This window comes from Ventrimonas faecis (assembly GCF_040096075.1).
Lineage (GTDB): Bacteria > Bacillota > Clostridia > Lachnospirales > Lachnospiraceae > Brotaphodocola > Brotaphodocola faecis.
The window spans coordinates 1-57,671 of the sequence record NZ_JBBMFJ010000005.1 but is presented as its reverse complement, the minus strand read 5'-3'; the positions used below and the strand labels follow the sequence as shown (position 1 = coordinate 57,671).

Genomic DNA, 57,671 nt, shown 5'->3' with positions numbered 1-57,671 from the left:
ATCGACCCGAAGGATCCGTACGCCTACACCCCGATTGAGGCAGATATCATGGACCGCTTGAGCAAGGCCTTCTTAAACTGTGAAAAGCTCCAGCAGCATGTAAAATTCCTGCTGGCCAAGGGAAACCTTTACAAGATTTACAACGGAAACCTGCTCTACCACGGCTGCATCCCGTTAAATGAGGACGGAAGCTTCAAGGAAATCGAGATCAATGGTTCTTACTTCCACGGCCGTGCCCTCTATGATATTCTGGAGAGCTACATCCGCAAAGCTTTCATGGGCGTATCGGAGCGCGAGAAGACGCTGGGCCGCGATATCATGTGGTACATCTGGCTGAATCCGGATTCTCCGCTCTTTGGCAAGGACAAGATGGCAACCTTTGAGCGCTATTTCCTGGCAGAGAAGGAAACCCACACCGAAAAGAAGAACCCATATTACCGCTATCTGGAGAACGAGACCGTGGTCAACCACATTCTGGCCGAATTCGGACTGCCGGAGAAGGGCAGCCATATCATCAACGGCCACGTTCCGGTCCGCTCTAAGAACGGCGAGAGCCCGGTCAAATGCGGCGGCAAGATCCTGGTCATTGACGGCGGCTTCTCCAAGGCATACCAGAAAGAGACCGGCATTGCAGGCTACACCTTAACCTACAACTCCTACGGCCTGATCCTGTCTGCCTTAGAGCCCTTTGAATCCACCGAGGCTGCCATTGAGCGCGAGATCGACATCCACTCCGACAGCGTCATCGTCCGGCACGCGGACCGCAGAAAGCTGGTGGGCGACACCGATACCGGTGCTGTGCTCCGGGAGAAGATTGCAGATCTGGAGCAGCTTCTTATGGCTTATCACAGTGGACTTCTGGTAGAACGCTATATCAAAAACTAAATCGCCCGGGAATGCGCCAACAGCGCCTTTCCCGTTTGAACATGCAAAAGCAGCCCCACGGTCGGTTCTGATCTTTACAGGAATTTCATATCCTGTAATAAGATTTCCGGCCGGGGGCTGCTTTATGTCTTTTTATTCCGGTCTTTCCGAGAAAAAGCGTGCCTTTCTCACCGGCACGCTGCTGCTCACGGCCGCAGGCTTTCTCTGCCGCCTCCTGGGCTTTTTCTACCGTATATTTCTTTCCCGCACCATCGGTGCCGAGGGACTTGGCATCTACAATATGGTGCATCCGGTCTATGGCATCTGCTTTGCCCTCTGTGGCGGTGCCATCCAGACTGCCCTCTCCCAGTACATAGCCGCCCATGAAAGCCAGGGACGCCGGGTCTTTCGCACCGGCCTCTGTATCTCCATGGCGCTCTCCGGCTTTCTCGCCTTTCTGATCTGCCGTTACCCGGACTGGATCGCGGCGCGCATCCTCATGGAACCACGCTGCGCTTTGTATCTTCCGGTCATGGGCCTTTCCCTGCCCTTTGCCTCCTTCCACGCCTGCGCCAACGGCTACTGCTATGGTGCCCAGAAATCCCGCGTTCCTGCCTTCTCCCAGGTGGCAGAGCAGGTCGTCCGCATGGCCCTGGTATTCCTGATTGCTGGAAAATGGGCGGCAGAGGGTACGGAGATCACCGTGCGGCTGGCTGTGTACGGGCATCTGATCGGAGAGATCGGGGCGGCATCCTTTAATCTGCTGTGCCTGGTGCTGTTTCCGCCCCAGGGGCGAAATGCCGGTCCGGAGAATTCCCACAGTGGCGCGGATTCCGTGATTTCCGCATCCACTCCGCAATTTTCAGGCAGTGCCACAGGCTCCAGGACTGTTGCTTCCACTCCGCAGGTTCCAGGCAGCACTGCCCGAACCACGCGCATGCAGGTTCCGGCTGATGTCTCCACCTGTTTCCTTTCGCTCATGTCCCTGGCGCTCCCCCTCATGGGAAACCGCCTGATTTTAAATCTCCTCGCAGGTGCCGAGGCCGTCTGGATTCCCAACCGCCTGCAGATGTCGGGCCTAAGTGACGCGGAGGCCTTTTCCGTCTACGGCATCCTCACCGGCATGGCCCTGCCCTTCATCCTGTTTCCCTCCGCCATCACCAATTCCATTGCCGTTCTGCTGCTTCCCAGCGTGGCAAAGGACCAGGCGGAAGGACACACAGAAAGCATTTCAGGAAGCGTTGCCATGGCGCTGCGCTACAGCCTTTATATGGGTATTCTCTGCATCGGGATTTTCGTCCTGTTCGGACTGCCCCTGGGCATCAGCGTTTTCAAAGAAGAAGAGGCCGGACGCTGCATGCAGATCCTGGCCTGGCTCTGTCCGTTCCTCTACCTGGCTGCCACCATGGGCAGCATCTTAAACGGCCTTGGCTGTACCCGCACCACTTTCCTGCAAAGCGTCGCCGCAATGCTGCTGCGGCTCTGCTTCGTGGTGGCTGCCATTCCCGTTTTCGGGATCTACGGCTACCTCTGTGGGATGCTGGTCAGCGAAATGTTCCTGGCCATGGCGCACCTGTGGTCCTTAAAACGGCGGATTGCCTTCATCTGGAATGCCTGGGACATGATCGCCAAACCGGCCATCCTGCTGTTCCTTGCCATCGGCATTCACTATTTTATCGGCGGATTCCTTCCCGATCCCACCAGCGCTGCGCCGCTTTTTCTCAAGACCTCTGTACAGATTCTGCTGCTGTCCTTCTGCTATGGGGTGCTGCTGTTGTACGCGCATATTCTAAAAAAATGAAAAAAGGGACTGTCGCAAAATTGTCCCAGAGCATTCCGTATATCGGGGACAATTTTGTAACAGACCCTACTGGTTTGTTCTATATTCACTCAAACTTATCTTCACCTGAAGCTCAACTGGTAAATTTAATTGATCAAATGGCACTTGCTATCTTGAGATAAGGTCAAATAGCAAACACAGCAGGTGTACGTACACTCTGCGATTTTTTCAAAATCCATTTTGCTTGCTAAGATGAAATCATCTTTAGCAAGCAGGGCACGGCGGTACCCACTTTGCATACTTGCCATTATGTTGAAACATACTTGGCAAGATCTATTAAAATATCAGAACAACCTTAACCGGATCCCCCGGCTTCAAAGCGCCGCTTCCTGCTGGAATATCCACGATACAGTTACAGCCCTGCAAGGAGCTCAGGACTCCTGAAGAATGAAGACCAGATGGCATATATACCTGTCCATCCTTCAGAATTCCTCTTATAAATCTCCGTCTCTTACTTTCTTTGAAAAATGGATCTGCCATCACAGCCTGACTTACGACCGGATTCAGACTTTCATCCCTGGTCATTTTCGCAAGTGCCGGACGAATCAGCATTTCAAAATTAGCTGCAGCACCAAATGGATTGCCGGACAAACTGATCACCGGTACCCCTTCACATACCGAGAACAGCACCGGAGTACCTGGTTTTGCAATCACTCTCCAAAAAACTCGTTCTGAACCACTGACCTGTACCGCCTTGTGCAGAATATCCTTTTTCCCAACAGATACGCCACCTGTGGTAATTATCAAATCCGACTGGGCCGCCGCATCCTTAAGGGCTTTTCCCATCAGTTCCGGATCATCCGAAATCGTTTTTGCAAGTACCGGGCGAATTCCCAGTTCCCGCAGACGTACTACCAGCATCGTAAGGTTGCTGTTGTAGATCTTCCCCGGCTGCAGCGGCTGGCCCGGTGATGTCACCTCATCCCCGGTGGTCAACACCGACACTTTTGGATGACGGTAAACAACTGCTTCCGCACATCCCATAGAAGCTAAAATTCCGGTTTCCACATAGCCCAGCTTTGTATCCTTCTTAATCATCAAAGTGCCTTTTTTGAAATCTTCTCCACGATAGCAGAAATTGGTCCAGGCAGAAACTCCTTCGTAAACAGCTGCTTTCTCATCACCGTAATCTGTGTGCTCCTGCATTATGCAGCAGTCGCAGCCTTCCGGAATTGCGGCACCAGTCATAATCCGCACTGCCTGTCCTTTTCCAACCTTCACCTCAGAATAGTGCCCGGCATCGATCTCTTCCAACACCTGCAGGTACACCGGATGTTCCCGGGATGCCTGTTTCACATCCTCTGATTTGCAGGCATATCCATCGATGGGGGAACGATTAAATGGGGGATTATCAATCTCTGCTGTCATATCCTGTGCAAGGATCCGTCCGCCTGCGTCCAGAATTCCCACAAGCTCTGTCTCCTGCAGGATCTTTGTTCTTTCCAGAATCAGTTTCTGTGCCTGCTCAATTTCCACATTTTCCATAATCTGTTTTTCTCCTTGTAATTGCTGATATCGTGCTTTATCATTGATATTGGAAAAACACGCATCTGCCCTATGGCTCTTATATACACCATAGCCCACCGTCCTCAGAAACGCAAACACAGATCCTTTTCCCTGCAAAATCTCCCGTTCCATTTCATCTGCCATATTGGTATCATATACCCCGATCAATGGTTCTTGTCTTTCTCCATGCTGCAAAATCAAAGCTCTGCTTTGCTGTTTCTCCTGATGCAGTACAACGTTTCTGTCATAGGTCATGGTTTCAAGCACCAGTCCCACAAGCTCCTTCACTGGAATCAGCGGTACATCCACGCTAAGTACCAGACAACGCCGGTTTTTAACCTGTCGCATACAGGATTCCATTCCTCCCAACGGCCCCTTTTGTTCATATCGATCTGGAGCCACCGGAAGATCACACCGTATTCCCCGGCTTCCTGTTTCACTACCATAAACTTCGTATCTGAAAAAATCGCTGTTCCCAGAGCCCCGGCCTGAAGATGGGCCCAGGTATCTGTTCCCGACACATCCGGTGCAAACTCATGGCCATCATGCTTGATCGTAGCTACCTTTAACCCCTTTTCTGTCAAAATCGGGATCAATTTTGTAATCAATGTGGTTTTTCCCGAATTTTTCACACCACTGATTGCAAATAACATTGGTTTTTGTTCCATATTCCACTCTTTTATATTCTTCATGCAACTTACGGCATGTCCTCCGGCAAGATCGAGGGCATCAACAATAAGATCAAGACGCTCAGGCGTCAGGGATACGGATATCCGGATGACGATTACTTCTTCCTCAAACTATTCGACCTAAGCCGGGCTGAGGTGGTTCGGAATCCCAAATCCCATAGAAAAAGTGATTGAGGCATTTATAAATAAGGACTGTCACATTCGCAAATATTTCTGCAGACTGACAGTCCTGTTTTACATTTATATTCTATTATTCTTACTTCTATGCTTCTTTCTCCAGTACCTTTTCCTGTTTCTTCTGTTCCTGTTTTTCCAGTTTCTACTGTTCTTTTTCTAACTTCTTCTGTTCCTCTTTCTCCAGCTTCTTCTGCGCTTCCTTCTCCGCATGCTCCTTCTCCAGCTGCTCCTGCCTCTGCTGCTTGATGCGGCGGAAATAGGAGCTCATCTCGTCGGCCATACCCGCCAGACGGTTTAAGAGCGTGGAAAAGTCGGAAAGCATCTCATCATCCTGATAATACGGATACACGATATCGTGGTCAATCTCGCTCCAGCCCTCCTCAAACAGGGTTCTTCCCTGGATCTCCACGTAATAGCCCTTGTACTTGATGATATAGTGCAGGGAACGGTAAATGCCATCGGACTTGATGTCGATCAGCTTCTTATCGTAAATGCGGGTGTCGCCGGTCCGGCGGTATACCTTTGGGCGCTCCGCGATGTAGTAGTGATCCGGGTCATCGTCGAAATCCAGAAGACGGTCCTCAATATAGTTTTCCGGGTCATTCTCAAACACGGAAGTAATGTAATTGTGGAAGTGGATCCAGTCCTCCCGGTACAGGAAAAATACCCGGATTCCAATCAGGTCCGTCATATACTTATAATAGTTCTTCCGGTTAATGTACTTGTACTGGTCCGGCTGCTCACTCTTTTTGCGAATGATCTTCTCCAGCAGATGCCCTGCTTTTTTGGTACGATAACGATAAGAATGGATGCCCGCCTTTTCAATATCGTACAGATAATCGTTCACAAAATCCTTGCCAATCTTTTTTAACTGCGGTTCTATCCGACAGTAGCTGTCATAAATGGAATTCAGTTCTTCCCATTTCATCCCTGTCTTTTTCAGGGTTTCTTTTTCGATGTTATATTCTTTCAGAAAGTCTTTTTTCTTAATCATAAATTCTCCTGATATTGCTTTCTGTTTTCTGTTTCAATTTCTGCGGCACAAAACTGTCATCAGCACTGTGAATCCACATTTCCCTCCAGAGCACTCACAATGGTCCGGTACACCCGGCCCACCGGGAGACCGACTACATTGTTGTAGTCTCCGGAGATTCCGCTGACCCATGCTGCAAAATATCCCTGGATTCCATAGGCTCCGGCTTTGTCCATCGGTTCCCCAGTCTTTACATAAGCCTGAATCTGTTCCTCTGTCATCAGGCAGACATGCACATCGGTTTCTTCGGCAAACGTGATGGTTTTCCACCGCTCTCCCGTTTTTTCTCCTGCTTTTCCACAAAATACCAGTGTCACGCCTGTGTATACCTGATGTGTTTTCCCCTGAAACGAAGAGATCATGCGGATTGCGTCTGCTTCATCTTTCGGCTTTCCCAGAATCTTTCCGTCAAACGCCACCACGGTGTCCGCACCGATTACCACCACATCTTCTCCGGCGTGCCGGACGGCAACGTCTTCGGCTTTCTGTCTGGAAAGTTCCATCACAACCTGATCCGGCACAGTGCTGGTAATGACTTCCTCCACATGGCTCGGTTCCACCTCCGGCTCAATGCCCACCTGGCGCAGAAGATCCAGGCGGCGCGGCGAGCCCGATGCCAGAATGACATGCGGAAAATTGTTTTCTATCATTTGATTCATGTCGTTTCTCCCTACTCCTCATCCACAGTCAGAATGTAATCCGTGGTCTGGTATACATAGAAATTCAGCCAGTTGGCGTACAGGGTATTGGAGGTATTTCTCCAGGACAGGACCGGAATATTGAACGGGTCATTGTCCTCATAGTAGTTGCACGGAAGCTCCGGATGCAGCCCTTTCTTTAAATCGCGGTGATACTCGTTATTTAATGTCATGCGGTCGTATTCCGGATGTCCCTGCACAAAAATCTGGCTTCCGGTATCGTTGAGCACCAGGAAAATACCTGCCTCCGGTGACTCTGCCACAATCGTCAGCTCCGGATGCTTCTCAATATCCTCTCTGCGAACTTCCGTGTAACGGGAATGCGGTGCCATGACATAGTCATCCATGCTGCGGACCAGCGGGATCTTGCGGTTTAAGATCTTGTGGCGGTAGATTCCTGCCAGTTTCTTCTCCCTTTTATATTTCGGAATACCGTAGTGGTAGTACAGACCCGCCTGCGCCCCCCAGCAGATATGAAGAGTGGAATGCACATGGGTCTTGCTCCACTCCATGATCTTTGTCAACTCATCCCAGTAGTTGACCTCCTCAAATTCCATGTTTTCCACCGGCGCGCCGGTGATGATCATGCCATCAAATTTCTGGCGGCGGATCTCATCGAAGGTCACATAAAATTTGTTTAAGTGGCTGGCCGATGTGTTCTTGGATACGTGCGTAGACAGCATCAGGAAGGTGCAGTCTACCTGCAGCGGCGTGTTGGAAAGTGCCCGCAGAAGCTGGGTTTCCGTATCTTCCTTGATCGGCATCAGGTTTAAGATCAGAATCTGCAGCGGACGGATATCCTGGCTCATCGCACGGTTCTCGTCCATCACAAAGATATTCTCTGACTCCAGAATGGCTCTGGCCGGCAGATCGTTTTGTACTTTAATCGGCATTGTTTTCTTCCCCCATCATACTCAGGAAATCCTGCTCGGAAATGATCGGAATTCCCAGTTCTTTTGCTTTTTTATTTTTTGACGAATTGGATGTCACGTCATTGTTAATCAGATATGTGGTCTTTGCGGTAACCGAACCGGTGGCCTTACCGCCCCGGGCCTCAATGGCCGCCTGTAATTCCTTGCGGTTGGCAAAATGCTCCACCGAACCGGTGATGACAAAGGTCATTCCGGCAAAGATGGCTGCTTCGGTGTTCTCTGCCTCGTTCTCAATGGTAAGCTCTGCCAGAAGCCCATCCACCGCCTCGCGGTTCTTCTCTGAAGCAAAGTAATCAATCCAGGCATCGGCCAGCACGGCACCGATGCCATCCACTGCCGTCAGTTCTTCCGCTGTGGCATGGCGCATCCTTTCAAAATCATAGCCGAAAGCACGGCACAGCATTTTGGCGTTTGCCAGGCCGATACCTGCCACGCCGATGCCGTATACCACACGCACCAGATTGGTGTTGGAGGCCTTCTTCACCGCCGCCATCAGATTCTCATACGACTTCTCTCCAAAGCCTTCCATGGAAACGATGGCTTCTTTGTGACGGTCCAGATGGAACATATCCGCGTAGCTGTGAATAAAGCCCGCCGCAATGAATTTCTCCAGAGTCGCTTCCGAAAGCCCGTCGATATTTAACGCATCCCGGCTGACCAGCAGGGAGAAACTTTTGATCTTCTTCGCCTGGCAGTCCGGGTTGGTGCAGTATAAGGATTTTACATCGTTCATCTGGCGGATCTGGGTCTCGCCGCCGCAGACCGGACAGATCTTCGGGATTACGATGTTTCCGCTGCGTGTTAAGTTCTCCGCAATCTGCGGGATGATCATGTTGGCCTTATAGACTGTGATGGTATCCCCCACGCCCAGCTCCAGGGCTTCCATGATGCTGATGTTGTGGACACTGGCACGGCTCACCGTGGTGCCCTCCAGCTCCACCGGATCAAAGATCGCCACCGGATTGATGAGACCGGTTCTGGATGCGCTCCACTCAATCTCCCGGAGTGTCGTCTCCCGGATCTCATCGGCCCATTTGAAAGCGATGGAATTTCGCGGGAACTTGGCGGTGCGTCCCAGGGCATCGCCGTAGGCAATATCATCCATCAGAAGTACCAGGCCGTCCGATGGGATATCATAGCTCTGAATGGCTTCCGCAAATTCCGCCACAGCGTCCGGCAGAGTCGCTGCGGTAACTTCTTTGTACTCCACCACATCAAAGCCCTGAGTCTTTAACCATTCAAACTGCTCTTTTCTGGAATTGTGGAAACGGCCATGGTCGGTTCCGTCATCCGGCAATCCAGCCTCTGCCACTGCGTCTCCTGCTGCAGCCGCAGCTTCCGGTCCCACAGCCCGCACCAGCATGAATGCCTCAAAATTCACACTGCGCTTTGCTGTAATCTCGTTATTTAACTGGCGCACCGATCCGCTGCATAAGTTTCTCGGGTTTTTATATTTCGCATCCACATCCTCGATTTCCTCGTTGATGCGGGCAAAATCGGAATATTTGATGATGGCCTCGCCCCGCAGGATCAGCTGACCCTGGTACGGGATGCGAAGCGGCACATTGGAAAACACCTTCGCGTTGTTGGTGATGACCTCACCAATCTCACCGTTGCCGCGGGTGACTGCCTTCACCAGTTCCCCGCCCTCGTAAGTCAGGACAATGGTCAGGCCGTCTAACTTCCAGGACAGAAGGCCCTTCTGGCTTCCCAGCCACTCCTGAAGCACCGGCACCTCCTTTGTTTTATCCAGGGAAAGCATCGGTGCCTCGTGGGCCTCCTTTGGGAGTTCGCTCAACACCTCATAGCCCACCTTCTGGGTCGGGCTTCCGGCCAGCACGGTACCGGTTTCTTTTTCCAGCTCCAGCAGCTCATCATACAGCCGGTCATATTCAAAGTTGCTCATGATCTCGCGGCTTTCCTGATAGTAAGCTCTGGATGCCGCCAGAAGTTCCCGGTGCAGCTCCTTCATGCGCAAGATTTTGTCTTCATTCTGTTTCTGGTCCATGTTCATCACCTGCCTGTTTTTCTCTGTTCTTTCCGATTCTGTTCTGTCCTTTTGTCATCCTGATTTTCCGGGCATTCTCCCCGGTTTCTTGCATGCTTTGACATCCTGCCATACAGTTCGGTCCGACCGTTCGCCTATGCCTCTTCTCCGTCCGGCAGATCTGCCTCCTCACGCTCCATGCGGGCCTGCTCTAACTGCCACTCCAGTTCCTCCAGTTCCTTCAGAGTTGCCCGGCGGAAGTCTCCGGTATTTAATTTACCCAGATGGATATTCATGATACGGACACGTTTTAAGGTTACCACACGATAGCCCAGCTCCGCGCACATCCGGCGGATCTGACGGTTTAAGCCCTGGGTCAGGATAATGCGGAAGGTCTTCGCTCCGGCTGCCTCCACCTTACAGGGTCTTGTGGTCACGCCAAGCTCTTTCAGTTCTACGCCCTCGCGCATTTTCTTTAAGAATGCCGCATTAAACGGCTGATCTACGGTAACCAGGTACTCCTTCTCGTGAAAATTGCCTGCGTGCATGATCTCATTGGCCAGCTCGCCCTGGTTGGTCATGAGCAGAAGGCCCTCCGAGTCTTTGTCCAGGCGTCCCACCGGATACACTCTTGCCGGATATTTGATCAGGTCTACTACGTTGGGAGCACGGTCCTTATCGGAAGTGGTGCAGACGATTCCCCGCGGTTTATTCACCACCAGCAGCACCGGCTTTACCTTTTTGCCGCCTGCTGCCTTTCCCACCGGTTTTCCATCGCAGACAATGATCTCCTGACCTGTTACCTTCTCGCCCATCTCCGCCTTACGGCCGTCAATGGTGACTTTTCCAGCCTCAATGAGGCGGTCTGCCTCGCGGCGGGAGCAGACGCCCTGCTCGCTTAAATATTTATTCAAACGGATCTCTTCCATGATGTTTCCTTTCTCACCGGTCATTCCGGCTCAGTCACTTTTCCATTCCGGCCACGTTTTTTATCCATCCCGTAAGCCGAAAACGGCTATCCCTCCACCAGAGAGATAGCCTGTCTCTTACTTGTGTTCCTTAGTCGTGAATAAACATGGCATCGCCAAAACTAAAGAAACGGTAACGTTCCTTAATTGCTTCGTCATACGCATGCAGTACATGCTCGCGGCCTGCCAGTGCGGAAACCAGCATCACCAGAGTGGACTCCGGCAGATGGAAGTTTGTGATCAGGCAGTCCAGAATCTTGAATTTGTAACCCGGATAGATAAAGATATCGGTCCAGCCGCTGCCGGCCTTTAAGATTCCATCCTCACCGGTGGCAGATTCAATGGTTCTGCAGCTGGTGGTGCCCACGCAAATGACGCGGCCGCCTGCTGCCTTGGTATCGTTGATCTTCTTTGCTTCCGATTCTTCTACTATATAGAACTCCGAATGCATATGGTGCTCCAGCACGTTCTCCACCTTCACCGGGCGGAATGTGCCAAGTCCTACATGCAGAGTCACATGGGCAATCTTTACCCCCATGGCCTCAATCTGAGCCAGAAGCTCCTTCGTGAAATGCAGTCCTGCTGTCGGAGCTGCCGCGGAACCGTCGTGCTCCGCGTACACGGTCTGATAACGGTTCTTGTCCTTTAACTGGTGGGTAATATACGGCGGAAGCGGCATCTGGCCAAGCTGGTCCAGAATTTCCTCAAAAATGCCCTCGTAGGAGAACTGGATCAGGCGGTTGCCCTCATCTACCACATCGATAACGGTACCCTTTAACAGGCCCTCACCAAATACGATCACGGTACCAGGTTTGCACTTCTTACCCGGTTTTACCAGCGTCTCCCAGATATCATTTTCGCGGCGCTTTAATAAAAGCACCTCAATCTTCGCCTGAGTATCTTCCTTTACGCCAAACAGACGGGCCGGAATGACCTTGGTATTGTTGATAACCAGACAGTCGCCCGGTCTTAAATACTCCGTGATGTCACGGAAGTGGCGGTGCTCCATCTCCCCGGTATTCTTGTCCAGAACTAACAGTCTGGAAGAGGAACGGTCCTCCAGCGGATCCTGCGCGATCAGCTCCTGCGGAAGGTCAAAATAAAAGTCTTTTACATTCATGGTTTCCATGGTATTATCTTCTTTCTTTTCTATCTGTGAATCCTGTATTTTTGTTTTCCTGTATCTGCACGGTCAGCCAGATCATACTTTCCTGCCTAGTTTGCCGCAGCAGTTGTTTCTGCGCTCTGCGTTTCTCCAGATGCCGCCTGTGTTTCTGCTCCTGTTTCGGTTCCTGCCTCAGCAGCCGTACTGCCATTTTCTGCGGAGCCGTCTGCTGCGCTTTCCGTATTCCCGGTATCGGTCTCACTGCTCTCAGAGGACTCCTCGTCCCCGATCACAACCGCCGGTTCTTCTCCATTGTCATAAACCGGAGAACCGTCACGGAGCACGCCGTAAACGCTGTTTAAATCCTCATCGGAGCTGAGTGCTTCTTTCAGCTTTACATTCACGCTGGATGCCAGCTTCCGCACCTCTTCCGAGTGATTCGACCGGTCCACAAACTGAAGAACCTCCTCAGAAAGATCCGCGTCATTGATGATGTGATAGTTTCCATCACTGTCCTTCTCCACATAGCACCACATGATCATGGGCGCAACGGTTTTCACAGAATGGAATTTGATATCCGCCAGTGCGTAAACCAGCCAGCTGTCTGAGGTCACACCGTCACGCACATAGGTTGTTACATTCTCAAAATCCTGCACATACTTGGAATTGCTGCGCAGACGGGTCTTCTCGTGTTCCAGCTCCGTAAAGGAAAGACCGGAGATACCGTAAATCTCATTCATGGTATCTGCGTCCGCGCTGGCCCGGGCTGCAAAATACTTTTTCATCAGGCTCAGGATCTCCGGAACACTGTCGTGGGTAAAGGTGTCCGTTGCGTATGGGTCTCCGCTTTCTTCCTCCGCAGTTTCCGCCTCCATTTCCGATTCTGTGTCTGTTTCTTCCTCCGCAGACGCATCATCGGTTTCGGCCGGCATCGTCTCCGTTTCCGTTTCCACTGTTTCCGTTACCGCCGCCGGCTCCGCTGCCCGCTTCTTCCCATAATCCGCAAGTACAATGACGATCATCAGTACAATGACCACCAGCGGAATCACCAGAACCGGAAGCAGCATTTTTTTCTGTGTATCACTATCTTTTTCCTGTAAAAATTTCCAGTCATGTTTCATAAAATCATATCCTCCAAAAGATAGTATCATCATATCAAAATAGGCCCAAAAAATCAACAAATCCCCTTGCAAATATGAAAAAAGTATAGTATCATGATAGAGATGCGTCTGTAGCTCAGTGGATAGAGCAGTGGCCTCCGGAGCCGCGTGCGTAGGTTCGATTCCTATCAGACGCATTTTTTATTAAAGCCTTATATTGAGCGACTTCATCAGAAATTCCGCTTAAAATAAGGCTTTTTATCGTTCTGGATTTTCTTATTACGTTATCGTTTTTCTTATAAAAACGCACTTTTTCTAATTTATGCAACACGAAATGCAACACGGATTTAAAATTTGTTTTTCGGGGTATCTTGCAAAGATTTTTTGCATATGCTATAATGCCGATAGGCAAAAAGATATCAGTATCCATGGTGATACAAAAACGAAAGCCCCTGAGTCTCGACCACTCAGGGGCTTTCTTCCTGTTTTAGGCAGTCAGGCATCTGCAGGCTGGTTACCGTTTACTTATCGCCATCCAACCATTTGATGATGTAGTGGCAGGCTACACCAGCCGCGACAGCGACAATAAAAGATATCAGATATTCCATGGCAATACACCCCCTTTCCTTACCGGTATAGGGGCGGTAACATTGGCATTATAGCATATATGCGTGATTTAAACCATAAGATTTGTTTCGATGTCGCTATCGGACGTTTTTATTGTTATTCATGTAAAGCTTTTTCACCGCATTATGCACATTTTTTCTTTGCAGATCATAATTGGACAGACCATTTGCATTGTTATTTTTTTGTTTATTTTGTCTTTCGCGGCTTCCTATGTTACAATCATTCTCATCCAATAAATACTCAGGAGGACTTTCCCTATGTTAATCAGAACCGCAACCATAGAAGATCTGGATGTTGTCACTGCCGTCGAGGCAGAGTGTTTCCCGCCCGCGGAGGCCGCTACCCGCGCCGACTTTGAGCACCGCCTCTCCCACTACGCCAGCCACTTCTGGCTCATGTTCGATGAAAATAAGCTCATTGCCTTTGTGGACGGCATGGTCACTGACGAAGCTGACCTGACTGATGAAATGTACAAGCGTGCCGAACTCCACAACGAAAACGGTGCCTGGCAGATGATTTTCGGCGTCAACACCATCCCGGAATACCGCAAGCACGGCTATGCCGGAGACCTCATCAAACGCGCCATCTCCGATGCAAAAGCCCAGGGCCGCAAGGGACTGGTGCTGACCTGCAAGGATAAACTTATCCATTACTACGCAAAGTTCGGATTCGTAAATGAAGGCGTCTCCGCATCCGTCCACGGCAACGTAACCTGGTATCAGATGCGCCTGACCTTCTGATTTCGATTTTTTTGCAGAGCCAATACAGCAGGAAATGAATGAGACTGACTTCCGGTATTTTCCGCATATCTGGTTGTTTGCATCTCGATCACACGTGTCCGAATGCAGCGGATTTTCATCCGATGCAGGCGAACGCGTGTTGTGAGAGCAAGCAAACAACGATATGTGAAAATAAAGGAAGTCGGTCTCTTTCATTTCCGGACCTTATTCGTTCCGTCCCCTGATTTTTATATTGCTAGTAACTGTTCAGTACCCTCACAGTTACGGGCAAAAATCCATTGAAAATTGCCTTCGGCAATGGGATTTTTGCCTGCAAGCCCATGTTTTCATACGGTCAGCGCAGTGAATGCGCAGACCTACTGAACAGTTACTATTGCTACAGCGACAATCCGCCCCGTGCTCTTGCGCGTCTGTCGCGGATGGACTGGATCACCGGAACCAGGAACATGGCCACAAGGCCGCCTGCGAACCCGTTGTTGTAGAGGTTCATGCCTCCGTACACGATTCCTACATTCAGCGCTACGGAAGAATGCAAAAATCCCGCGATCACACCGGCGATGATTCCAAACTCACCGGCAATCGGTGCCAGAGTGGTAGAAAGAAGCAGAGCAAGGATCGCCGATGGGTCGGTGATGTTCCAGCTTTTTGCCTCACTGGCAATCAGCACTCCGGCCATGACCGGAAGAATATTGCGCAGGTGCTTACCGGTAGCACTGAAGCCCACCACGGTAAAGATTCCGCCGATGGTCGGACCATTTAAATCACCGCCCACCATCACCACAAACAGCATGGTAACCAGGCCATTCACACCCATATTGATCATGACGGCCGCGCCGCCCTCGGACTTGTAATAATCCGTACCACCCAGGCCGTAGGACCGCAGGATACTGCGGTAATCCTCCAGCGCCATGGGATCGGTAATGATACCATACAGGATCATGACACCAAACAGGATGGACAGCAGAATGATAAAGGTCTGATTCTGCCCGGTAAACCAGATCAGGCGGGATTCAATGGTTACGCCAAAGGATTTCAGGATAGACACGATCACCGTCGCAATAATGCCTCCCGCAAATCCCACGTTGTAAAGGGAATAACCCTTATGAGAATAATGCACATGGGTACTTAACGGTGGCAGCACGAATCCGATGATAATGCCCGTAGCCGCGCACAGAAGAAGCCGCAGCGGAAGCGGCAGGTCCACAATGTGCATAACCTGGCTCACGATGGGCGAAAGGCTCGTCCCGTAAAATCCCACATACAGATAACGCTTCACAGTCGTCTTATGGTACTTTGCGTACAGGAATACGCCCACCAGGATCATCCAGATGTTTAGCAGGTTCTTTCCGAACAGGGAAAATCCAAACATCAGACAGGTGGATGTGACGGTATGACCGTCAAAATTCATATCCAGAGCGTACATGATGCCGATACAGATCAGTGTCAGTACACCGGCATTTACAAAGGCCGCGCCCACACCTCCGATCACGAAATAGTCCGTGATCAGAAAGTCCGGCTCCCGTATGATCTGCACGATTCCCTGCAGAATTTCATCCACCGGCTGCATGAACAGCCCCGCCACAATAAAATACAGCGGAAGCAAAGACAGGATCAGAAAGCATTTCTTCTTTGAAAGGGGTCTCTGTATTCCAAATCGATTCATCGATTCCTCCATTATCCAAGGAATGCAGTTACTCCGAAATAGAACAGCACGATGACGCCCAGCACGATCCGGTAATAACCAAATACCTTAAAGTTATTCTTTCGGATATAGCCCATCAGGAATTTGATGGAGTACACCGATACTACAAAAGCGATCACCATACCGGCGATCAGGTAAAACAGCTCCAGTCCGGTGAAATGGAAACCGAACTTCACAAGCTTTAACAGGCTGGCGCCAAACATGACCGGAATTCCCAGGAAAAAGGAAAATTCCGCTGCCGCGCTGCGGGAGCAGCCCAGGATCATGGCGCCTAAAATGGTGGAACCGGAACGGGAAGTACCCGGCACCAGGGAAAGCACCTGGAACAGGCCGATGAAAAATGCGGTCCGATAAGAAATCTGTCCGGTGCGCTGGATTGGAAAATCCGTGTACTGGTTATGGTTCTCCAGCACAATAAACAGCACGCCATAGATGATCAGGGTGGCGGCTACCACATATCCGTTGTAGAGATGCGCATCCATCCAGTCATCCAGCAAAAGTCCCAAAACCGCTGCCGGAATGCAGGCCACCACGATCTTCATCCAGAGTCTTATGGTACTCACCTTCTGGGCCCTTGTCTTTCCCGGATCAAAGGGATTCAGACGCCGGAAGTACAAAACAACCACTGCCAGAATCGCGCCCAGCTGAATGACTACCCGGAACATGGACATGAACGCGTCTGTCACGTTTAAATGGATGATCTCATCCACCAGGATCATATGGCCGGTACTGCTGATGGGAAGCCATTCGGTAAAGCCCTCCACAATACCCAGCACCAGAACCTTTAAGAATTCAATAAAATCCATAATTCTGCCTCATTTCTTTCTTGTCATTTTTATAACAATTCAAAGGATTATTTTACCACATTTTCAATCTGCCAGTCAATCGGCGTCAGCCCGTTCGCCTCTAAAAAGGCATTGGTCTTGCTGAAGGGCCTGCTGCCGAAAAAGCCCCGGTACGCGGAAAGGGGGCTCGGATGCGGTGCCTCCAGGATCAGGTGTTTCGGATTGTTTAACATGGACTTTTTCATCTGGGCCGGTCTTCCCCAGAGGATGAATACCATCGGGCGGTCCTGCTCATTTAAAATCTTAATGGCCGCGTCGGTAAACTCCTCCCAGCCAATGCCGTGATGGGAATTGGCTGCATGGGCACGCACGGTCAGCACCGTGTTAAGCATCATGACGCCCTGCTTCGCCCATTTGACCAGATATCCGTTGTTCGGTATGTAACAGCCCAGATCGTCGTGCAGCTCCTGGTAGATGTTCACCAGGGACGGCGGGATCTCCACATCCGGCTTCACGGAGAAGCACAGACCGTGGGCCTGACCTACGTTGTGGTAAGGGTCCTGTCCCAGAATTACCACTTTTACCTCTGATAATGGCGTAAATTCAAACGCATTGAAAATATCATTCGGATCCGGAAACACCTGCCGTGTCTCGTATTCGTGTTTTACTGTCTCGTACAGTTTCTTATAATATGGCTTCTTAAACTCCCCGCTTAACGGGCCCAGCCAGTCATTTGCAATGGCTCCCATAGCTTCTCCTTTCATTTCCGGTGCTGCTTTTCCATGCACGGTACCCTGCCAGAAGCGCTGAGACCTTGCACGCAGCTCCTTTCATCACAGCCGCACGGAAATGCCCCGCTCCCGCAGATACTGCTTCAGGTCACGGATTTCCAGTTCCTTATAGTGGAACAGGGATGCCGCCAGCGCCGCGTCTGCCTTTCCCTTCGTCAGGGCATCGTAGAAATGCTCCTTCTTTCCAGCGCCGCCGGAGGCAATGACCGGAACCGACACGTTCTCTGCAATCAGGGAAGTCAGCTCATTGTCATAACCAGCCTTGGTTCCGTCACAGTCCATGCTGGTAAGCAGGATTTCTCCGGCACCCAGGGAATCTGCCTTCATGGCCCACTCCACGGCGTCCAGCCCAGTGTCAATGCGACCGCCATTCTTGTATACATTCCAGCCGGAGCCATCTTCCCGGCGTCTGGCATCTATGGCCACCACCACGCACTGGCGGCCGAACTTATCTGCCGCGTCGCTGATCAGTTCCGGTGTATTAATGGCAGAAGAATTGATGGAAATCTTATCCGCGCCCTCTCTCAAAAGCCTGCGAAAATCTTCCACGGTGCGGATGCCACCGCCCACCGTAAACGGGATAAACACGGTCTCTGCCACCCGGCGCACCATGTCCACCACGGTCTCTCTTGCGTCGGAAGACGCCGTGATATCCAGAAATACCAGCTCATCGGCACCGGCTTTGTCGTAGGCTGCCGCAATCTCCACCGGATCTCCGGCATCCCGCAGATTCACGAAATTCACACCTTTTACCACCCGCCCGTTGTGAACATCCAGGCAGGGAATGATTCTTTTTGTAAACATATGCTGTACCTCCCGCAAACTGTCCTGTCTGTTACAGGCTGATGAAATTTTTCAGGATCTGAAGTCCCACCTCACTGCTCTTTTCCGGATGGAACTGGCAGGCAAACACATTGCCCTGCTCCACCGCCGCGTGAATGTGGGTGCTGTATTCCGTAGTAGCCGCCACGATTTCCGTATCCGCTGCTTTTAAGTAATAGGAATGTACAAAATACACATAGGATCCGTCCGGAACTCCGGCAAACAGCCTGGTTCCCGGTTTGATTTCCAGGGAATTCCAGCCCATGTGCGGAATCTTCAGGCCCGGGCAGTCCGGAATCTTTAAGATCTCGCCCTTTAAGATGCCAAGGCCTTCCACACCGTCGCTCTCATCACTGCGTTCAAATAAAAGCTGCAGGCCCAGGCAGATGCCAAGAAGCGGCGTCCCCTTCTTTACCGCACTGCGGATCACATCCACCAGTCCATACTGATGCAGGCGCTCCATGGCGTCGCCAAAGGCACCCACGCCCGGCAGAATCAGCTTGTCTGCCGCAAGAATGGTTTCTTTATCTCTTGTTACAACCGGCTGCTCGCCCAGGGCGATCAGCGCTTTTTCCACACTTCGTATATTTCCGGCATCGTAGTCAATAATTGCTATCATCGGTCTCCTCCATGTAGTTGCTGGTTATCAGTTCGAATTTATTCTACATTATAATCACTTTTTATGATCCAGTCTACCGAATTTTGATGCACGCCCTGCGCCCGGTCTTTTAGTTCTTCCGTTGTCTGCGGGAAGGTCTGGTTCACCCGCAGGAAAAAGGAGCACTGATTAAAAAATGCAGTCTTCTCAAAGGGGAAGCGGATCACGCCCGGATTCGCAAAGCCCACGCCAAGTTCCAGAATCACCAGGTCCTTGTTGAAGGTTCCGGTCAGCCACTGGGTGTAGCGGGACCACTGGGGCAGATATCCTTCCTCTATGTACGGATGGGCCTCGATGGTATTGCCGGTTAACGGCGCGCCGCAGTGCGGGCAGATGCCGGACGGAATCTCATCCGGTTCCCAGATATCCTTCGTGCATCCGGCGGAACACTGCTTCCAGGTCTCATTGCCGCAGGGTGCCACAATACGCTGCACCCGCTTGTCCTTCGGTTTTTCCTTCACCGGAAACAGGCGGTCCATCATTGCCTGGGTCTGCTCGTCCGCAGCCGGACAGGACACCTCCTCCATGTGAATTTCTTCTGTCACGGCTGTCTCGTTTTCACTGCCTAGCTTTGTATCAAAAATCAGCGCGTCCGTGGCCATGGTAATGATGAAGTAATCCTTATCCTTCACCAGGTCATACAGCTTCTCATAAGCTTCCCTGAGCCGCGCCTCCTGAGCCGCGTCCCCGCGTTTCCATTTCCACTCTTCGCCCAGGCCGATCAAAAGCTTCTGACAGCCGGTCAGGCGTCCGCGTATCTTCTCTGTATCCATGTTCATCCTCCTGAAATTTCCAGTTCTATCTTTCTGCTATCTGTTTATGCATTCGGCACAGGTTCTCCGTGTACTTCTTCATATACCTCAAACCATGCCATACACTGCTCATGCCACCGTTTCCAGGCCTCATCCCGCTGCGCCTTCGCGGCTGCCACATTCTCTGGCAGTCCCGGTATCATGTCCTCCGTCAGTCCTGCTGCCTCCACGACCGGCATTTCCGCAGGCTCCACATCTGCCCCGGTATCCGCGCTTGTCCGCGCCGCACCATCCGGCATCCAGTACGCTTCCGACATCTTCCAATCATCCAAAAGTCCCTGGTACTCTGCCTCCAGCCGTCCATACTCCAGCTCCTCCGGCTCCAGCTTTTCGTATACCAGCCGCAGCTTCCAGTCCGCGTAGGCTTCCTCCGTGGAAAATTCGCGAAGCCGGTGACGCTCCGCCTTCGGCACGGCACGCATGCCTTCCAGCAAAGCAGCATCCTCCGCCTTTACCTGAGCAGAAAGCTCTTCTCCGTACTCCTCCGCTTTCTGTTTCTTCTCCAGATAATGCTCGTACCCGAACGGATAGTACATCGGACCGTTCTCCTCAAAGATCAGCACACTCCGGGCCACCTGACGGATAAAATACCGGTCGTGGGACACAAACAAAATGGTTCCCTTATAAGCCTGAAATGCCGACTCCAGTGTCTCCTTCGCCTGCACATCCATATGGTTGGTGGGCTCGTCCAACACCAGAAAGTTTGGCCGGCTCTGCAACAGCTCCGCCAGCACCAGCCGCGCCTTCTCGCCGCCGGATAAATCACTCACCCGCCGGGATGCCAGCTTTCCGGGAAACAGATACATGCCCAGAATGTTGCGCACCTCTTTCTCCGTCATGGATGGAAACAGGTCATGAAAATGCTCCGCTACTGATTTCTCCGACTGAATTTCCGCGGAGTGCTGGTCAAAATACCCGATGGTGATGTTGTTTCCCAGCACACACCGCCGTTCCACCGACTTATCCTTCTCCTGAAACGGCTGCAGAAGTCCTGCCACCGTCTTTAGAAACGTGCTTTTCCCGGCTCCGTTGGCCCCCAGAATCCCTATCTTCTGTCCGCGGCGGATCCGCAGGGTAATCTCTAAAAGTGCCCGGTCATAGCCGATCTTCAAATGCGCTGCCTCAAACACCCACTTGCTGCCCGGAATGAGCGGTTCGATATCTCCGGTAAACAGATGGACATCATCCTCCACCGATTTTTCCACCCGTTCCATGCGCTCCAGCTGCTTTTTCTTCGCCCGGGCAAAGGAAGCCTTGGTGGGCTTGTGCCGGAACCGCTCAATCACGCCGTTTAACCGGTCTTCTTCCTCTTTCTGCCGTTCCCAGGCTTTTCGCTGCCGTTCGATGCGTTTTCGTTTTTCCGCCCGGTATTCACTGTAATTACCCGCGTACCGGGTCAGCTTCCCATCAGAAACCTCCACCACAGCCTCTGCCACCTGATCCAGGAAGAAGCGGTCATGGGACACCAGCACCACCGCGTGCTCATAGCGCTTTAGATACTGCTCCAGCCACTGGATCGTGGCAATGTCCAGGTGATTGGTCGGTTCGTCCAACAGCAGAATATCCGGCTTTTCCAGAAGCAGGCGGATCAGCGCGATCTTTGTCTGCTCGCCGCCGGAGAAATCTCCGATCTTTTTATGCTTATCTGCTCTGGCAAATCCGAATCCGGTAAAGATTCGGTCATATTCCTGCTCGTATTCAAACCGTTCCCTTGCAAAGGTATCCCGAAACGGGCACGCCGCCAGCAGGATTTCCTCCACCGTCTGTTCCCGGTCCGAAAAAGCCTGCTGCCGCAGCATCCCCACAGTCAGCTGGCGGGAGCACGTCACGCCGAGCCCCTGCCGCTTATCATCCCGGTCCAGGGAAAGCTCCCCCGCGATCAGGCGAAGCAGCGTAGTCTTTCCAGCGCCATTACGCCCCACCAGGGCAATCTTTTCATTTCCTTTTATCTCAAAATCCACATGGGACAAAATCACATGTCCGCCCGCCGAAACGGTACCGTCTGTAATCTGATATAACATAAAAACCTCTTTTCTCTGCTACTGGTAACAGTGTAGCAAAAAAAAGAGGCTTTTAAAAGTTTTTTACCGTATCTTTTTATTTCTCCACAGATTCATAATGCACGCCGGTTTCCCCGTGAACTTCCCGGACCAGTCCTTCCTGTTTCAGATGGTCCAGATGCGCAAAGCACTCCCCCAGGGCAAACCAGCGCTGGGCCGGCGGGAAATCATCCCAGCCATTGCAATGGATCTTCCATTTCATGCAGCCCGTAATGTCATAAAGACAGGGCTTCTTCACCGGGTCATGCTGCAATTCACGGACGATCCTCAGACAGTCTGCCAGACGCTTCTTATGATGTTCCTTCAGCTGGCTGATCCGAAGCTTCGTGTCCCCCGCCTCCCGGTGTCCCGGAAGCGGCAGGGTAACCGGATAAGCGGCTATCTTGTCCAGACTCCTTAAATAATCTCCAAGGGAGTCTGGCACATCCCACCAGTCCGTGATATTCGGCGTAATGTCAAACAGCACGTGATCTCCCAGAAGCATGGCGCCGGTGCCACAGACTTCAAAGCAGAAATGTCCCGGCGTATGCCCCGGTGTCCAGATGGCCCGCAGCATATACCGGCCCGCAGGGATCATATCTCCCTCTTCAAGAAGGGTATAATCCCGGAACGAAAGCGGCGCTGCCATGGTTCTGGATGGCGTACAGGCCAGCATTGCCTGCAAAAGATCTTCCGCAATCCCGTTTTCCCGGAACCGTTCGGATCGGTGTTCCTGCAGGGTTCCATCCATAAACCGGTAATCCTCCCGGCTGATATATACCTTTCCACCCGGCCGGATCAGCTCCGGCGCATTCCCACTGTGGTCTGCGTGAAGGTGGGTCAGCAGAATATCGGTATCCTCCATGGATACGCCTAGCTGTGCCAGTCCTTCCAGAAGCGCTTTTTTACACCCTTCTGTCCGGAATCCGGTATCCACCAGCAGATTGCGTCTCCCCGTCTCCCTGCTGCCCAAAAACAGATAGCTGTTTAACTCCTTGAGCGGGTTTCCTTCCAGCGGGACCGGGATCCGGAATACCCCGGGCAGTACCTCTCTGATATCATAGGTGGTCATCTCTAAATCCTCCGCGTTCTGCAATTCCTTACAGGAAAAGAGCGGGACACATCTGCATCCCGCTCTCTCTTATAAAGGTTCGTTTTCCAATCAGTCTTTTGCTTCTACCTTATCCAGCTCCTCGATGATTGCCGGGATCACTTTGTACAGATCACCCACAATACCAACGTCTGCGATCTCAAAGATCGGTGCGGACTCGTTGGTGTTGATGGCAACGATCAGCTCGGAATCCTGCATACCTGCTACATGCTGGATAGCGCCGGAAATACCGCATGCAAAGTATACCTTCGGTTTTACGGTGGTACCGGTCTGTCCTACCTGGTAGGAGTGGTCGATCCAGCCTGCGTCAACTGCTGCACGGGAAGCTGCGACAACGCCGCCCAGCTTGTCAGCCAGCTGCTTTAATAAGTCGAAGCCTTCCGGCTTGCCAAGTCCCATACCGCCGGAAACGATGATCTTCGCGTCGGTCAGGGAAACGGTCTCCTTTAAGCTCTTTACGATTTCCAGAACCTTGGTACGGATCTCGCCTTCCTTGAAGGAAACGTTTAATTTTACTACCTCGCCCTTACGGCCTTCCTGGTACTGTGCTTTTTCCATAACACCAGGACGTACGGTAGACATCTGCGGTCTGTGATCCGGGCAGATGATGGTTGCCATTAAGTTTCCACCGAATGCCGGACGGGTCTGCTGAATCTTCTTGTCAGTCGGGTCAATCTCCAGCTTGGTGCAGTCTGCGGTCAGACCGGTGTTGCAGTTAACTGCCAGACACGGGCCAAGGTCACGTCCGATGTGGGTAGCGCCTAACAGAACGATCTCCGGTTTGTACTCTTCAATTGCCTTGCCAATGGTAATGCTGTACGCATCGGTACGGTAATCCTTTAACTCCGGATCATCTGCCAGATATACCTTGTCTGCGCCATAGGCGAACAGCTCATCGGTCAGTCCCTCTACTTTATCACCAAGAAGTACGGCACACAGCTCGCATCCAACTGCGTCAGCCAGCTTGCGGCCCTCTCCGAGCAGCTCGATTACTACCGGCATGATTTTGCCTTCTCTCTGCTCTGCAAATACCCATACGCCTTTGTAGGCGCTTAAATCCTTTACGTCTGCCATTTCTTCGTACCCTTTCCTTTCACTTGTGCTTAGATGTAATGCTTCTCGACCAGTTTGCCTACAAGCTTTGCACCCATCTCCTGAATGCTGCCCTCAAGCATTTCGCCCTTGCCCTTCTGCGGTGGGGTGAAGGAACGGAATACACGGGTAGGAGAAGCTTTCAGTCCACAGTCTGCCGGATCCAGGTCAACTGCAACGTGATCCCATACGGTAATCTCTTTCTGGTAAGCATCTACGATACCGCCAATGCTCATATATCTTGGGGTGTTTAACTCTTTTACAGCGGTTAACAGGCACGGCATGCCAACTTCGATCACCTCGTAACCATCCTCGAGCTGTCTCTGAACGATCACCTTGTCACCCTCAACTTTGTAATCCTGTACATAAGTAACAACCGGAACACCAAGTCTCTGGCCGATCTGCGGTCCTACCTGAGCAGTATCGCCATCGATTGCCTGACGGCCTGCGAAGATGATGTCTACCTTGCCCAGCTCGTTTACCTTGCGGATGCCGGCTGCGATGGTGGTAGAGGTTGCACAGGTATCTGCGCCGCCGAATACACGGTCACTTAACAGATAAGCTTCATCAGCGCCCATTGCCAGGCACTCACGCAGCATGTAGGTTGCCTGTGGCGGTCCCATAGTTAATACTGCAACGGAGGTTCCCTCCGGGTCTTTGTCCTTTAACTGAAGTGCTGCCTCCAGCGCGTTTGCGTCATCCGGGTTTAAGATACTCGGAACGCCCTCACGGATCAGGGTTCCCTTAACCGGATCAATCTTTACTTCTGTGGTGTCTGGCACCTGTTTTACACATACTAAGATCTTCATTGTGGTCTGCTCCCTCCTAATTACTTCAGTAATTTACCAGAAATTACCATCTGCTGTACCTGGCTGGTTCCTTCGTAGATCGTGAATACACGGCAGTCACGGAACATACGCTCAATCTTGTAATCCTTGATGAAGCCGTATCCACCATGGATCTGAACGGTCTTTGCAGCAATCTCGTTGCAGACCTCAGATGCGTAGAATTTTGCCATGGAAGCTGCCATGGAAGCATCCTGACCGTTATCGATCAGCCATGCGGTCTTGTAAACCAGGTTCTTGGCTGCTTCAAGCTTGGTTGCCATCTCAGCGATCATAAATGCGATTGCCTGGAACTTTGCGATCGGACGGCCAAACTGTTTTCTCTCTTTTGCGTACTTGATTGCCTCATCCAGACAGCCCTGTGCAACACCGATGGACTGTGCGGCAACACCCATACGTCCGGTATCCAGAGTCTTCATTGCGTTGATGAAGCCCTTGCCTTCCTGGCCAAGCAGGTTGTCTTTATGTACGCGTACGTTCTCCAGAATGATATCACTGGTTGCGCAGCCTACAACACCCATCTTCTTCTCCGGCTTACCACAGGATACACCCTCCTGCTTCATGTCTACGATGAAAGCGGAAATGCCTCTGGTTCCCATGCTCATGTCGGTCTTTGCGTATACAACAGCCCAGTCAGCCAGCGGTGCCATGGTGATGAAGGTCTTACGGCCATTCAGAATGTAGTAGTCACCGTCTTTAACTGCGGTGGTCTGCATGCCGCCTGCGTCGGAACCTGCGCCCGGCTCAGTCAGGGCGAAGCAGACTTTCTTCTCGCCGGTTACAACCGGACGTAAATATTTCTCTTTCTGCTCAGCGTTTCCGGAAAGAAGGAACGGACCGCCGGAAAGGGAGTTCGGAGAGGAAACATAGATACTTGCGACACCAGATACTCTCGCGATCTCTTCCATAACGATAACGTAGGAACGCGCGTCTCCGCCCTGTCCGCCATACTGTTTCGGAACCTTAATTCCGAAGAAACCGGCTTTTGCCATCTTGTCGAGGATTTCCTCCGGGAAAACCTCCTCTTCCTCGACTTTATCGAGGACTTCTTTTGTCAGCTCTGTCTCTGCAAATTCTCTTGCCAGTTTTCTGACCAGCTCATGCTGCTCTGTGAAAAATGCTTCTGCCATCTTGCTCTATTTCCTCCTTCATACATGCTTGTCGTAACTGCTCAGTACCTTTACAGTTACTTTGTATCTGAACCGGATTGCTCCGGCTGTACACTTATCCTTTTGCGCCGCCATCCAGCTCACGCTGTTTTGCGGCACGCTCCGCTGCTTCTTTGCGCAGCTCTTTTAACTCAATCTTACCACTTGCGTTCATGGGGAATTCCTCAAACCAGAATACATAGGCCGGAACCTTGTAGTCTGCCAGATGCTTCTTTAAATAGGAAAGCATCCGTTCTTTGTCGATCTGCGCTCCCGGCTTCGGAATGACGCAGGCCGCAATTTCTTCCTGAAGAACCTGAGCCGGAACACCTACTACCTTAACATCCGCGACTCCCTCATACCGGCGGATCGCAAGCTCAATCTCCTGCGGGGAAATATTTTCTCCCGCGCGGATGATCATCTCCTTGATGCGCCCGGTAATGTGAAGCTCGCCCTTTTCGTCAAAGTAACCGGTATCTCCAGTCCTCAGCCATCCGTCTTCTGTAAAGACTTTGGCGTTGGCTTTCGGTAAATGGTAATACCCAAGCATGACATTGTAGCCCTGAACCTGGATTTCTCCATTTTTCCCCGCCGGTACTTCCTTCCCGGTTCCAAGATCCACGATGCGTGCCTTCACATGTTCGATCACATGCCCGGCCGATAGCGCCTTGACCTCGTTCGGATCGTCCCAGTCCGCAATGGCAATGCAGGGCGACGTTTCTGTCTGTCCGTAGGACGGCTGCAGATGCATCTGCGGAAACCGTCTGCAGATTTCCAGAAAATCTTCCGGGGTACACGGGGAACCTGCAATGATGCCAGATCTCAGATTCGGCGCCTGTCTTCCCGCATACTTCGGTTTGCGGATCAATGCGAGAAACATGCTGGGAACACCATTTAATATGGTACATTCATACTTGTCAATGGCATCCCACACATGGGCTGTCCGAAAATACGGGATCAGGCACATATCCATGCCGCCTGTGATACAGGCGATCACACCAGCCGTGATACCGAAACAGTGAAACAGCGGTACGGTGATGCACATCTTGTCCGAAACACCCCAGTGCATAGCCTCCACCATGGCACGGCTGTTGTTGATCAGCTGCTCATGGCTCAGCAGGATTCCCTTCGGAAGGGATGTGGTGCCGGACGTAAAGATCATGCAGGCCGCGTCCTCCGGCTGTACCTGGCTTTTTAATTCCTGAATGCGGGCCAGAACCTCCGGTGACTTTTCCCGGCGGCCGAAGCTGTCCGGACTCATCCAGGTTCCCGCTTCCTTTTCATCCAGATGGAGGAAGCGTTTTACCTTTGGCGTATCCTGCCGGATGTCCGCGATCACATCGTCGTAGACAATGTCCTTACAGCCAGCGCCGCAGAATACATATTCCACATCGGAATACTGGAGGATGCCCTTCAGTTCCTCATCCCGGTAGCAGGTGTTGATCAGCACCGGAACGGCCCCGATCTTCACCAGCGCAAGAAAGGTAAATACCCAGTTCGGGCTGTTGACACTCCAGATTCCCACGTGGGTTCCCCGGGTGACTCCCATATCATCCAGCCGGCCGGCCATCAGGTCTGAGGTTTCATCCAGCTGCGCGAAGCTGCAGCTCCAGCCAAACATTTCCATGGCGGTATGGTCTCCGATCACGGCTGCCTGCTCCTTCAGATACTGCCCGATTGTTTTTCTCATCAGTTCCATGTTCTCTCCAACTTGTATACAAGTCATTGCCGCATAGAGGGCTGCGTGGCTTCTGCGCCCGCGCAGCCCTGTTTCCTTACTGTAATGCTAAGGAACACTCTTTATGCTTTTTTCGGATCTTCCCAGATATAAAGAGTTCCGTTTGCTTTCAGTGCATCAATCTGCTCATCATTATAACCGATTTCCTTCAGAACATCAACACCCTGCTCACCGATTAACGGTCCACGTCTGTAATCCGGAACACCCATATTTTCAAACTTAACAGGTGTACGAACCAGTCTTCTGGTATTGCCATTAGAATAGGTCATATCGTAGAAGCAGTTATTTGCCTCTGCCTGCTTATCGTTGCGGATCTCGATCCAGTTCTGGCACAGTGCGAACGGAATATCTGCTGCAGTCAGGATTTCTCTCCATTCTGCTGCGGTCTTCTTTTCGAAAGCTTCCATAACAATATCATAAACTTCCGTAGTCAGACCCTTTTCCTGACAGGTCAGGATCGGGAAGTAATTCTCATTCTCTACCAGATCCTCACGGCCTACTGCTGCAATGAACTTCTTGTAATAGGTGTTGTAATCCGGCATACAGGTCTGAATATAACGGTCATCTGCGGTATGCCATGCGGAGTTGAACGGGTTAGCACCATTGCGGATGTTGATCGGATACTGCTGTGCAATACCTTCATAGTTGGATGCCTGAACCATCATGCCCATGTTATATACAGCACTCTCAAACAGGGAGGTCTCAACCTTCTCACCAACACCCTTGGTCTTTGCCTGATATAATGCAGCCAGAATACCGGCTACCAGGTTCATGCCTACGTTGTGGTCACCGACACCAGGTGCACCGTTAAACGGAACATCGCTTCTCTGACGCAGCGTCTCAAAGTATCCGCCTCTTGCGAAGAATGCGGTAAAGTCAAATCCCGGAAGATCCTTATCCGGACCATACTCACCATAACCGGTACAGATTGCATAAACCAGCTTCGGATATCTTTCCTTTAAGGTTTCATAGTCAAGACCAGCTCTCTGAAGAGCCTGCACGCGCCAGTTGGTGATCAGGACATCTGCGGAATCCAGCAGCTTGAAGAATGCCTCCTTGCCCTCCGGAGTTTTCATGTTCAGGGAGATACATCTCTTATTACCATTCTCCAGATCCCAGGTTGTATTCTCATACATATCTAACGGACGTCCCTCAGACGGAGCGGTATATCTTAACGGATCACCCTTTGCGGACTCAATTTTAATAACATCTGCTCCAAGGTCAGCCATAAATCTGCCTGCGGTTGCCGCAGCGATAAAGGTTGCCAGTTCAATAACTTTTACACCTTCCAATGGTTTGCTCATTTTATGTTACACTCCTTTTTGAAAAATATAGTGTTCCTAACAGATTCAGTCTTTGGTATCGAACTTGGTAGCTGCCATATGTACCAGATACGGGATCATGATAACCGGAATGGTTAAGTAACCAAGGTATTTGTAGCCTACTGCCACGATCTTATTCAGGCCAAGCTGTGCGATACCAAATGCTACTACGGTACAGATCAGGGTAACAACGATAACCTTTACACCCGGTTTTGCAGTCGGATCAAAGTTTTTGTCCAGAGAAGAACATACACGGTTGGACATACCTGCGATCATGTTTACTGCAGTAGATACAGAACCAAGTACGATCAGGATGGAAATGATCGGACGAAGCACGCCCGGTGCCACGCCTCTGTTTACCAGGATCAGCAGCGGAATGCTCTCGGTTGCGAAGTTCGGATCATTTGCGATTGCCATCAGACCAACAACAGCCATCAGGCAGATCAGAACGTTTACGAAAAATCCCTGAACCATAGAGGTCTTCGCGTCATCCGGAGATGCGAACGGTTTTGCGTGCTGTACTAACAGACCGATGGATGCCAGCTGGAAAGCTGCATATACGAAGCCGATCCACAGTGCCTTGCCAAACGGTGCCGGATTTGCCATGCTCGCGGAAATGTTTGCGGAAATATCACCCCACTGTGCGATGATGTTCGGAATATAAACGATCAACAGTCCCGCAACAATCAGTACCGATAAAGTAGCAGCCACTTTACGTACTACGTTGGTGCCATATACAGCTACCGCAAAAATAAAGATTCCTACAAAGATCGTTCCAACCCAGTGATTAATGCCAAACGCACTTTCCATAGTACTTACGCCGGTTGCGAATGCTGCTGCCGGAGCTACGCATATCGTCACAATATATACCAGCTCATACAGGTTGGAAAAAATCGGAGCATACTTACCGTAAAAACTGTTGTTAAAGCTTCTGTAATCGTATACCTCATGCTTCTTGGCGTATTTCAGTGCGTACCACTGGAAGAAGGCGCCTAAAAACTGAGTCATGATACAGGTTACAAAAGCCCAGATTCCAAATTGAACAAAATACTGACGCAGCTGGTTTCCGGATGCGAAACCGCCGCCAAACTGTGTCGTAAACCATACAAATGCAACACCAACTGTTACTGACATTTTGTCTTTACTAATCATAATGTCGTCCCCCTATCTTTCTTTAACCGGGCAATTTGTGAGGTGTCTGCCTGACAAATGCCCGCAGTCCCTTTTATGCCGGACGGGCATTCCCACCCGCCCGGCGTTGTGACATTTTTTACTATAACACTTTGATTACAGCATTTCTTTGAATGCCTGGATCATGGTTGCTGCCTGCTCGTAGTTTACCATCTGGCGGTCAACCTCGATATTTAAGTTCATGAGACCTGCCTTTTCGCATGCTCTCTTGATCGGAACGTAGTCGAACTCCTCCGGATCACAGAACTTGGTCATCAGAACGATGATGCCCTTTGCGTCATGAGCCTTTGCCTGCTCAACGATGTAATCCACACGTTTCTTTTCCTTATCATAAAGGAGTGTGCAGTTGTCCATGTTCGCGAATTTCTGTGCCAGTGCGTCTACCGGGTTATCCATCTCCGGAGTATCGGTACGGTACTGTCTGGTCTCGTCTGCCACATCGTCTGCAACGATCTGGATGCCGTTGTCATCGAAGATCTTTAACAGGCCAGGTGCATCTGCCAGGATGCCGCTTACCAGAACGCGTGCGGTGCGGGTGCTCTTCGGGCCGGCTAACAGCTCTGCGGTCAGCTTTTTTACGATTGCGGTGTGCTCTTCCGGAAGCATGAACCATGCGCTCTTGAATACATCGCTTCTCTCAGCTGCTGTGATGTCTGCGTTTGCTGCTGCCTCGGAGAATGCTCTCATGGCTGCGTTGTGCTCGTTGTATACTTTGATGGACTCAGACAGAGCGAACTCGGAGAAATGTGCTCCGGTTGCAACGGTCAGGTCATTGATGACTCTCTCGTAACCAGCCTTGGTGAACTTGATGCCGAAGTCCGGTTTACGGTTCTGCGGGTAGGTCATCGGGATGAACGGGATATCCTTTACTGCGTATTTCCAGTTCTGGCCCAGAGTCTTTAAGGAGTCACACAGAGACGGGATGATGATAGCGGAAATGCCTTTGTACTCGCCCTTGATTCCCAGCTCCAGGATTGTCTGCATGATAGAGCAGATAAATGCCGGATAATATTTCTTTGCCTCGTTGATCTCCATGTCTGCGCCCCAGACACCCATCGGTACCAGGCCCATGGAATGAACGATCTCCTGCGGTGTATAATAGGTTACTGCAACGACCTTCTTACCTTCAGCCAGATATTTGTCCAGCTGTTTTCTCGGATTTGCAGCAACTTCATGAAGCTGTGCTAATAATTCCTTTGCTGCCATCTTTATTTCCCTCCTTTGTTTGCTTCCATGATCTCTGTCAGGCCCTGTACGCGGGTATCGTACTGTGCCTCAGAGAAGTTTCTCGGATCAGCCTGGTCGCCATCGAAGGAAACAACCGGGATGCCGCATGCCTCGCCGATCTGACGGCTCATCTCAGGCATGAATCCGGACCAGAGTTTGCAGGAGCGGTTGGTATGTACTAACAGGCCCTCAACGTGGTTTGCCTTGCAGAGTTTGATACGTTTGTCTCTAGAATGCTCAAGGTTCATGGCATTCGGAACGTTTGCGTATGCACGGCACATTCCGTCAAAGTCATCGTAGATGAAACCGAATGCGTCAGCATAAATGGTGGTCACCATGTTGATGCCTCTGCCCTTTAAGCCGGTAGAGGTAACACGCAGCCATGGCCAGCATGCGATACCCTCGAACATGATACGGTATTTCTCTTCCGCACGGAAGGTGGAAACTCCTTTCTCATGGTTCTCTTTGTACTCTTTTAACAGGGTCTCCATTGCGTCGCCTGCTTCTTCTTTGCCACGGGCGGTAACCATAACTGCCATGTGGTTTAACAGGTCAAAGCCGTTGAACGGGGACGGAACGTATTTCGCCTGGGAGGTTGCCTCGATCCATGCGCGGCTTGCGCGTCCGGAAGAAGCCATAACCTCTTTGAAGCGCTCATCGCTCCATTTCTTACCGGTATAAGCTTCCAGACCATGAATGACATCCCAGAACTGAGCCTTGATGTACTCAGTCTCAGCATCGGATACCTCGTAATCCGGGTTGAACGGAATATCGATCATGAACATCGGGATGTTCAGCTCTTTTGCCAGGTTCTCGTACCATTTGATCATGCAGTTACAGATGTTGTTACAGCAAAGTACGAAGTCCGGCATTGGCATATCCTGCTCAGGAGCGGATTTCAGTTTTGCGTAAGCAAGGGAGATACGTGCGTATGCGCAGATATCGTTGGAGTAGCCATCGCCCTCTGCCTCGTTACACATTCTCTCACCGCCGCCTCTTGCTGCAATGCCGGCTGCCTGGTTCTCCGGGTAGCAGACATACAGTCCGAGAGTCTCCGGAATCTCTACCGGGAAGTTGCTGGCGCACCAGCCAACCATCTCTCCGCGTTTTTTGGCCTCCATCGCGTCACTGTAAGCCTTTGCCGCAATCTGTCCCAGCTTATACTTTGCTGAGTTCGGATCTGGTGCGGGTCTGCTCTTTTTTACTTCTTCAGCCATTGTGAAAAACCTCCTTTATACATTTTCGTTTTCATTTCCTGAAATAGGTTCCTGCCCTGCCGTTTCCGGCAAAGCGTTCTGGCCGTCCGCGCGTCATTTGCGGCGCCTGTCCGGTCTGTATCAGCTCGCGTCCTCCGCAAAGGAACACGGTAAGCTTTCTGAATTTATTTATTTTTTATGACTGGCTGCTCTTTCCGTATGCGTAAATTGCCGCGCCGAGAGCTCCCAGTTCCTGTGCGCGCTTGTCGTAGTAAATTTCCACGCCAAGCTCTTTTGCCATGGCATTGCGGACACCGCCATTCTGTGCCACGCCTCCGCTCATGCAGACCTCCTCACGGACGCCCACACGCTTTGCCAGGGAAGCAACCCTGGTTGCCACGGACTGGCAGATACCCGCCACCAGGTCCGGGATATCCGTTCCGGATGCCAGCTGGGAGATTACCTCCGATTCCGCAAACACCGTACAGGTGCTGGAGATGCTTGCCGGTTTCACCGCTTTTGCGGCTTCTGTTTCCAACTGGGAAATATCGAGTTTTAAGATATTTGCCATAACATCCAGGAAACGTCCGGTTCCTGCCGCGCATTTGTCGTTCATAACGAAGTTGACCATGCGTCCTTCCTCATTCAGGGAAAGAACCTTTGCGTCCTGTCCGCCGATATCAATGACGGTTCTTGCTCCCGGACATACAAAATGAACGCCCAGTGCGTGACAGGTAAGCTCGCTGACCTGGTAATCCGCGCCGTCATAGGTCTGACGGCCATAGCCGGTTGCCACGGTACACGCCATATCTGCCTGCGTAAGGCCGCTCTCTTTCATGACATTGTCCAGTGCCTGGCTGACTCCGTCGGTTCCGACGGTAGCAACCACGATAGAAGATGCTGCAATCTCGGTTCCATCTTTCAGGATAACTGCCTTGGATGTGGTGGATCCGATATCAATTCCCAGTGTATACATAACTGACACCTCTTCAAACTTTTTCAATGCTTTTTGTTTCACAGTTTGTAGTTGTTAAAAAATAAACAAATTTGAGCAAATAAAAAAGGCATCGCACTTGCGTTTCCAATTTCAGTATTCTAGTATACAAGTTAAATGCCAAAAAAATTTGCTGCGCGATACTTCATTATCGCCAACAAACAGCCCAACTCATGTCCTTATATTATCAAATTTATCAATAGATGTAAATAGTTTCTTTGTTTTTTTTGTGTTCTTCACATAAATTCTTTTTTCTCTTTTTCCACATTTCTTTTACAGGTTTACATAATTCTAGCATTTTTTGTTTATTTTTAAACAGGCTCGTCTCCAAATCAACAGGCATAAATTTTTAAAAAGGCCGGAAATACGCGTTTTCTGCATATTCCGGCTCTTCTTTTTCATTCCAGATCGGATCAACCATTCTTGAAATAGGTCGGGTACTTGGCCATAGCCCGGTCGGCAATGGTGGTGATGGTTTCCAGATGCTCTCCTATGCGGTCCTGAGCCTTCTGGATGTCCCCCTCCGCAATGGCTTCAAATATTTTTTTGTGTTCCGCGATCAGCTGCGGCACACGGTTATCGAAAGCCACATCAAAGTTTCTCCATCTGGACAGGTGCAGCATCAGGCTGTCTAACATCCGCATCATGGCGCTGCGGTTTACACTGTCAATCATGATCTTGTGGAATTCGGCATCCAGCTCCGGGAAACGGCCAAAATAATCTGCCTCATCCCTGTATTTTTCCTGTTCCTTCAGATTTTCCTTCAGGTGCTCTAACATCTGGCTGCGCTTTGCTTCTCCCAATTCAGTAAAAATCTCATACAGGACTTCCTTTTCCACCGCCGTACGCAGTGTTAAAAGATCCGCGATATGGCTTAAGTCCATGAGGCTGACATAAGTTCCACGCTGCGGATAGATCTCAATAAAGCCAAGCTGCCGAAGTCTTGTAAACGCGATGCGAATGACCGAGCGGGACACCCCATACTCCGCAGACATCTGATTCTCACTGATCAGCTGCCCCGGTTCCAGGCGCAGCTGGATGATCCGGTTCAGTATCTGCTCAAAGATTTCGTCTGACGTAATCGGATGATTCTCCCCAGACTTTGCGTAAATCATACTCCTTCCTCCCCGCTGCTCTCATTTTACACAATTCTACGTCAGAATCCGGCCGCTGTCAACCGCGAGCAAATAATGGTAGCCATCAGATGGCCGCCGAATGCCGGACGGGTCATCTTTAAGTTGGTATCTTAACGTTTGATCAGTGCCGCTGTGCTGGTGATGTCCGGGTTCGTCCGAATGATCTCGGCTGCCTGTTTTTTCAGTTCGCCCAGCATCACCTTCCCGCTTGCATTCATTGGGAAAGTTTCCATGCGCACGATATGTGCCGGCAGCTTATAATAAGCCAGGTGGTTCTCCATATGTGTCATAAGCCCTGCATTGCCAATGGTCATCCCTTCCTCCGGGATGATGCAGGCCACGATCATCTCCTGTAGAACCTCTGTCGGAAGACCGATCACCTTCACCTCGCGGATGCCCGGATAATGCCGGATCACCTGTTCAATTTCCCGCGGAGAAATATTCTCCCCGCCCCGGATGATCATCTCTTTGATTCGTCCCGTGACATACAGAAAATTCCGCCCGTCCAGATGTCCCAGATCGCCGGTATGAAGCCACCCGTCCGCATCAATGGTCTTTGCCGTTTCCTCCGGGAGATGGTAATACCCCTGCATGACATTGTAGCCGCGCACGCAGATTTCACCGTCCTCCCCTGTCTGCCGGCAGGTTCCGTCCGGCGCCAGGATCCGTACCTCACAGTGGCGCAGCACCCGGCCTGCCGTTGTGGCACGTTCTGCCTGTGAATCTCCCACATCACTGATGCTGACACAGGGCGCGGTTTCCGTCTGTCCGTAGGACGCGAAAAGAACCAGCCCCGGAATTCCCCTGTGAATCATATCATATTCTTCCCCACTGACCGGAGAACCGGCAATGATACCGTTTCGCAGGCTGCTTAAGTCATAGTCCTTATGGGCCGGGTTCCTGGTGATAGCCAGGAACATGGACGGCACACCGTTTAACACCGTGCAGTGATACTTCTGCACCGTCTCCAGCACCGTCATGGTCTTATAATACTCCACCGTGTGCATGCAGCAGCCGGTGTGGATGCCGGTCAGCAGACTGGCTGTCAGGCCGAAGCAGTGGAACAGGGGAACCGCAATCATCATCTTGTCGGATTCTTCCCAGCCCATGTGGCTGCAGATCTCCAGTGCGCTGTTCACCAGACTGTAATGGCTCAGCATAACCCCTTTGGGCATCGCCGTTGTTCCTGAAGTAAACAGAATGGCCGCCGTATCCTCCGGCTCCACCTTCCGGATATAGCCGCCAATCTCCCGGGTCACCTTTTTCATGCGCTCCGCGAAGACAAAGCTTTTTTCCGTCATCCACTGTCTTGCCGTGTCGCGGCCAATGTAGATCCAGCGCTTCACCGTTCCTTCCAGCTTCTGGGAAAGATGTGCCACCATATCCTCGTACACCAGTTTTTTGTAGCCTTCCCCATAATACACGAACTCCACATCCGCGTAACGAAGCACCTGCTCCAGTTCCTCTGTGCTGTAACAGGTATTCAGAAGCACCGGAACTGCCCCAATCTTGCTCAGAGCCAGAAATACAATGATCCAGTTGGGGGAATTGGTACTCCAGATTCCCACATGGGTACCTTTTCTGATTCCGCAGGAAAGCATTCTTCCTACCATGTAATCACTCAGCGTATCCAGATCCTTCCAGGTATAGCGCTGCTCATCTGCCTCCAGCGCGACACGGTCCGCGCTTTCCCTGACCCGGCTTCTGAGACATTCCGCAATGGTCTTTTTAATCAGCCTCATAACAAACAACTCCTCTGTTCACGCAGTCCTTTCCATCGAAAAAGCGCGGCCTTCATGCCGCGCTTTTTCTTGCGTACTTGTCGACAAGTTTTTCTGTTAATAACTTAACACCTTTCAGGCTGATTTGCAAACATTTTTTTCATTTACAGTGACTTTCGTCAATACTGCTGATTTTCATTTTCCGCTTTTGTCTATTTTAGTGGTAGATAAAATATTCCGGTGCCACCTTCTCCCGGATATAGCGCAGGCGGTTGGTAGTATTCAGATGCCGGTGCAGAATCTCATGTGCTTCCTTCGTCTGATTCTTCATCAGGGCATTCATCAGTGCGGTATGCTCCTCTATGATTTCTGCCTGCCGTCCGGTCCTGACCACATCAAAATTCCGCCAGCGCCGGAAATGAATATAATCCTCCCGGATGATCTCCATCACGTCTTTCTTTCCCACTGCCTCCAGAAGACAGCCATGAAATTCGTTGTCCAGCGCATAAAACGCATCCATATCAATGTTCTCGGATATGGCCGCCCGCTGGCGCTCAATGCACGCCTTCATATTTTCCCCCATCCGGTCCCGGACCTCCTGGGTCTCGAACTGCAAAAGCCTGGTTGCCTCCTGCTCCACGGACTCCCGGATAAACAGGATCAGTTCCACCGCTTTCATGTCGATCAGGCTCACAAACGTGCCCCTCTGCGGATACACAGTCAGAAGCGTCCGCTCCTTCAGGCGGCCAATGGCTGTCCGGATGATATGCCGGGAAACCCCATACTGTTTGCAAAGTTCATTCTCACTGATCTTATCCCCCGGCAGATAAACCAGTTTTTCTATTTTATTACATAAATCCTCATAAATTTCTTCGCTGCTCATCGTTTCCTGTGGTATCATAATTCCCCCTCTCTCTGACTCTCTGAATTCTGGGTTCATGTATGCAAATATTCTGTCATTTCTATCACAATTATAATAGATTCCCATTTTTTTAGCAACCGGAATAACTCTAGATTTTCTTTCACTTACCCCAGGATCATTGCCCATACCGGAATGGAGATCAGGGAGAGCAGCGTCGAAACGACGATACATTTGGTTGCAAAGGTATAATCGCAGCCGTATTTTGCTGCCAGAATTGCGGAGGTACTACCGGCCGGCATACCTGTGATCAGCAGGCATACACCAGTCAGGAACGGATCAATTCCTGCCAGGCGGCATCCTGCAAGCAGCAATGCCGGCAGAATCACCAGGCGCAGCGCCGAGATAAACAAGGTGTTGCTATCCAGCATACTGCGCAAAGACATTCCGGAGAACATCATGCCGATCAGTACCATGGTCATGGCTGTGGTACAGCCTCCAGCCGAGCGCACGCCTTTATCCAGCGCGCCGAGAAACACCTTTACAAGATCCGGCACCAGTGGAATGCCGCAGTTCAGCACGGCGTTGTACACCTGGTTTAGCGGAGCCTGAAAAATCATCAGTCCCAGTCCGATATAGACAGCCACAATGCATGGATGTACAACCAGCTTCTTCACCACGCTCTTCATGTCCGGGCTCTCCGTGAAACAGGCAATACCGGCGGACCACATCATAACGCGCATCGGAATGATGAAGATGGACGCGTACATCATGCCCTCCGCACCGTAAATTCCCTGCGCAATCGGCAGTCCCAGGAAACCGGAGTTGGAAACGATGGTGCAGTACTGCATGACACGCTTTACTTCCTTCGGCTTATGATTATACAGAACCTTGCTGAGGATATAGCATACCAACTGCACCAGCAGGGAAATTGCCAGAACCACAGCAAATTTTCTCAGAATTTCCAGATTGAACTCCATCCGGAAAGAATTGATGATATTGCAGGGCAGGAAAAAATACAGAACCAGATCCGTTAAGATTCCTTTGGCGTCATCCTTTAAAATTCCCGTACTCTTTAAAACTGCCCCTGCAGCCACCAAAAAAAACATCATGACCTGCAGAGTCCATAAGTTACTGATGTCCATTGTGTCTCTCCCTTCTTCCGTCGCTCTCATAAATATGGCCGGTCACTTGCTGACCGGCCACACAACAAAACCTGAATCGTTCAGTTTCCGTAATATTTATTTCATCTGCATGCCAACGCGGATCATGCGGAAGGTTCTGTCTGCAGCGTTTGCGTAAAGCTCCTCTGCGCGCTCCAGAGCCTCTTCAATATCCATGGCGCCATTGATGGTCGGAACAATACTCTCTACGCCAAACTCGTAGATCTTCTCTGCTCCATCGCCCATACCTCCTACGATGGCAACTGCCGGAACGCCCTTTGCCTTGCAGCGCATACCGATACCACTCGGTACCTTACCGAATGCGGACTGCCAGTCAATGCGGCCCTCACCGGTTACAACCAGATCGGTACCCTCTAACAGGCCGTTAAAGTCGATCAGATCCAGCACAGTCTCAATACCGGATTTTAAGTTTGCTTTTAAGAAACCGCAAAGAGCTGCACCCAGGCCGCCTGCTGCGCCTGCGCCTTCCTTATTCTCAACATCCATGCCCTTTGCACGCATCACTGCTGCATAGTTCTTCATGCCAGCTTCCAGACGGTCCAGAATCTCCGGAGTGCCGCCCTTCTGCTTGCCGAAGGTGTAGGTTGCGCCGTCCGGACCGGTTAACGGGTTGGTTACGTCGCACATAACGGTGATCTCAGCCTCAGCAACTGCCGGATGCAGACCGCTTACATCGATATCAGCAACCTTCTCCAGGTCAGAGCCAACACCGGTCAGCACATTGCCCTGCGCATCCAGAAAACGAACGCCCAGTGCGCTCATAGCGCCCATGCCGCCATCGTTGGTAGCGCTGCCGCCAATTGCGATGGAAAGCTTGCGGTAACCGTGATCCAGAGCGTCCTTAATCAGCTCGCCGGTGCCGTAGGTGGTGGTGTTTAACGGATTTCTCTTCTCGTTCGGAACCATCGGAAGTCCGGATGCTGCAGCCATCTCGATGATAGCGCAGTCGCCGTGGAACACACCGTAGGAAGCCTCGGTCTCCTCCATGAGCGGTCCATGAACTTTCACCTTGCGGTAGTCGCCCTTGGTTACTGCAATGACAGCGTCAACGGTTCCCTCACCGCCGTCTGCCACCGGAACACCAACGGTCTCGCAGCCCGGGAAAATGCGCTGTGCAGACTCGTTTAACAGTTTGATGATCTGGTCAGAAGATAAAGTTCCCTTGAAAGAATCGGAAGCAAACAGTAATTTCATAAATCCTCCTTCTACATGAGTGAATCAATGTTCGTTTGTTTCTATTTATTATAACAAAAGACGGACCGGCATTCCAGAAGAATCGCCGGTCCATCATCAATGCCGTAATTGGTATTCAGTTAAAGATTAGAGCAGGCCAGCCTTGGTCATCTCAGCTTTGATCTTGTCTAATACCGGACCTTCCGGAGTAGCCAGGTTCGGGGTGTACGGAAGACCGATGTTGCGGCCGCGTAAGTTAGCCATATCCTTTGCTGCTACCGGGAAGCTTGCGCCGTCCATGGACAGACGTACCGGGTTTAATTTGAACTGAGCCTCAAGGGAACCCTGAAGGTCACCGGCAACGTATTTGTTGTATACGTCGGTGATCAGCTCCGGCATGAAGTTTGCTGCAGTACATACACCACCAACTGCGCCGTGGCACATGGAAGCGTACAGCAGAGTATCTTTGCCGCCGAATACCTTGAAGTCTACGTCTCTGTTTCTGCGGATGAACTCAGAAGTCTGGGTGATGTCACCGCTGGTATCCTTCATACCTACGATGTTCGGAACCTCATGAGCCAGTCTCTCAACCAGGTTAGCGGACAGGGTGTAGCCTACACGTCCCGGGTTGTTGTAAAGCAGTACCGGAGTCTCCGGAATTGCGTCTGCGATTGCTTTGAAGTGAGTGAACAGCTCGGTCTCAGTTGGCTTTAAGAACATCGGCTGCAGAACAGATACGCTTGCTGCGCCGTTTGCTACTGCCATCTTTGCAAGACGGATGCACTTCTTAGTGCTGATCGCACCGATACCGAAGTATACCGGAACACGTCCAGCGGCCTGATCTACAACGATCTTTAAGCCTCTCTCCATCTCGTCCTCTTCTACTACATAGAACTCACCGTTGCTGCCGAATAACAGGATGCCGCTTACGCCGCCATCGATTACATAATCAACCTGGCTGCGGATTGCAGCTTCATCAATCAGCTCGTCTTTGTCGATCGGGGTGATCATCGGGACAACTACGCCCTTAATAAAATCTGTATTCATACTATCTCCTTCCAGCGCACATGACGCCTTATCTGAACGCTGCTGCCCACGGATCCGTAAGCAGCAGCGCATGATGACTTTTTAAATTATTTAATCTGGTAAAATTATTTAACGATGCTGGTACCAGAAATCTTCTCGTAGTACTTAACGATGCTGGAGTGATCGTCTTTGTCACAACCCTCAGATCTTAAGAACTGCATGATCTCCATCATCTCAGCGGTTAACGGAGCCGGGGAGCTGATAGCGTGAGCTGCGTTCAGAGCGTTGTTCAGGTCCTTGATGTGAAGCTCGATACGGAAGCCCGGCTTGTAGTTGCCAGCTAACATCATCGGAGCCTTAGCATCCATAACGGTAGATCCAGCCAGACCACCGCGGATTGCCTGGTATACTAACTCAGGATCGGTGCCTGCTTTCTTAGCGAAGGTCAGAGCCTCAGATACAGCTGCAATGTTGATTGCAACGATCATCTGGTTAGCCAGCTTAGCTACGTTACCGGAACCAAGGTCACCAACGTAAACTACAGAACCAGCCATAGCCATCAGCATGTCATAGTACTTGTCGAACAGCTCTTTCTTGCCACCGCACATAACGGAGATGGTACCGTCGATTGCCTTCGGCTCACCACCAGATACCGGGCAGTCCAACATCTCGATGCCGTGCTCAGCCAGCTCAGCGCCGATCTTCTTGCTCTCGGTTGGGTCGATGGAGCTCATGTCGATCAGGACAAGACCCTCTTTTGCACCCTCAACAACACCGTCTTTACCAAGAACTGCTGCTCTTACCTGCGGAGAGTTCGGAACCATGGTGATAACAACGTCTACCTTGGAAGCAAGGTCTTTGTTGCTCTCTGCTGCTGCTGCGCCGCAGGATACCAGGTCTGCTACTGCTTCTTTATTGAAATCAAAAACGGTCAGCTCGTGGCCTGCTTTAATCAGGTTCTTTGCCATCGGTCTGCCCATGATACCTAATCCGATAAATCCAATTTTCATTTTGAATTCCTCTCTTTCTTTAAAAAAAGTAAATCTTCTTTTGGTTTCCCTGACAGGATTTGTGCTCTCGCATTTCTCTCTGTCAGCTTATGTCTGCATTATAATCAAACGCTCCGCGCCAAACAATAGGCAGAATGTCCAAATTCAAGGTTTAAAATAATGCAAATGTGATATTTTTGCAATTTTATTTCACTTTTAATTCGTTTCATTTCATTTTTGTATCTTTTCGCATTCATTCACTATGCGGATCAAGGTTTCTTAACGCCTTTTGATCGCATTTTCTCATCAGTCTTTTTCGATTCCATATTTCTTCATATGCCGCCACAGCGTTGCTTTGCTGATGCCTAAGGCCTGGGCGGTCTTCTCGCGGCTGCCGCTATATTTATGCAGCAGTTCCCGGATCTTCACGGCCTCATCCGGCAGGATATCCGGCTTTTGTTCCTGTATACAGTCCGCTGCCTTTTCCTGCGTACTGCTGCGGCCCAGAATCCGCTCCGGATACAGCTCCTCTAACAGTCTGCGCACTGCCACCTCGTCAATGGAACGTTTTCCTGCCATCAGGATCAGGCGCTCGCAGAAGCTCTCGATCTGGAACAGGTTTCCCTTCCAGGGGTAATTCATAAGGATTTCCATGGCGCCTCTGGTCAGCACATGGTACCGGGAATAATGCTCACAGCAGTCATGAATCGTGTCCTCGATCTTATCCTGCAGATCTTCCCGGCGCTCCCGAAGCGGTGGGACAAACAATTCCAGCCCGGAAAGCAGATAATAAAGATCCGGACTGAGTTTGCCCTCTGCCATTAATTCCGACAGCGGATACCCTGTCGTAACCATGACCCGCACATCTACCTTGCGCAGGCTCGCGATATCCGTTCCGTGGCACACATGAAAGCGGACCAGCTGGTAAAGCCGGTACTGGTTTGCTGCTGTCAGTTTTTCCACATCCCGGATCAGCAGTGTTCCTCCCTGCACCTGCAGCACGGCTCCCCGGTTTCCAAAGATCATATCCTTCTGTTCTTCCCCGGATAAGCCCTCGCACGGCACATCCAGAAACGGGCCCTGGGCGCGGATACTGCTGTTGTGAATACTCTCCGCCAACATTCGTTTCTCTGTTCCCGGTTCCCCGATCAGCACCACCGGATGCTCCGAAAGCGCATACAGGTTTGCCTTGCGGATACATTCCTGCATGGCCTTGGACTTTTGCAGAATATCCTCAAACTGGACCAGCGGAGGAAGTACCCGGCTGTTTTCCCTTTTCTGGTTTCCCCTGGATTTTTCCGGTGTCACCGTCTTTTTCTTCATTTTATGGCAGGTGATAATCGCACCGTCTACCCGGGACTCATAGAGAACCGGTGCCAGCACTGCGAAAATAGGAGTTCCGCCCCACTCAAAAAACAGGGAATAGTCTTCGCCCTCTCCGAACACCCGGTTCCACGCTTCCTCCCCGATCATGGGAGCCGCCTTGCGAATGTTCTGGCCCTTCAGTTCTCCTTCCGTCTTTCCGATCATATCCTCCATCAACGGATTCACTGCCGTGATCACACCACTTCCATCCAGACGGATGACACCGCTGTAAGAGTAATCCAGAAGGGTTTCCAGCTGGGCCGCCGTTTTCTTCTCCACGTTCATGGCGTATTCCATGTTTTCCGCCGTGGAGAATGCCTGGCGCATGGAATCCTCGGTCATGGAAAGGAAGAGGGATGGCACACCTGCTTCCGTCGCGATGGAAACCGCCGTATCACCGCCAATTACCACATCCGCCCCGTCAGAAATAGCCCTGCGTACCGCCACCGGAAGTTCCGTCCCCTGATCCGCGAAATAAGTTTTCAGTTCAATATTATAAAGTTCATCAAAATAGGACATGTCGCAGAACATGTTGCGGAAGCCGACCACCGCAACCACCGGCTTCTCTTTCCCGGCAATCTGCTTCGCGCGCATGACAAGAAGCGCCATCTCCTGCGCTGTCAGTACAATCTCAACAACAGGCGTATCGGTGTACTGCTTGATGATGGATGCCTGCAGGCCGCGGGCAATGATAATGGTAGCCCCGTCCGCAATGGAACGGCGCGCCTCCATAACGGTATCCTCGGTGTGGATCACCCGCATTTCCTGGATCTCAAATTTTTTCTCCTGCAAAATGTTATGGGCCTGGTGGATCATCTCCTCCCTGGACACCAGAAGTGCTATCTTTCCCACGCGTTTTCCTCTTTTCATAAATCATAATTCTGGCAAAATTGTACCATATCCGGGCCGTTTCACGCAACCGGACATCCATTTTCAGACATGAAAAGAACCCGCAGGCAATTCGGAATCTGCCTTGCGGGTTCTGCGATTTCACTTTTCTTTACTGCTGCTCTTTGATATTCCGTGATACAGTAATCTCCTGATTATCAATATGCTCACGGATGGCTTTCTTGGCCTCTGCCACATGTCTGGAGCGGATGGCTTTCAGGATGTAGTCATGCTCCACTACCAGAATCTGGCGCTTGTCGGCGTCCTTGATGTACTCCAGGCGGTAGCGGTACATCTGCTCGCGCAGGTTATTTAAGATCTGAACCAGGCGGTTGTTGCCAGTTCCGTTGTAAATGATATCATGGTAATGCTCATCGGTCTCTGCAATGGTCATGGCATCGGCGCTCTGGATGGCTGTGCGGAATGCCTCCTGTGCCTCTTCCAGCTCTTTGATGTCGTCCTCGGTCATACGCTGGCAGGCAAGCTCAATGGCAAGCTCCTCCAGGGAACGGCGTACCTCCAGCACATCGCGCAGGCTCTTCTCGGAAATTTTTGCAACCTCAGCACCTTTACGCGGAATCATAAGAACCAGGCCCTCCAGCTCCAGTTTGCGGATGGCTTCACGGATTGGGGTACGGCTGACGCCCAGACGGTCTGCAAGCTGAATCTCCATCAGGCGCTCACCTGGCTCCAGCTCGCCCTTTAAAATTGCCTGGCGCAGGGTGTTGAACACAACATCGCGCAGCGGAAGATATTCATTCATATTTACCTTAAGCTTGTTTTCCATGATTTTTCTCCTCTTTCTGATTGTAAAAATTCGTTAAATACACCTGTTTCGCCAGTCCTTCCGACTCGCCGTAGCGCAGCTCCTCATAAGCTTCCTGCGCTACCTTTGGATTCGTGAAAAGTCCGAACACCGTCGGGCCGCTTCCGCTCATCAGGGAACCGATGGCACCGAATTCCAGCATTTTATCCTTGATTTTCTGAATAACCGGATACTCCTTTACGGTAACGGTTTCCAGCACATTACCCAGCTTTCCGGCAATGCCCTGCAGATCCTGATCCTGGATGGCCTGAATCATGCCGTCAATGTCCGGATGCTGTTCCGGCTTAAGGTCATTGGCATGGAGATTTTCATATACAAATTTCGTAGAAACATTGATTCCCGGCTTTGCCACCAGCACCTGACACTGGGGTACCGGAGGAAGCTTCGTCAGCACCTCGCCGATGCCCTCGGAAAGGGCAGTTCCTCTTAAGATACAATAAGGAACATCCGCGCCGATCTTCACGCCACGCTCCATCAGTTCTTCCGTGGTCAGGCCAAGGCGGAACATCTTATTCACGCCAAACAGAACCGCCGCCGCGTCACTGCTGCCGCCCGCCATACCGGCCGCCACCGGGATGAACTTGCGCAGGCGGATCAGAAGTCCCTCCTGAACCTGAAATTCATCCATCAGAAGCTTGGCTGCTTTGTAAACCAGGTTATTTTCATTGGTAGGAAGATAATACAGGTTTGTTTCCACCTGAATTCCCGGCTCCTCTTTCCGGATCAGATCGACCCGGTCGAAAATGCCGACCGTCTGCATGATCATGCGCACATCGTGATAGCCATCTTCGCGTCTGCGCAGTACATCAAGTCCCAGATTGATCTTGCCATATGCCTTGAGGCTCAAATGCTTTATCATTGTTTTTCTCCGATTGTATTTTCGTGTTACATTGTATACAGTATATTATAGTGCGAGTTCTTAAAATCTGCAAGGAATTTTGGCATTCTTTTCGCTTTTGTAACATTTTGACAAAAGTATGTTAAGATGGCGCAAAAAAATATAATTGACATTCAAAAAAACTTTGCCTATAATAAGGCACATATTTATTTCGTATATCGCAGATGCAAGAACAAAGGCGTTCCGGTGAATCACTGGAGCGCCCTTTTTTTACGTATCAGTACACTTCTCTAATATAAAAACTTTGTTCTCCCCCCTGTATCTGCGGTATAGGAAATAAATACATATCCCCATTACAGTTAAGGAGGCTGGTTGTATGAAAAAGCTGGAAATCATCATCAAACCCGAAAAGCTGGAAGACTTAAAAGGAATTCTGGACAGCTGTGGCGCCCATGGTCTTATGATCAGTAACATTATGGGTTACGGCACGCAGAAGGGCTACACGCAAATGTACCGCGGTACCAAATACACGGTCAATCTTCTCCCAAAGGTGAAGGTAGAAACCGTTGTTGCTGAGGATATTGTAGAAGCGATCATCAGCAAGGTAACCGAACAGATCACCACCGGTAATTACGGTGATGGTAAGATTTTCCTCTACGATGTACAGGATGCTGTACGAATCCGTACCGGCGAGCGCGGCAATGAAGCACTCTAACATCCTCGCATTCTGCTGATCCCCCACTTCTGGCAGAACGCATTCGTATCAAATTTCATACAGACCAGTGATTATCGAAGGAGATAACGGCCCCCCACCCTTATCTCCTTCTTCTATTATGTAGAGAGAGAACATCTGGCCTGTAACATACAAGGAGGTCACGATTATGGAAAATATCTTAAGTGAAGTATTTGGCATCTGGTTTCTGATCGGTGCGTCGTTCGTATTCTTCATGCAGGCTGGTTTCGCTATGGTAGAGACCGGTTTCACCCGGGCAAAAAACGCCGGCAACATCATCATGAAGAACCTCATGGATTTCTGTATCGGAACTGTCGTATTTATGTTCCTTGGCTTTGGAATTTTACTCGGTGAGGATGCGCTGGGCGGCTTCATTGGAATCCCGACCCTCGGCATCATCACCGATTACGCGCATTTTGACTGGTCTAACTTCGTATTCAACCTGGTGTTCTGCGCTACCACCGCTACCATCGTTTCCGGTGCCATGGCAGAGCGTACCAATTTCTTATCTTACTGTATTTATTCCGGCATCATTTCTGCCGTTGTTTATCCGATTGAAGCACACTGGATCTGGGGCGGCGGCTGGCTCTCTCAGATGGGCTTCCATGATTTCGCAGGTTCCTGTGCCATCCATATGGTAGGCGGCTTCAGCGCACTGATCGGTGCCTGGATGGAGGGCCCGCGTCTTGGCAAATACAATAAAGACGGCACCCCGAACGCAATTCCGGGACATAACGTTGTCATCGGTGCCCTAGGCTGCTTCATCCTCTGGTTTGGCTGGTACGGCTTCAATGGTGCTGCCGCAACCAACGGCCCGCAGCTGGCTTCTATCTTTGCAACTACCACCATTGCACCGGCTATCGCAACTGTTACCTGTATGATCTTCACCTGGGTAAAATATGGCAAACCGGATGTTTCTATGTGTCTGAACGCTTCCCTGGCTGGCCTGGTCGGCATCACCGCAGGCTGTGACACCATGGATGCCATGGGTGCTTTCTTCGTAGGTGTCGTTTCCGGACTTCTGGTATGCTTCGGCGTCTGGTTCTGTGATTATGTAATCCGCGTCGATGACCCGGTAGGTGCTGTAGCCGTTCACTTCTGCAACGGCCTGTGGGGCACCATCGCAGTCGGCCTCTTCGCCACCACCTCTGCACCGTCCTGCGAGATCAACGGACTGTTCTACGGCGGCGGCGTTCACCAACTCCTGTTACAGCTCACCGGTGTCGGCTCCGTCCTCCTTTGGACCGGCGTGACCATGTTTATTGTCTTCAAGCTCATTGACAAGATTTTCGGACTCCGCGTCACCGATCAGGAGCAGTTAGACGGACTGGATATCCATGAACACGGCATGAACGCGTACTATGGATTCCGCATTGACAAATAAAAATTTATTCCCGTACAGAAAATGCCAGGTGGCGTCAATTCAGCGCCCCTGGCATTTTCGTTACTTTATAATATTGCTATATCCTACCGGAACTTCGCCGCTCTCTTCTCCTTAAACGAGTTAAATCCTTCAATCTGGTCCGGTGTGCCGAAGCATGCAGCCATATAGCCCAGCTCGATGTTCTTTCCGATGTCGATATCCATATCCGCACCGGCGTTGACGGCAGCCTTCACCAGAGAAATAGCCGACGCGGAATTATCCGCAATCTGTTTTGCCATCGCATAAACCTCATCCATCAGCTGTTCCGGCTCCGTTACATGATTCAGAATTCCAAGCTCCAGCGCATCTGCTGCGGTCAGCATTTTTCCAGTAAACAGAATTTCTTTTGCCTTGTTCATGCCAATGCATTTTGGAAGGCGCTGTGTACCATTGAAGCCCGGAACAATGCCGAGGGTTACCTCCGGGAGACGGAATTTTGCCTTGCTGCAGGCAAAGCGGATATCCGTGCAAAGAACGAACTCAAAGCCGCCGCCAAACGCATAACCATTCACAGCCGCAATGGTCGGCTTGGTCATCAGTTCAATCTTGCGGAAAATCTCCACACCCTTTCGGGAATAATTCACAATGTCCAGTCCCACACAGCCATCCATCTCCTTGATGTCCGCGCCGGCAATAAAGGATTTACCCTCGCCGGTAAAGACAACTACGCGCACCTCATCATCCGCGATCACGTCGTCCACTGCAGCATCCAGATCAGCCAGCACCTCGCTGTTGAGCGCGTTCAGCGCCTCCGGACGGTGAAATGTGATGGTTGCGATTCCATCCTTCTTATCCAGCAAAACGTACTTTAAACTCATATCCATTCTCCTCCTGCTATCTCCTTGCTACGATATTAGTATATATCAAATTTAATTTGATTCCAATACTGAAATCAAATTTTTTTTACTTTTAGTTAAAAAAAAATAAAATTATATTGTATTATATGAAGTAGAGGAGGTATTGATTATGACCGATATAGAACAGAAAAAAATTTTCGCAAAAAATCTTTTAACTCTTTTAGAAAAAAACGGAAAAACTCAAAGAGAAGTTGCTGATTCTATTTCCGTTTCACCACAAACGTTTAATACTTGGTGTCAGGGAATTGCTTTACCTCGTATGGGAAAAATTCAGAAATTAGCTGATTACTTTAATGTAGATAAGACATTTTTAATTGATCCAGAACCTCTTTCAGAAGCATCCGACGCCCCCTACTACCTCAACGATGAGACCCGCCAGATTGCCCAGGAAGCTTTTGAGAACCCGGAGCTCCGCACGCTCTTCCATGTGGCCAGAGACATTCCACCGGAACGCCTGAAGGCGCACATCGAATTTATGAAGAGCCTGAAAGCTCAGGAAAAGGACGATCCAGACGAACCGTGCTAATCCGGTCAGCACATTGACAACGTAATACACTTAACCGGGCAGCCAGTAGAGCGGCCATGGCTTTCCCGCCCTGAGTCTTGGAAGGGAGTGATGCCTTATGAGTACATATGAGGAATTACAGCTTATCGTATCTGTAGCAACACTGATCGTGGCAATCCTTACTTATACCCATAAAAAATAGCCGTCCTGCCCTGGTAAGCTGACGACTATTTTTTAGTTCAACATTCGCCAGGACGGGGAGCCTTCACCTCCCTTACTGGCTGTCTTGTTAAGTGTATTATAAGTCAATTTAACTTATTTGTCAAATTCGATTAAAGAAGAACGATATGAATAACCCACTGCTGACAGAAGCCATCGGAGTATACTTCCTGGACATGGATACCGCCGCGGAGAACTGACCGCCCTGCAGTGGAGCAATTTTGATTTTACCCGCAATACCCTTTCCATCACCAAGAGCACCAGCCAGATCAATGGCAAGGCTGTCACAAAGGAAACAAAAACCGAATCTTCCAACCGGATTATTTCGGTTCCGGCAAGCGTCATGGAAATTGCTTCCGATGCCCTGGAAAATCTTCTTTCGGTGAAGCCCAAAAGCACCGAAAATGAGCCCGAAAAAACGTTAGTCAAATGTTAGTCAGGACGAAAAAAGGCACCCTCCGAAGAGGATACCTTTTTCATTTTTCCCTTAAAATAAGGGATTCTGATACGTGCGCGAGAAGATTCGAACTCCCGACACCTTGGTCCGTAGCCAAGTGCTCTATCCAGCTGAGCTACGCACACATATTATTTAGTTTGTTGAGCTCTTGTTCGCTGCAACGATGTATATGATACCGTAGATTTCCCATTTTGTCAACACTTTTTTTAAACTTTTTTTTAATTTTTTTCGTATTTTTCTGCAGGGCCGAAAAATGGCTTAACTACGCCATTCTTCAGCCCTGCACTGTTTGATTTCCAGATGATTTTTATACGGTTCCCAGCAGATAATTGATAAACTGCTGCGCAGTACGTCCGGAAATTCCGCCGTGACTTAACTCCCACTTGTTGGCTTCCGCACGAAGCTCGTCGTCGGACATGGTAAGGCCTGCGCGGTGTGCCAGCTCTACCACAATGTTGAAGTACTCCTTCTGGGACGGCTTGGAGTAGTTGATGGTCACGCCGAAACGGTTTACCAGAGACAGCTTCTCCTCCATGGTGTCGGAGCGGTGCATGCCGTTCTGGCTCTCCACATCGTCGCGGTCGCTCCAGTTCTCCTTGATCAGGTGTCTGCGGTTGGAGGTTGCGTAGATCAGGATGTTGTCCGGCTTGGTCTCCACGCCGCCCTCAATGACTGCCTTTAAGAACTTGTACTCAATCTCAAACTCCTCGAAAGACAGATCATCCATATAAATGATGAAACGGTAGTTGCGGTTCTTGATCTGGGCGATCACAGCAGACAGATCCTTAAACTGGTGTTTGTAGATCTCAATCATGCGCAGGCCCTGATCATAAAACTCGTTGACGATAGCCTTGATGCTGGTGGACTTACCGGTACCGCTGTCACCGAACAGCAGCACGTTGTTGGCTTTCTTGCCTTCCACGAAGGCAAGAGTATTGTCAACCAGCTTTTTCTTCTGAATCTCGTAACCGATGAGATCATCCAGCATAACGGCATCCATGTTGTTGATGGCGCAGAAGTTCACGCCGCCATCCTCTCTGGACTGGATACGGAATGCCTTGTTGAGACCGAACATGCCAACACCATACGCCTTGTAAAAACCGGTCACCGCATCGAAAAATTCATCCTCATCTGCTGCTGCCGCCAGCTTCTCGCTTAACATCCGCACCTTCTCGCTGACGTTTTTATTGTACATCAGCTCCTTCTTGCCAATAGCCTTGTAGTTTGACAGGCGGGTAAAGCAGTCAATGCCCAGGTACTCTTCCAGCGCGCTGAAATCATAATGGAACAGCTCCATAAATGCCTTGAAATCACTTTTCGCAAAATAATTGACACTTCCTTCATTCGCGCCAACCTTCTCGCAGGTGATGCTGAAGGGATTCTCGTTGGTGATCAGCAGGAAGGTCAGGTAATTCTGCCATAAGTTCTTATCAAACGCATAATCCGTTGCCACCTGAAGCAAGTGCTTGATCTGGGTAAAGGTTCTGGTAACCAGCTCCTCCTTTGTCTGGCTCTTGTCGTCCGCCTTGCGGATGATGTCGGCCAGCTCCATCAGAATGGTATCCTTCGGCATATCGCCGTAGATCAGCAACCGTGAAACAATCTTATACATTTCATTTCTCCTCATCTTTCTTCTTGTAAGTAACGTAATTATATGGATTCTACCACAATTTTCCGCAAAATAAAAGACAGAATAGCCGAAGCTACTCTGTCTGGTATGGGGGAACAAATAAATTGAAAGTCTCCTGAAGTTATGCTGCCTTGTACTTCTCGATGTTGTGGAAAAGCTCGCTGCAGTCATTGCTGTAAATCTTTAAATTTACAGTCTGGTTGAAGCCAAGATTCATAATTCCCAGCAGGGATTTTGCGTCTACCACAACACTTCCGCGGCAGAGATCCATGTCAAACGGATACTGCTCTACAGTCTTTACAAAATCAAGTACCTCATCCGGGTTACGGAATGTCAGATTCATCTCTCTCATAAAAATCACTCCTTCTAAATCTGATTTAAAATCTAATATAGTCAATCTGTATGATGTCATCTTCTTTATGTTGACATTATTCTACCATTTTCGTCAGAAATGCAAAGAGGAAATTTTTAAAAAAGGAGTAACTATTTAAGGTGTTATTCCTTTGTCAATGATTCTGTTTCCGAAACTGTGCCGGAAGCATGCCAACCTCTTCCTTAAATACCTTACTCATATACTTTGGATCGGAATATCCAACCATTTCCGCGATCTGGTTCAGCTTCAGTCCGGAGTGCAGAAGCAGCTCTTTGATCCGCTCAATGCGCATTTTCCGCACGGTCTCCGTAAAGGACATGCCCGTTTCTTTTTTGATCAGCATACTTAAATATTCATCCGTTACGCAGAGGCGCTCTGCCAGCTCCTCCAGGGTGATGCCCTGATTGTAATAGGTCTCGATCATGGACAATGCCCGCTTCACCAGCAGGCTGACGCTCTCCGGCTGCTCCTGCGTTCCGGTGATCTCATCATAGAAACTCTGCATCAGCTCGCGGATACGCTGCCAGGAAATGGCCTGGGACAGCTCCCCCACAATATGACGCATGGAGATGTTGTCCGTCACCCGTCCCATGGAATCTGACACCGTGATCATGGCCACCACCAGCCTTGTCCAGGCCTCACGGATCTCATCCGGATGATGAGGCTCCTCTACACAATATGCAATGGTCTGCTCCAGTATGCGGTCGTAGGCCTCCCGGTCCCGCTTTACCACCGCCTGCTTTAACTGGGACTCCAGATCCAGAGAGTATTTTAACGGCACTGTCCGGGCGGCACTGAGCTCCTCCTCCGTCATCAGCCTGCCCTCCGGGAAACACAATTTCCACATCCGGGCCTCCTCCAGCTTCTCAAAACCAGAAGCAAGCTCCGTCAGTCCCTGACAAACGGTCCAGCCAAAGATCGGCGGATGCTCCAGATTGCTGTAGGCCGATGGAACCACCAGCTTTTCACACCAGCTGCGGATCTTTTCCGGATCCTTCATATTGTAAAAGATGACCACAATAGACCGGTGGCGCACCGTAGTCAGCATGCAGACTGAATACTCGCTTCCCGTGTTCAGATATGGCTCTAAAAAACGCTCTGCCGGTTCGTAATAGCCATCATAATAATCACTTAAGTAAGCCATCAGAATGCCAAAGGTACCGTGACTGTTAAGACCATAGGTATTTTCCGCATAGGCCTCCAGTTCCTCATCCACCGTCAGTTCCGCCAGGAGCGCAGACCGGAAGATCTGCTCTAAGGATAACAGTTTCTCCTGAATCTTGCGGGTACCCGCTTCCTGCTTTAGAGAGGCGCTGACTGCCCCCAGAGTCTTTTTCAGTTCGTCAATCTTGATGGGCTTTAACAGATAATTTTCAATGCCAAGCTCAATGGCGCGCTTTGCGTAGGAAAAGTCCGAATAGGCTGTCAGTACCACTGCCTTTCCGGTAAATCCGGTCTCCCGCAGCTTCTCCAGCATCGTCAGGCCATCCATCTCCGGCATCTCAATATCCATGATCACCAGATCCGGCTGCTCAGCCAGAATCTGCTGATATCCTTCCAGACCGTCCTTGGCCGAACCCACAACCTCATATTCCGGATCCAGCTTCGGCAGCATCTTCACCAGACCGTTCCGGATTGATTTTTCATCTTCCACTATGATTATCTTCATTCTGACCACCTCCCCGCACCGCGCGGATAAACAAATGCACACTGGTTCCCTGGCCTTCCCGGCTCTCAAAATACATCTCATGGTCATCACTATAATAGAGTTCCAGGCGCTTTCTTACATTCGCCACACCCACATGATGCCCGTCGCTGCTGTTCTTATTGTTTAACTCCTCTACAAGGTCCGGTGGAATACCGCAGCCATTGTCCCGGATCCGGATATAAAACTGCTCTCCGGCAAGCTTCATAGATATTTCGATCCGGCAGGGCCTGCTCATCCGGCGAAACCCGTGGTTGATGGCATTCTCCACAAAGGGCTGCAAAAGAAGCTTGTGAATCCGGTATCCCATAAGTTTCTCCGGCACATCCGTGACCACGCTGAGCGGCTGGTCCAGCTTCTCTTTCTGCAGCATAATATAGCGGTCCAGCCACGACAATTCCTGGCCGATGCTCACCATATCCCCCGGATTCCGGATGGAGTAGCGCAGGATATCTGCCAGTGCGCCCACCATATTGCTGATCTCAAATTCATCGTGTTCCAGCGCCTTCCAGTTGATCGTGTCCAGTGTATTGTACAGAAAATGTGGGTCAATCTGGGCCTCCATGGCCTGCAGCTCCGCGTTTTTCTGGTCCACCGTGGACTGCTTCACCGTCTCTACCAGCTGCTTTAGCTGGCCTGACATCTCATTAAAGCCTGCCGCAATGCGTTCTACTTCATTGGTCGGATGTTCCACGCCGGGAATCTGAACATCAAAATCACCATTTTCAATTTCCGACATGGCATACACCAGCCGGCCCACCAGATCCAGCACCGGCCTGGTCATGAGGGTGATCAGCATCATCGACAGCAGCGTCAGTGCCACCAGTGACCCCAGGCCAATCCCGATATTGGCTTTTACCAGCTGGTCATACCGCACCTTAGAATAAAAATGGTACACATCCCAGCCGGTTTTATCATTCCTTGTCTCCAGCACCCGGTAGCCGCGCTGCGGCTTTAAAGAAATGCTGGTTCCGATCTCTGCCGGATCCGCGGCCGCGATGATCTGGTCCGCTTCACAGACATACACCGTGGATTTGTCACTGACCTGGATATCCTCCCACAGCACAGACTGATCCACGCTGAGAATCACCGTACCGATCTGGCGGTTCATGTTCCGGTAATCTGCCAGACGCCTGGCCAGCTGAAGCATATGGACCGGCCGGTTCTCTGTTTCCAGCACATAAGAACTCCCCCGGTACACCGCCATCTGATCCTGCATATCCACTGCCGGAATCCGGTTTGCCCATTTTGTAGAGACAAAGGAGGCAGCCTCCTTATCATAAAAGCAGATTGTACCAGATTCCGTGATCAGGGTAATTCCCTCCACTCCGGCATTCCGGTTGCAGATGTGGGCCAGACTGCGGCGGATCTGATATTTCACCGCGTCAGAAGGCTTCTCTGACTCATTGATTTCCTCCACCAGCTCTATGATCTCATCATTGGTACAGAAATCATAAAGCACCATGTCATACTTGTCCATAACCATCTGCAGCGTATGGTTGGCGGTATTCAGTTCTCCCTCCAGCTCCCGCTGCAGGTTATTCTTCATGGTCCGCCAAGTCTGCGCCTGAAGATAAAGGGAAAAGCAAAGAATCGGAATAATCAGTACCACAGCCAGAAAAAAAATCATGGACCGAAGACTTCTACTCTTTTTCATAGTTTTCCCTCCTGATCCGGCTAATCCGTTCGGAAAGCTGCTCTAACTCATCCGGCGCATCCTGCCCCAGGATCACCCGGTTAATGCTCTTTGCAATTTCCATGGAAAGAGAAGGCCAGTATGCTTTCATTTCCCTGAGCTTCGCCTGCTCCAGATAATTCCAGTAATCCTTTTTAGCCGGATCGTCCTGGATCTGCTTTTTTAAAAGATCCCTGCGGGCCGCCAGATACCCCATGCTGTCCAGGCATTCCTCTGCCTGCTCCGCCTGTTCCATAAACCGCACAAACTCTCTTGCAATCTCTTCGTGTTCCCTGCAGGTCACCGTAAGCACCTCGCCTCCGCTGATCGTAATGGAATTCTCCCCACAAGGCAGCTTTGCCACGGCAAAATTCAAATTGGGATTTTTCTCCCGGATCTCATTTTCATAACTGGAGGTCATAAACGCCATGGCAATGTTTTCATTCGCAAACTCCCACACAATATCAGAGATCGTCATATTGACATTATCTTCGCTGAGAGCACCGTTTTCCGCAAGCTGCTTTAAAAAGCCAAAGGCCGCTTTTCCTGCCGGAGAATCAATCTGGGCAAGGCTTCCTCCATAGTTCCAGAGAATTGGCAGAAAACAGTAGCTGCTCTCCTCACTCTGCAGCGCCGGAAACGCGCAGCCCGACACCCGATCTGAGGTAACCGCCTCCGCGGCCGTCACAAACTCCTCCAGCGTTTTCGGTGGCTTTACCCCCGCCTGCTTTAAAATATCTTCATTATAATAAAAAATCAGGCAGTTTAACCCCAGCGGAAGCCCTACGATCCGCCCATCCTTGGTACGGCAGCTGATCAGCGCCCTCGAAAGATAATCCTCTTCCCGGATCTCCGTTGACAGATCCTCCAGAATCCCGACTTTATCATAGTACTGAATATCGGAGGAATCCACAACGGCCAGATCTGGCTGCTCGCCCTCAGATGCCGCCAGCACCAGACGCTTCTTGAAGTCCTCGTCGGCAATATAGTTTGCCTGGATTTCAATATCTTCATGCGTCTCATTGAATTCCCGGATCAGCTTTGCCAGGCACTGTCTGGAGTCTTCCCGGTCCCAGTAATGCCAGAGCTGCAAAACCGTCTTTTCCTGCGGTTTCGGCGTTTCGGCCGGCGCACAGGCCGTCAGAGCCGCCATACTGAAAAGCAGGAATGTTAACGCCGCCCGTTTCACGCGGCCCCACCCCGTTTTCTGACTCGCGCAGCCCGTCCCGTTCCCGTTTTCCAGATTCCGGTGCTGTTTTTCCCTGTCACACATTCTCATGTCACGCCTTTCTTTTTCTGCCGTACATTCTCATGTTATGCCTTTCCCTGCTCTTTCTCCATCTGTTTCATGCGCTCATGTTCTTCTTTGATTTCTTCATACAGATGATAGAAGGTCCAGCCGGCATTACTCTCCGTCACAATCGCCTTCAGTTCCACCTTCGGTACTCCGGCCTTTCGAAGTCCCAGCAGAAGTTCGTCGATCCGGCGGCCGGTAAAACCATGCATCACCAGCATCTCCTCCGGAATGACAGGAAGTACACCTGCATCCGATTCTGTTTCTTCAGCGTTCCGTGCCGCATCTGGCGCTGTCTCCTGCTCCGCACGCTTATAGCCGGAAATCCCCGCAAGCGCTCCCACGGTTTCTGTCACCTGCTCCGGTGCCACATTGCGGATACGCACTCCCATACGCACCAATACTCCTTTTAATTTCATCACCTTGGATGAAGCTTCCGGATTATAATAAAGAACCAGTTCCTGTCCTGCTTTTCTGATCATATCTCTCTGCCTCCTGTTCTGTATACAGCGTAACAAAAAAAGGTATCTCTGTAAATACAGAAATACCTTTTCACGTAATGCCGCAGGCCGGAATCGAACCGGCACGGGAGATTAGTCCCGCAGGATTTTAAGTCCTGTGCGTCTGCCAGTTCCGCCACTGCGGCATCTATGGCTGACTCGCCAAATGGGGCCTATAGGGCTCGAACCTATGACCCTCTGCTTGTAAGGCAGATGCTCTCCCAGCTGAGCTAAGACCCCTTTTACAATATGAAATTGTAATGATCTGTAAAAGATCAGCGACCCGGATGGGGTTCGAACCCACGACCTCCGCCGTGACAGGGCGGCGCTCTAACCAGCTGAGCCACCAGGCCAAAATATAAATGAAGTTGGAATTGAAAATGGACCTTCAGGGACTCGAACCCAGGACCGACCGGTTATGAGCCGGTTGCTCTAACCAACTGAGCTAAAGGTCCGAAACCTTGAGGCCCTTTCAGACCAGCTCCCCGAGTAGGACTTGAACCTACGACAGCGCGGTTAACAGCCGCGTGCTCTACCGACTGAGCTATCGAGGAAT

Annotated in this window: 49 protein-coding genes, 7 tRNA genes and 3 pseudogenes (1 of these 59 running past the window's edge); 9 read left to right on the top strand and 50 right to left on the bottom strand. The window is 50.7% G+C overall.

Annotated elements, in window-relative coordinates; genetic code table 11:
• Positions 1-885, top strand: the 3' portion of a protein-coding gene (locus WMO41_RS04015) for a fructose-1,6-bisphosphatase (protein WP_349228662.1). Its footprint begins 1,104 nt before the window's first position; the window shows 885 of its 1,989 coding nt (coding positions 1,105-1,989); the start codon falls outside the window, past its left edge; the stop codon is at positions 883-885.
• A 124-nt stretch (positions 886-1,009) separates the two neighbouring features.
• A complete protein-coding gene (locus WMO41_RS04010) occupies positions 1,010-2,665 on the top strand; it encodes an oligosaccharide flippase family protein (protein ID WP_349228661.1) in 1,656 nt (551 codons plus the stop codon).
• 315 nt (positions 2,666-2,980) lie between these two features.
• Here the strand turns inward: WMO41_RS04010 and WMO41_RS04005 are convergent, their stop codons facing one another.
• Together WMO41_RS04005 and mobB are read right to left on the bottom strand one after the other, a co-directional pair.
• The gene (locus WMO41_RS04005; RefSeq protein ID WP_349228660.1) at positions 2,981-4,570 is read right to left on the bottom strand and encodes a molybdopterin-binding protein; all 1,590 of its coding nucleotides are present in this window, start codon (positions 4,568-4,570) and stop codon (positions 2,981-2,983) included.
• Complete coding sequence (mobB, locus tag WMO41_RS04000; protein ID WP_349228659.1) at positions 4,504-4,863, bottom strand: molybdopterin-guanine dinucleotide biosynthesis protein B; 360 nt, start codon at positions 4,861-4,863, stop codon at positions 4,504-4,506. The genes WMO41_RS04005 and mobB overlap by 67 nt, the downstream gene beginning before the upstream one ends.
• Positions 4,864-4,902: 39 nt before the next feature.
• Here mobB and WMO41_RS03995 point away from each other — a divergent pair.
• Positions 4,903-5,073 (top strand): annotated as a pseudogene (locus WMO41_RS03995) (transposase); the annotation flags it as partial.
• Between the two features lie 145 nt (positions 5,074-5,218).
• On the opposite strand, the gene WMO41_RS03990 reads toward WMO41_RS03995, so the two are convergent.
• The 7 genes from WMO41_RS03990 to WMO41_RS03960 form a co-directional block, all read right to left on the bottom strand.
• On the bottom strand, positions 5,219-6,070 hold the full coding sequence (locus WMO41_RS03990; protein ID WP_349228658.1) for a RelA/SpoT-related domain-containing protein: 852 nt from the start codon (positions 6,068-6,070) through the stop codon (positions 5,219-5,221).
• Between the two features lie 59 nt (positions 6,071-6,129).
• Positions 6,130-6,759, bottom strand: coding sequence for a Maf family protein (locus WMO41_RS03985; protein WP_349228657.1), 630 nt, complete (start codon positions 6,757-6,759; stop codon positions 6,130-6,132).
• Positions 6,760-6,779: 20 nt separating this feature from the next.
• Positions 6,780-7,700 (bottom strand): homoserine O-acetyltransferase MetA, encoded by a 921-nt coding sequence (gene metA, locus WMO41_RS03980; protein WP_349228656.1) that lies wholly within the window; start codon positions 7,698-7,700, stop codon positions 6,780-6,782.
• On the bottom strand, positions 7,690-9,747 hold the full coding sequence (ligA, locus tag WMO41_RS03975) for an NAD-dependent DNA ligase LigA (RefSeq protein ID WP_349228655.1): 2,058 nt from the start codon (positions 9,745-9,747) through the stop codon (positions 7,690-7,692). Before ligA ends, metA begins: the two co-directional genes overlap by 11 nt.
• 134 nt (positions 9,748-9,881) lie before the next feature.
• Entirely contained in the window at positions 9,882-10,679 is a 798-nt protein-coding gene (locus tag WMO41_RS03970; RefSeq protein ID WP_349228654.1) for a pseudouridine synthase, read from the bottom strand.
• Positions 10,680-10,785: 106 nt separating this feature from the next.
• Positions 10,786-11,814 carry a tRNA preQ1(34) S-adenosylmethionine ribosyltransferase-isomerase QueA gene (queA, locus tag WMO41_RS03965; RefSeq protein ID WP_177291675.1) on the bottom strand — a complete coding sequence of 343 codons (1,029 nt, stop codon included), beginning with the start codon at positions 11,812-11,814 and terminating at the stop codon, positions 10,786-10,788.
• 95 nt (positions 11,815-11,909) lie between these two features.
• Positions 11,910-12,920: a hypothetical protein gene (locus WMO41_RS03960; RefSeq protein WP_349228653.1), complete on the bottom strand. Its 1,011-nt coding sequence runs from the start codon at positions 12,918-12,920 to the stop codon at positions 11,910-11,912.
• A gap of 104 nt (positions 12,921-13,024) precedes the next feature.
• Here WMO41_RS03960 and WMO41_RS03955 point away from each other — a divergent pair.
• Positions 13,025-13,096: transfer RNA gene (locus WMO41_RS03955), tRNA-Arg, on the top strand.
• Positions 13,097-13,783: 687 nt separating this feature from the next.
• Positions 13,784-14,266, top strand: a complete 483-nt coding sequence (locus tag WMO41_RS03950; RefSeq protein ID WP_349228652.1) for a GNAT family N-acetyltransferase — start codon at positions 13,784-13,786, stop codon at positions 14,264-14,266.
• A gap of 376 nt (positions 14,267-14,642) precedes the next feature.
• Here WMO41_RS03950 and WMO41_RS03945 read toward each other — a convergent pair whose 3' ends face one another.
• The 28 genes and pseudogenes from WMO41_RS03945 to ispE all read right to left on the bottom strand — a co-directional run bounded on the left by WMO41_RS03945 (position 14,643) and on the right by ispE (position 45,765).
• Positions 14,643-15,929, bottom strand: coding sequence for a DUF1576 domain-containing protein (locus WMO41_RS03945; protein ID WP_349228651.1), 1,287 nt, complete (start codon positions 15,927-15,929; stop codon positions 14,643-14,645).
• Positions 15,930-15,940: 11 nt separating this feature from the next.
• The gene (locus WMO41_RS03940; protein ID WP_349228650.1) at positions 15,941-16,774 is read right to left on the bottom strand and encodes an undecaprenyl-diphosphate phosphatase; all 834 of its coding nucleotides are present in this window, start codon (positions 16,772-16,774) and stop codon (positions 15,941-15,943) included.
• 47 nt (positions 16,775-16,821) lie between these two features.
• Entirely contained in the window at positions 16,822-17,502 is a 681-nt protein-coding gene (locus WMO41_RS03935) for a uracil-DNA glycosylase (protein ID WP_118530512.1), read from the bottom strand.
• 84 nt (positions 17,503-17,586) lie between these two features.
• Complete coding sequence (gene hisF / locus WMO41_RS03930) at positions 17,587-18,348, bottom strand: imidazole glycerol phosphate synthase subunit HisF (protein WP_349228649.1); 762 nt, start codon at positions 18,346-18,348, stop codon at positions 17,587-17,589.
• A 31-nt stretch (positions 18,349-18,379) separates the two neighbouring features.
• Positions 18,380-18,985, bottom strand: a complete 606-nt coding sequence (gene hisH / locus WMO41_RS03925; RefSeq protein ID WP_349228648.1) for an imidazole glycerol phosphate synthase subunit HisH — start codon at positions 18,983-18,985, stop codon at positions 18,380-18,382.
• A gap of 38 nt (positions 18,986-19,023) precedes the next feature.
• Positions 19,024-19,797, bottom strand: coding sequence for a hypothetical protein (locus WMO41_RS03920; protein ID WP_349228647.1), 774 nt, complete (start codon positions 19,795-19,797; stop codon positions 19,024-19,026).
• A gap of 44 nt (positions 19,798-19,841) precedes the next feature.
• Complete coding sequence (locus tag WMO41_RS03915) at positions 19,842-21,857, bottom strand: ABC-F family ATP-binding cassette domain-containing protein (RefSeq protein WP_349228646.1); 2,016 nt, start codon at positions 21,855-21,857, stop codon at positions 19,842-19,844.
• A 76-nt stretch (positions 21,858-21,933) separates the two neighbouring features.
• Positions 21,934-22,947 carry an MBL fold metallo-hydrolase gene (locus tag WMO41_RS03910; RefSeq protein WP_349228645.1) on the bottom strand — a complete coding sequence of 338 codons (1,014 nt, stop codon included), beginning with the start codon at positions 22,945-22,947 and terminating at the stop codon, positions 21,934-21,936.
• 90 nt (positions 22,948-23,037) lie between these two features.
• Positions 23,038-24,060, bottom strand: coding sequence for an electron transfer flavoprotein subunit alpha/FixB family protein (locus WMO41_RS03905; protein WP_349228644.1), 1,023 nt, complete (start codon positions 24,058-24,060; stop codon positions 23,038-23,040).
• Positions 24,061-24,089: 29 nt separating this feature from the next.
• The gene (etfB, locus tag WMO41_RS03900; protein ID WP_118541787.1) at positions 24,090-24,887 is read right to left on the bottom strand and encodes an electron transfer flavoprotein subunit beta; all 798 of its coding nucleotides are present in this window, start codon (positions 24,885-24,887) and stop codon (positions 24,090-24,092) included.
• A 20-nt stretch (positions 24,888-24,907) separates the two neighbouring features.
• A complete protein-coding gene (locus WMO41_RS03895; protein WP_177292062.1) occupies positions 24,908-26,053 on the bottom strand; it encodes an acyl-CoA dehydrogenase family protein in 1,146 nt (381 codons plus the stop codon).
• 94 nt (positions 26,054-26,147) lie between these two features.
• Positions 26,148-27,770 (bottom strand): class I adenylate-forming enzyme family protein, encoded by a 1,623-nt coding sequence (locus WMO41_RS03890; RefSeq protein WP_349228643.1) that lies wholly within the window; start codon positions 27,768-27,770, stop codon positions 26,148-26,150.
• Positions 27,771-27,871: 101 nt separating this feature from the next.
• Positions 27,872-29,113 carry a CaiB/BaiF CoA transferase family protein gene (locus WMO41_RS03885; protein ID WP_349228642.1) on the bottom strand — a complete coding sequence of 414 codons (1,242 nt, stop codon included), beginning with the start codon at positions 29,111-29,113 and terminating at the stop codon, positions 27,872-27,874.
• 45 nt (positions 29,114-29,158) lie between these two features.
• Complete coding sequence (locus tag WMO41_RS03880; RefSeq protein WP_349228641.1) at positions 29,159-30,283, bottom strand: YkvI family membrane protein; 1,125 nt, start codon at positions 30,281-30,283, stop codon at positions 29,159-29,161.
• Between the two features lie 135 nt (positions 30,284-30,418).
• The gene (locus WMO41_RS03875; RefSeq protein WP_349228640.1) at positions 30,419-31,528 is read right to left on the bottom strand and encodes a 2-hydroxyacyl-CoA dehydratase subunit D; all 1,110 of its coding nucleotides are present in this window, start codon (positions 31,526-31,528) and stop codon (positions 30,419-30,421) included.
• A gap of 2 nt (positions 31,529-31,530) precedes the next feature.
• Complete coding sequence (locus WMO41_RS03870; protein ID WP_349228639.1) at positions 31,531-32,766, bottom strand: 2-hydroxyacyl-CoA dehydratase subunit D; 1,236 nt, start codon at positions 32,764-32,766, stop codon at positions 31,531-31,533.
• A gap of 175 nt (positions 32,767-32,941) precedes the next feature.
• Entirely contained in the window at positions 32,942-33,721 is a 780-nt protein-coding gene (locus WMO41_RS03865; RefSeq protein ID WP_349228638.1) for an acyl-CoA dehydratase activase, read from the bottom strand.
• Between the two features lie 214 nt (positions 33,722-33,935).
• Entirely contained in the window at positions 33,936-34,082 is a 147-nt protein-coding gene (locus WMO41_RS03860; RefSeq protein ID WP_349228637.1) for a hypothetical protein, read from the bottom strand.
• A 70-nt stretch (positions 34,083-34,152) separates the two neighbouring features.
• On the bottom strand, positions 34,153-34,854 hold the full coding sequence (locus WMO41_RS03855; protein ID WP_349228636.1) for a GntR family transcriptional regulator: 702 nt from the start codon (positions 34,852-34,854) through the stop codon (positions 34,153-34,155).
• Between the two features lie 131 nt (positions 34,855-34,985).
• A complete protein-coding gene (locus WMO41_RS03850; protein ID WP_349228635.1) occupies positions 34,986-36,617 on the bottom strand; it encodes a class I adenylate-forming enzyme family protein in 1,632 nt (543 codons plus the stop codon).
• 196 nt (positions 36,618-36,813) lie between these two features.
• Positions 36,814-37,497 carry a GntR family transcriptional regulator gene (locus WMO41_RS03845; protein WP_349228634.1) on the bottom strand — a complete coding sequence of 228 codons (684 nt, stop codon included), beginning with the start codon at positions 37,495-37,497 and terminating at the stop codon, positions 36,814-36,816.
• A 125-nt stretch (positions 37,498-37,622) separates the two neighbouring features.
• On the bottom strand, positions 37,623-38,600 hold the full coding sequence (locus WMO41_RS03840) for an AEC family transporter (RefSeq protein WP_349228633.1): 978 nt from the start codon (positions 38,598-38,600) through the stop codon (positions 37,623-37,625).
• Between the two features lie 96 nt (positions 38,601-38,696).
• Positions 38,697-39,833 carry a glycerate kinase family protein gene (locus tag WMO41_RS03835; protein ID WP_349228632.1) on the bottom strand — a complete coding sequence of 379 codons (1,137 nt, stop codon included), beginning with the start codon at positions 39,831-39,833 and terminating at the stop codon, positions 38,697-38,699.
• A gap of 126 nt (positions 39,834-39,959) precedes the next feature.
• Positions 39,960-40,859, bottom strand: coding sequence for a dihydrodipicolinate synthase family protein (locus tag WMO41_RS03830; protein ID WP_349228631.1), 900 nt, complete (start codon positions 40,857-40,859; stop codon positions 39,960-39,962).
• Positions 40,860-40,963: 104 nt separating this feature from the next.
• Positions 40,964-41,881: pseudogene (gene garR, locus WMO41_RS03825) on the bottom strand (2-hydroxy-3-oxopropionate reductase); the annotation flags it as partial.
• Positions 41,882-42,133: 252 nt separating this feature from the next.
• Complete coding sequence (locus WMO41_RS03820) at positions 42,134-44,062, bottom strand: PrpR N-terminal domain-containing protein (RefSeq protein ID WP_349228630.1); 1,929 nt, start codon at positions 44,060-44,062, stop codon at positions 42,134-42,136.
• Positions 44,063-44,192: 130 nt separating this feature from the next.
• On the bottom strand, positions 44,193-44,867 hold the full coding sequence (locus tag WMO41_RS03815; RefSeq protein ID WP_349228629.1) for a GntR family transcriptional regulator: 675 nt from the start codon (positions 44,865-44,867) through the stop codon (positions 44,193-44,195).
• The gene (gene ispE / locus WMO41_RS03810; RefSeq protein ID WP_349228628.1) at positions 44,851-45,765 is read right to left on the bottom strand and encodes a 4-(cytidine 5'-diphospho)-2-C-methyl-D-erythritol kinase; all 915 of its coding nucleotides are present in this window, start codon (positions 45,763-45,765) and stop codon (positions 44,851-44,853) included. The genes WMO41_RS03815 and ispE overlap by 17 nt, the downstream gene beginning before the upstream one ends.
• Positions 45,766-46,120: 355 nt before the next feature.
• Between ispE and WMO41_RS03805 the strand changes: the two genes are divergently transcribed.
• Both WMO41_RS03805 and WMO41_RS03800 read left to right on the top strand, forming a co-directional pair.
• Complete coding sequence (locus tag WMO41_RS03805; protein WP_349228627.1) at positions 46,121-46,459, top strand: P-II family nitrogen regulator; 339 nt, start codon at positions 46,121-46,123, stop codon at positions 46,457-46,459.
• Between the two features lie 166 nt (positions 46,460-46,625).
• Positions 46,626-47,852: pseudogene (locus WMO41_RS03800) on the top strand (ammonium transporter); the annotation flags it as partial.
• Between the two features lie 92 nt (positions 47,853-47,944).
• Here WMO41_RS03800 and WMO41_RS03795 read toward each other — a convergent pair.
• On the bottom strand, positions 47,945-48,718 hold the full coding sequence (locus WMO41_RS03795; protein ID WP_349228626.1) for an enoyl-CoA hydratase/isomerase family protein: 774 nt from the start codon (positions 48,716-48,718) through the stop codon (positions 47,945-47,947).
• Positions 48,719-48,866: 148 nt separating this feature from the next.
• Between WMO41_RS03795 and WMO41_RS03790 the strand changes: the two genes are divergently transcribed.
• Entirely contained in the window at positions 48,867-49,283 is a 417-nt protein-coding gene (locus tag WMO41_RS03790) for a helix-turn-helix transcriptional regulator (RefSeq protein ID WP_349228625.1), read from the top strand.
• A gap of 97 nt (positions 49,284-49,380) precedes the next feature.
• A complete protein-coding gene (locus WMO41_RS15900; RefSeq protein WP_350340412.1) occupies positions 49,381-49,464 on the top strand; it encodes a putative holin-like toxin in 84 nt (27 codons plus the stop codon).
• Positions 49,465-49,989: 525 nt separating this feature from the next.
• Here WMO41_RS15900 and WMO41_RS03785 read toward each other — a convergent pair.
• From WMO41_RS03785 to WMO41_RS03730, 12 genes are all read right to left on the bottom strand, one after another.
• A tRNA-Arg gene (locus WMO41_RS03785) sits at positions 49,990-50,063 on the bottom strand.
• Positions 50,064-50,245: 182 nt separating this feature from the next.
• Entirely contained in the window at positions 50,246-51,550 is a 1,305-nt protein-coding gene (locus tag WMO41_RS03780) for a DUF815 domain-containing protein (protein WP_177292697.1), read from the bottom strand.
• A gap of 139 nt (positions 51,551-51,689) precedes the next feature.
• The gene (locus WMO41_RS03775; protein WP_349228624.1) at positions 51,690-51,920 is read right to left on the bottom strand and encodes an HPr family phosphocarrier protein; all 231 of its coding nucleotides are present in this window, start codon (positions 51,918-51,920) and stop codon (positions 51,690-51,692) included.
• 154 nt (positions 51,921-52,074) lie between these two features.
• Positions 52,075-53,610 (bottom strand): response regulator transcription factor, encoded by a 1,536-nt coding sequence (locus tag WMO41_RS03770; protein ID WP_349228623.1) that lies wholly within the window; start codon positions 53,608-53,610, stop codon positions 52,075-52,077.
• Complete coding sequence (locus tag WMO41_RS03765; protein WP_349228622.1) at positions 53,585-55,303, bottom strand: sensor histidine kinase; 1,719 nt, start codon at positions 55,301-55,303, stop codon at positions 53,585-53,587. The genes WMO41_RS03770 and WMO41_RS03765 overlap by 26 nt, the downstream gene beginning before the upstream one ends.
• Complete coding sequence (locus WMO41_RS03760) at positions 55,290-56,594, bottom strand: ABC transporter substrate-binding protein (protein ID WP_349228621.1); 1,305 nt, start codon at positions 56,592-56,594, stop codon at positions 55,290-55,292. Before WMO41_RS03760 ends, WMO41_RS03765 begins: the two co-directional genes overlap by 14 nt.
• A gap of 41 nt (positions 56,595-56,635) precedes the next feature.
• Positions 56,636-57,097 carry a DUF3783 domain-containing protein gene (locus WMO41_RS03755; protein ID WP_349228620.1) on the bottom strand — a complete coding sequence of 154 codons (462 nt, stop codon included), beginning with the start codon at positions 57,095-57,097 and terminating at the stop codon, positions 56,636-56,638.
• Positions 57,098-57,175: 78 nt separating this feature from the next.
• Positions 57,176-57,261, bottom strand: a tRNA-Leu gene (locus WMO41_RS03750).
• 21 nt (positions 57,262-57,282) lie between these two features.
• Positions 57,283-57,355 (bottom strand) — tRNA-Val (locus WMO41_RS03745).
• A gap of 39 nt (positions 57,356-57,394) precedes the next feature.
• A tRNA-Asp gene (locus WMO41_RS03740) sits at positions 57,395-57,468 on the bottom strand.
• A 28-nt stretch (positions 57,469-57,496) separates the two neighbouring features.
• A tRNA-Ile gene (locus WMO41_RS03735) sits at positions 57,497-57,570 on the bottom strand.
• A 26-nt stretch (positions 57,571-57,596) separates the two neighbouring features.
• A tRNA-Asn gene (locus tag WMO41_RS03730) sits at positions 57,597-57,669 on the bottom strand.
• Positions 57,670-57,671: the final 2 nt, after the last annotated feature.

Coding starts and splice junctions, on each gene's coding strand:
- WMO41_RS03880 (WP_349228641.1), bottom strand. CDS start 30,283: ATGATTAGTAAAGACAAAATGTCAGTAACAGTTGGTGTTGCATTTGTA.
- WMO41_RS03765 (WP_349228622.1), bottom strand. CDS start 55,303: ATGAAAAAGAGTAGAAGTCTTCGGTCCATGATTTTTTTTCTGGCTGTG.
- WMO41_RS03885 (WP_349228642.1), bottom strand. CDS start 29,113: ATGAGCAAACCATTGGAAGGTGTAAAAGTTATTGAACTGGCAACCTTT.
- WMO41_RS03970 (WP_349228654.1), bottom strand. CDS start 10,679: ATGACCGGTGAGAAAGGAAACATCATGGAAGAGATCCGTTTGAATAAA.
- WMO41_RS03950 (WP_349228652.1), top strand. CDS start 13,784: ATGTTAATCAGAACCGCAACCATAGAAGATCTGGATGTTGTCACTGCC.
- WMO41_RS03920 (WP_349228647.1), bottom strand. CDS start 19,797: ATGGATACAGAGAAGATACGCGGACGCCTGACCGGCTGTCAGAAGCTT.
- WMO41_RS03865 (WP_349228638.1), bottom strand. CDS start 33,721: ATGTATACACTGGGAATTGATATCGGATCCACCACATCCAAGGCAGTT.
- WMO41_RS03845 (WP_349228634.1), bottom strand. CDS start 37,497: ATGATACCACAGGAAACGATGAGCAGCGAAGAAATTTATGAGGATTTA.
- WMO41_RS03835 (WP_349228632.1), bottom strand. CDS start 39,833: ATGAAATTACTGTTTGCTTCCGATTCTTTCAAGGGAACTTTATCTTCT.
- WMO41_RS03940 (WP_349228650.1), bottom strand. CDS start 16,774: ATGGATTTTATTGAATTCTTAAAGGTTCTGGTGCTGGGTATTGTGGAG.
- WMO41_RS03795 (WP_349228626.1), bottom strand. CDS start 48,718: ATGAGTTTAAAGTACGTTTTGCTGGATAAGAAGGATGGAATCGCAACC.
- metA (WP_349228656.1), bottom strand. CDS start 7,700: ATGCCGATTAAAGTACAAAACGATCTGCCGGCCAGAGCCATTCTGGAG.
- ligA (WP_349228655.1), bottom strand. CDS start 9,747: ATGGACCAGAAACAGAATGAAGACAAAATCTTGCGCATGAAGGAGCTG.
- WMO41_RS03870 (WP_349228639.1), bottom strand. CDS start 32,766: ATGGCTGAAGAAGTAAAAAAGAGCAGACCCGCACCAGATCCGAACTCA.
- WMO41_RS03755 (WP_349228620.1), bottom strand. CDS start 57,097: ATGATCAGAAAAGCAGGACAGGAACTGGTTCTTTATTATAATCCGGAA.
- ispE (WP_349228628.1), bottom strand. CDS start 45,765: ATGATAAAGCATTTGAGCCTCAAGGCATATGGCAAGATCAATCTGGGA.
- WMO41_RS03905 (WP_349228644.1), bottom strand. CDS start 24,060: ATGGCAGACGTAAAGGATTTAAGCGCCTACAAAGGCGTATGGGTATTT.
- WMO41_RS03875 (WP_349228640.1), bottom strand. CDS start 31,528: ATGGCAGCAAAGGAATTATTAGCACAGCTTCATGAAGTTGCTGCAAAT.
- WMO41_RS03760 (WP_349228621.1), bottom strand. CDS start 56,594: ATGTGTGACAGGGAAAAACAGCACCGGAATCTGGAAAACGGGAACGGG.
- etfB (WP_118541787.1), bottom strand. CDS start 24,887: ATGAAGATCTTAGTATGTGTAAAACAGGTGCCAGACACCACAGAAGTA.
- WMO41_RS03815 (WP_349228629.1), bottom strand. CDS start 44,867: ATGGAAAACAAGCTTAAGGTAAATATGAATGAATATCTTCCGCTGCGC.
- hisF (WP_349228649.1), bottom strand. CDS start 18,348: ATGTTTACAAAAAGAATCATTCCCTGCCTGGATGTTCACAACGGGCGG.
- WMO41_RS03910 (WP_349228645.1), bottom strand. CDS start 22,947: ATGACCACCTATGATATCAGAGAGGTACTGCCCGGGGTATTCCGGATC.
- WMO41_RS03850 (WP_349228635.1), bottom strand. CDS start 36,617: ATGAGGCTGATTAAAAAGACCATTGCGGAATGTCTCAGAAGCCGGGTC.
- mobB (WP_349228659.1), bottom strand. CDS start 4,863: ATGTTATTTGCAATCAGTGGTGTGAAAAATTCGGGAAAAACCACATTG.
- WMO41_RS03945 (WP_349228651.1), bottom strand. CDS start 15,929: ATGAATCGATTTGGAATACAGAGACCCCTTTCAAAGAAGAAATGCTTT.
- WMO41_RS03960 (WP_349228653.1), bottom strand. CDS start 12,920: ATGAAACATGACTGGAAATTTTTACAGGAAAAAGATAGTGATACACAG.
- WMO41_RS03780 (WP_177292697.1), bottom strand. CDS start 51,550: ATGTATAAGATTGTTTCACGGTTGCTGATCTACGGCGATATGCCGAAG.
- WMO41_RS03770 (WP_349228623.1), bottom strand. CDS start 53,610: ATGAAGATAATCATAGTGGAAGATGAAAAATCAATCCGGAACGGTCTG.
- WMO41_RS04005 (WP_349228660.1), bottom strand. CDS start 4,570: ATGGAATCCTGTATGCGACAGGTTAAAAACCGGCGTTGTCTGGTACTT.
- WMO41_RS15900 (WP_350340412.1), top strand. CDS start 49,381: ATGAGTACATATGAGGAATTACAGCTTATCGTATCTGTAGCAACACTG.
- WMO41_RS03830 (WP_349228631.1), bottom strand. CDS start 40,859: ATGAATACAGATTTTATTAAGGGCGTAGTTGTCCCGATGATCACCCCG.
- WMO41_RS03805 (WP_349228627.1), top strand. CDS start 46,121: ATGAAAAAGCTGGAAATCATCATCAAACCCGAAAAGCTGGAAGACTTA.
- hisH (WP_349228648.1), bottom strand. CDS start 18,985: ATGATAGCAATTATTGACTACGATGCCGGAAATATACGAAGTGTGGAA.
- WMO41_RS03855 (WP_349228636.1), bottom strand. CDS start 34,854: ATGATTTACGCAAAGTCTGGGGAGAATCATCCGATTACGTCAGACGAA.
- WMO41_RS03990 (WP_349228658.1), bottom strand. CDS start 6,070: ATGATTAAGAAAAAAGACTTTCTGAAAGAATATAACATCGAAAAAGAA.
- WMO41_RS03935 (WP_118530512.1), bottom strand. CDS start 17,502: ATGGGAGCCATTGCAAATGACTGGCTGGGCCCGTTAAGCGGGGAGTTT.
- WMO41_RS03895 (WP_177292062.1), bottom strand. CDS start 26,053: ATGGCAGAAGCATTTTTCACAGAGCAGCATGAGCTGGTCAGAAAACTG.
- WMO41_RS03890 (WP_349228643.1), bottom strand. CDS start 27,770: ATGGAACTGATGAGAAAAACAATCGGGCAGTATCTGAAGGAGCAGGCA.
- WMO41_RS03790 (WP_349228625.1), top strand. CDS start 48,867: ATGACCGATATAGAACAGAAAAAAATTTTCGCAAAAAATCTTTTAACT.
- WMO41_RS03775 (WP_349228624.1), bottom strand. CDS start 51,920: ATGAGAGAGATGAATCTGACATTCCGTAACCCGGATGAGGTACTTGAT.
- WMO41_RS03840 (WP_349228633.1), bottom strand. CDS start 38,600: ATGGACATCAGTAACTTATGGACTCTGCAGGTCATGATGTTTTTTTTG.
- WMO41_RS03820 (WP_349228630.1), bottom strand. CDS start 44,062: ATGAAAAGAGGAAAACGCGTGGGAAAGATAGCACTTCTGGTGTCCAGG.
- WMO41_RS03860 (WP_349228637.1), bottom strand. CDS start 34,082: ATGCCTGTTGATTTGGAGACGAGCCTGTTTAAAAATAAACAAAAAATG.
- queA (WP_177291675.1), bottom strand. CDS start 11,814: ATGAATGTAAAAGACTTTTATTTTGACCTTCCGCAGGAGCTGATCGCG.
- WMO41_RS03985 (WP_349228657.1), bottom strand. CDS start 6,759: ATGATAGAAAACAATTTTCCGCATGTCATTCTGGCATCGGGCTCGCCG.
- WMO41_RS04010 (WP_349228661.1), top strand. CDS start 1,010: ATGTCTTTTTATTCCGGTCTTTCCGAGAAAAAGCGTGCCTTTCTCACC.
- WMO41_RS03915 (WP_349228646.1), bottom strand. CDS start 21,857: ATGTTATATCAGATTACAGACGGTACCGTTTCGGCGGGCGGACATGTG.